The organism is Paenibacillus sp. JDR-2, from assembly GCF_000023585.1.
Lineage (GTDB): Bacteria > Bacillota > Bacilli > Paenibacillales > Paenibacillaceae > Pristimantibacillus.
The window spans coordinates 5,140,515-5,198,185 of record NC_012914.1 but is presented as its reverse complement, the minus strand read 5'-3'; the positions used below and the strand labels follow the sequence as shown (position 1 = coordinate 5,198,185).

52 protein-coding genes and 1 pseudogene (1 of these 53 only partly in view) are annotated in these 57,671 nt (G+C 50.0%); 35 read left to right on the top strand and 18 right to left on the bottom strand.

Annotation, left to right across the window (positions count from 1 at the left end):
• The first annotated feature begins 65 nt into the window (after positions 1–65).
• Both PJDR2_RS22765 and PJDR2_RS22760 read left to right on the top strand, forming a co-directional pair.
• Positions 66–1,202, top strand: coding sequence for a serine hydrolase domain-containing protein (locus PJDR2_RS22765; protein WP_015846082.1), 1,137 nt, complete (start codon positions 66–68; stop codon positions 1,200–1,202).
• 98 nt (positions 1,203–1,300) lie between these two features.
• Positions 1,301–1,888: a DUF1349 domain-containing protein gene (locus PJDR2_RS22760; protein WP_015846081.1), complete on the top strand. Its 588-nt coding sequence runs from the start codon at positions 1,301–1,303 to the stop codon at positions 1,886–1,888.
• Positions 1,889–1,978: 90 nt separating this feature from the next.
• On the opposite strand, the gene PJDR2_RS22755 is transcribed toward PJDR2_RS22760, so the two are convergent.
• Complete coding sequence (locus PJDR2_RS22755) at positions 1,979–2,293, bottom strand: winged helix-turn-helix transcriptional regulator (RefSeq protein ID WP_015846080.1); 315 nt, start codon at positions 2,291–2,293, stop codon at positions 1,979–1,981.
• A 175-nt stretch (positions 2,294–2,468) separates the two neighbouring features.
• Here PJDR2_RS22755 and PJDR2_RS22750 point away from each other — a divergent pair, with 175 nt between their 5' ends.
• The 3 genes from PJDR2_RS22750 to PJDR2_RS22740 all read left to right on the top strand — a co-directional run bounded on the left by PJDR2_RS22750 (position 2,469) and on the right by PJDR2_RS22740 (position 5,376).
• Positions 2,469–3,395 carry an aldo/keto reductase gene (locus tag PJDR2_RS22750; protein ID WP_015846079.1) on the top strand — a complete coding sequence of 309 codons (927 nt, stop codon included), beginning with the start codon at positions 2,469–2,471 and terminating at the stop codon, positions 3,393–3,395.
• A 27-nt stretch (positions 3,396–3,422) separates the two neighbouring features.
• Positions 3,423–4,292 carry an NAD-dependent epimerase/dehydratase family protein gene (locus PJDR2_RS22745; RefSeq protein WP_015846078.1) on the top strand — a complete coding sequence of 290 codons (870 nt, stop codon included), beginning with the start codon at positions 3,423–3,425 and terminating at the stop codon, positions 4,290–4,292.
• Between the two features lie 208 nt (positions 4,293–4,500).
• The gene (locus tag PJDR2_RS22740; RefSeq protein WP_015846077.1) at positions 4,501–5,376 is read left to right on the top strand and encodes a cation diffusion facilitator family transporter; all 876 of its coding nucleotides are present in this window, start codon (positions 4,501–4,503) and stop codon (positions 5,374–5,376) included.
• A gap of 93 nt (positions 5,377–5,469) precedes the next feature.
• On the opposite strand, the gene PJDR2_RS22735 is transcribed toward PJDR2_RS22740, so the two are convergent.
• The 4 genes and pseudogenes from PJDR2_RS22735 to PJDR2_RS32540 form a co-directional block, all read right to left on the bottom strand.
• Positions 5,470–6,582: a Ger(x)C family spore germination protein gene (locus PJDR2_RS22735; RefSeq protein ID WP_190276165.1), complete on the bottom strand. Its 1,113-nt coding sequence runs from the start codon at positions 6,580–6,582 to the stop codon at positions 5,470–5,472.
• A gap of 8 nt (positions 6,583–6,590) precedes the next feature.
• Complete coding sequence (locus PJDR2_RS22730) at positions 6,591–7,694, bottom strand: GerAB/ArcD/ProY family transporter (protein WP_015846075.1); 1,104 nt, start codon at positions 7,692–7,694, stop codon at positions 6,591–6,593.
• Positions 7,691–9,238: a spore germination protein gene (locus PJDR2_RS22725; RefSeq protein ID WP_015846074.1), complete on the bottom strand. Its 1,548-nt coding sequence runs from the start codon at positions 9,236–9,238 to the stop codon at positions 7,691–7,693. Before PJDR2_RS22725 ends, PJDR2_RS22730 begins: the two co-directional genes overlap by 4 nt.
• An 89-nt stretch (positions 9,239–9,327) precedes the next feature.
• Positions 9,328–9,468 (bottom strand): annotated as a pseudogene (locus tag PJDR2_RS32540) (SDR family oxidoreductase); the annotation flags it as partial.
• A gap of 179 nt (positions 9,469–9,647) precedes the next feature.
• Between PJDR2_RS32540 and PJDR2_RS22720 the strand changes: the two are divergent.
• The 4 genes from PJDR2_RS22720 to PJDR2_RS22705 all read left to right on the top strand — a co-directional run bounded on the left by PJDR2_RS22720 (position 9,648) and on the right by PJDR2_RS22705 (position 13,214).
• Positions 9,648–10,526: a LysR family transcriptional regulator gene (locus tag PJDR2_RS22720; RefSeq protein ID WP_015846073.1), complete on the top strand. Its 879-nt coding sequence runs from the start codon at positions 9,648–9,650 to the stop codon at positions 10,524–10,526.
• A gap of 89 nt (positions 10,527–10,615) precedes the next feature.
• Positions 10,616–11,158, top strand: coding sequence for an RNA polymerase sigma factor (locus tag PJDR2_RS22715; protein WP_015846072.1), 543 nt, complete (start codon positions 10,616–10,618; stop codon positions 11,156–11,158).
• Positions 11,145–12,464: a DUF4179 domain-containing protein gene (locus PJDR2_RS22710; protein ID WP_015846071.1), complete on the top strand. Its 1,320-nt coding sequence runs from the start codon at positions 11,145–11,147 to the stop codon at positions 12,462–12,464. The genes PJDR2_RS22715 and PJDR2_RS22710 overlap by 14 nt, the downstream gene beginning before the upstream one ends.
• 30 nt (positions 12,465–12,494) lie before the next feature.
• Positions 12,495–13,214 carry a TIGR02206 family membrane protein gene (locus PJDR2_RS22705; RefSeq protein WP_015846070.1) on the top strand — a complete coding sequence of 240 codons (720 nt, stop codon included), beginning with the start codon at positions 12,495–12,497 and terminating at the stop codon, positions 13,212–13,214.
• Positions 13,215–13,264: 50 nt separating this feature from the next.
• Here PJDR2_RS22705 and PJDR2_RS22700 read toward each other — a convergent pair whose 3' ends face one another.
• Positions 13,265–14,149: an AraC family transcriptional regulator gene (locus PJDR2_RS22700; protein WP_015846069.1), complete on the bottom strand. Its 885-nt coding sequence runs from the start codon at positions 14,147–14,149 to the stop codon at positions 13,265–13,267.
• Between the two features lie 116 nt (positions 14,150–14,265).
• On the opposite strand from PJDR2_RS22700, the gene PJDR2_RS22695 reads away from it, so the two are divergent.
• From PJDR2_RS22695 to PJDR2_RS22680, 4 genes are all read left to right on the top strand, one after another.
• Positions 14,266–15,642 carry an MATE family efflux transporter gene (locus PJDR2_RS22695; RefSeq protein ID WP_015846068.1) on the top strand — a complete coding sequence of 459 codons (1,377 nt, stop codon included), beginning with the start codon at positions 14,266–14,268 and terminating at the stop codon, positions 15,640–15,642.
• A gap of 31 nt (positions 15,643–15,673) precedes the next feature.
• Entirely contained in the window at positions 15,674–16,276 is a 603-nt protein-coding gene (locus PJDR2_RS22690; protein WP_015846067.1) for a sugar O-acetyltransferase, read from the top strand.
• Between the two features lie 147 nt (positions 16,277–16,423).
• The gene (locus tag PJDR2_RS22685; RefSeq protein WP_015846066.1) at positions 16,424–17,395 is read left to right on the top strand and encodes an ABC transporter substrate-binding protein; all 972 of its coding nucleotides are present in this window, start codon (positions 16,424–16,426) and stop codon (positions 17,393–17,395) included.
• A 100-nt stretch (positions 17,396–17,495) separates the two neighbouring features.
• Complete coding sequence (locus PJDR2_RS22680) at positions 17,496–19,181, top strand: AraC family transcriptional regulator (protein ID WP_015846065.1); 1,686 nt, start codon at positions 17,496–17,498, stop codon at positions 19,179–19,181.
• 88 nt (positions 19,182–19,269) lie between these two features.
• Here PJDR2_RS22680 and PJDR2_RS22675 read toward each other — a convergent pair whose 3' ends face one another.
• Complete coding sequence (locus tag PJDR2_RS22675; RefSeq protein WP_015846064.1) at positions 19,270–19,830, bottom strand: GbsR/MarR family transcriptional regulator; 561 nt, start codon at positions 19,828–19,830, stop codon at positions 19,270–19,272.
• Positions 19,831–20,057: 227 nt separating this feature from the next.
• On the opposite strand from PJDR2_RS22675, the gene PJDR2_RS22670 reads away from it, so the two are divergent.
• The 7 genes from PJDR2_RS22670 to PJDR2_RS22640 all read left to right on the top strand — a co-directional run bounded on the left by PJDR2_RS22670 (position 20,058) and on the right by PJDR2_RS22640 (position 27,705).
• Positions 20,058–21,257: a quaternary amine ABC transporter ATP-binding protein gene (locus PJDR2_RS22670; protein ID WP_015846063.1), complete on the top strand. Its 1,200-nt coding sequence runs from the start codon at positions 20,058–20,060 to the stop codon at positions 21,255–21,257.
• Entirely contained in the window at positions 21,254–22,090 is an 837-nt protein-coding gene (locus PJDR2_RS22665) for an ABC transporter permease (protein ID WP_015846062.1), read from the top strand. Before PJDR2_RS22670 ends, PJDR2_RS22665 begins: the two co-directional genes overlap by 4 nt.
• A 9-nt stretch (positions 22,091–22,099) precedes the next feature.
• Complete coding sequence (locus PJDR2_RS22660; protein ID WP_015846061.1) at positions 22,100–22,975, top strand: glycine betaine ABC transporter substrate-binding protein; 876 nt, start codon at positions 22,100–22,102, stop codon at positions 22,973–22,975.
• 72 nt (positions 22,976–23,047) lie between these two features.
• On the top strand, positions 23,048–23,716 hold the full coding sequence (locus PJDR2_RS22655) for an HAD family hydrolase (RefSeq protein WP_015846060.1): 669 nt from the start codon (positions 23,048–23,050) through the stop codon (positions 23,714–23,716).
• A 199-nt stretch (positions 23,717–23,915) separates the two neighbouring features.
• Positions 23,916–25,382: a sensor histidine kinase gene (locus tag PJDR2_RS22650; protein WP_015846059.1), complete on the top strand. Its 1,467-nt coding sequence runs from the start codon at positions 23,916–23,918 to the stop codon at positions 25,380–25,382.
• Positions 25,383–25,403: 21 nt separating this feature from the next.
• A complete protein-coding gene (locus tag PJDR2_RS22645; RefSeq protein ID WP_015846058.1) occupies positions 25,404–26,096 on the top strand; it encodes a response regulator transcription factor in 693 nt (230 codons plus the stop codon).
• Positions 26,097–26,226: 130 nt separating this feature from the next.
• The gene (locus PJDR2_RS22640) at positions 26,227–27,705 is read left to right on the top strand and encodes an S-layer homology domain-containing protein (RefSeq protein ID WP_015846057.1); all 1,479 of its coding nucleotides are present in this window, start codon (positions 26,227–26,229) and stop codon (positions 27,703–27,705) included.
• 73 nt (positions 27,706–27,778) lie between these two features.
• Here the strand turns inward: PJDR2_RS22640 and PJDR2_RS22635 are convergent, their stop codons facing one another.
• Genes PJDR2_RS22635 through PJDR2_RS22615 form a run of 5 tightly spaced genes read right to left on the bottom strand, consistent with a single transcriptional unit; the run spans position 27,779 to position 33,431 of the window.
• Positions 27,779–28,264 carry a GNAT family N-acetyltransferase gene (locus tag PJDR2_RS22635; RefSeq protein ID WP_015846056.1) on the bottom strand — a complete coding sequence of 162 codons (486 nt, stop codon included), beginning with the start codon at positions 28,262–28,264 and terminating at the stop codon, positions 27,779–27,781.
• Complete coding sequence (locus PJDR2_RS22630; protein ID WP_015846055.1) at positions 28,265–29,428, bottom strand: YheC/YheD family protein; 1,164 nt, start codon at positions 29,426–29,428, stop codon at positions 28,265–28,267.
• Complete coding sequence (locus PJDR2_RS22625) at positions 29,428–30,804, bottom strand: YheC/YheD family protein (protein ID WP_015846054.1); 1,377 nt, start codon at positions 30,802–30,804, stop codon at positions 29,428–29,430. Before PJDR2_RS22625 ends, PJDR2_RS22630 begins: the two co-directional genes overlap by 1 nt.
• Positions 30,801–32,042: a YheC/YheD family protein gene (locus PJDR2_RS22620; protein WP_015846053.1), complete on the bottom strand. Its 1,242-nt coding sequence runs from the start codon at positions 32,040–32,042 to the stop codon at positions 30,801–30,803. Before PJDR2_RS22620 ends, PJDR2_RS22625 begins: the two co-directional genes overlap by 4 nt.
• Before the next feature lie 12 nt (positions 32,043–32,054).
• Positions 32,055–33,431, bottom strand: a complete 1,377-nt coding sequence (locus PJDR2_RS22615; protein WP_015846052.1) for a YheC/YheD family protein — start codon at positions 33,429–33,431, stop codon at positions 32,055–32,057.
• A gap of 204 nt (positions 33,432–33,635) precedes the next feature.
• Here PJDR2_RS22615 and PJDR2_RS22610 point away from each other — a divergent pair, with 204 nt between their 5' ends.
• Positions 33,636–33,926, top strand: coding sequence for a hypothetical protein (locus PJDR2_RS22610; protein WP_015846051.1), 291 nt, complete (start codon positions 33,636–33,638; stop codon positions 33,924–33,926).
• A gap of 85 nt (positions 33,927–34,011) precedes the next feature.
• On the opposite strand, the gene PJDR2_RS22605 is transcribed toward PJDR2_RS22610, so the two are convergent.
• Complete coding sequence (locus PJDR2_RS22605) at positions 34,012–34,350, bottom strand: helix-turn-helix domain-containing protein (protein WP_015846050.1); 339 nt, start codon at positions 34,348–34,350, stop codon at positions 34,012–34,014.
• A gap of 183 nt (positions 34,351–34,533) precedes the next feature.
• Here PJDR2_RS22605 and PJDR2_RS22600 point away from each other — a divergent pair, with 183 nt between their 5' ends.
• Positions 34,534–35,028 (top strand): hypothetical protein, encoded by a 495-nt coding sequence (locus PJDR2_RS22600; RefSeq protein ID WP_015846049.1) that lies wholly within the window; start codon positions 34,534–34,536, stop codon positions 35,026–35,028.
• Positions 35,029–35,047: 19 nt separating this feature from the next.
• Positions 35,048–36,385, top strand: a complete 1,338-nt coding sequence (locus PJDR2_RS22595) for a DRTGG domain-containing protein (RefSeq protein WP_015846048.1) — start codon at positions 35,048–35,050, stop codon at positions 36,383–36,385.
• A 474-nt stretch (positions 36,386–36,859) separates the two neighbouring features.
• Here the strand turns inward: PJDR2_RS22595 and rsgA are convergent, their stop codons facing one another.
• The 4 genes from rsgA to PJDR2_RS22575 form a co-directional block, all read right to left on the bottom strand.
• The gene (gene rsgA, locus PJDR2_RS22590) at positions 36,860–37,972 is read right to left on the bottom strand and encodes a ribosome small subunit-dependent GTPase A (protein WP_015846047.1); all 1,113 of its coding nucleotides are present in this window, start codon (positions 37,970–37,972) and stop codon (positions 36,860–36,862) included.
• Positions 37,973–38,507: 535 nt separating this feature from the next.
• Positions 38,508–38,804, bottom strand: coding sequence for a YtpI family protein (locus PJDR2_RS22585; RefSeq protein ID WP_015846046.1), 297 nt, complete (start codon positions 38,802–38,804; stop codon positions 38,508–38,510).
• A gap of 77 nt (positions 38,805–38,881) precedes the next feature.
• Complete coding sequence (locus PJDR2_RS22580) at positions 38,882–39,397, bottom strand: hypothetical protein (protein ID WP_015846045.1); 516 nt, start codon at positions 39,395–39,397, stop codon at positions 38,882–38,884.
• 3 nt (positions 39,398–39,400) lie between these two features.
• Entirely contained in the window at positions 39,401–39,727 is a 327-nt protein-coding gene (locus PJDR2_RS22575; protein WP_015846044.1) for a YtrH family sporulation protein, read from the bottom strand.
• A 124-nt stretch (positions 39,728–39,851) separates the two neighbouring features.
• Between PJDR2_RS22575 and PJDR2_RS22570 the strand changes: the two genes are divergently transcribed.
• The 8 genes from PJDR2_RS22570 to PJDR2_RS22535 all read left to right on the top strand — a co-directional run bounded on the left by PJDR2_RS22570 (position 39,852) and on the right by PJDR2_RS22535 (position 51,140).
• Complete coding sequence (locus tag PJDR2_RS22570; RefSeq protein ID WP_015846043.1) at positions 39,852–43,514, top strand: DNA polymerase III subunit alpha; 3,663 nt, start codon at positions 39,852–39,854, stop codon at positions 43,512–43,514.
• A 129-nt stretch (positions 43,515–43,643) separates the two neighbouring features.
• Complete coding sequence (locus PJDR2_RS22565; RefSeq protein WP_015846042.1) at positions 43,644–44,138, top strand: phosphatidylglycerophosphatase A; 495 nt, start codon at positions 43,644–43,646, stop codon at positions 44,136–44,138.
• Positions 44,139–44,234: 96 nt separating this feature from the next.
• A complete protein-coding gene (locus PJDR2_RS22560) occupies positions 44,235–44,423 on the top strand; it encodes a hypothetical protein (protein WP_015846041.1) in 189 nt (62 codons plus the stop codon).
• Positions 44,424–44,459: 36 nt separating this feature from the next.
• Positions 44,460–45,332: an acetyl-CoA carboxylase, carboxyltransferase subunit beta gene (gene accD / locus PJDR2_RS22555; RefSeq protein WP_015846040.1), complete on the top strand. Its 873-nt coding sequence runs from the start codon at positions 44,460–44,462 to the stop codon at positions 45,330–45,332.
• A complete protein-coding gene (locus PJDR2_RS22550) occupies positions 45,322–46,359 on the top strand; it encodes an acetyl-CoA carboxylase carboxyltransferase subunit alpha (RefSeq protein ID WP_015846039.1) in 1,038 nt (345 codons plus the stop codon). The genes accD and PJDR2_RS22550 overlap by 11 nt, the downstream gene beginning before the upstream one ends.
• A gap of 90 nt (positions 46,360–46,449) precedes the next feature.
• Positions 46,450–48,204: a pyruvate kinase gene (gene pyk, locus PJDR2_RS22545; RefSeq protein ID WP_015846038.1), complete on the top strand. Its 1,755-nt coding sequence runs from the start codon at positions 46,450–46,452 to the stop codon at positions 48,202–48,204.
• 177 nt (positions 48,205–48,381) lie between these two features.
• The gene (locus tag PJDR2_RS22540) at positions 48,382–48,849 is read left to right on the top strand and encodes an acyl-CoA thioesterase (RefSeq protein ID WP_015846037.1); all 468 of its coding nucleotides are present in this window, start codon (positions 48,382–48,384) and stop codon (positions 48,847–48,849) included.
• Between the two features lie 227 nt (positions 48,850–49,076).
• Complete coding sequence (locus PJDR2_RS22535) at positions 49,077–51,140, top strand: RNA degradosome polyphosphate kinase (protein WP_015846036.1); 2,064 nt, start codon at positions 49,077–49,079, stop codon at positions 51,138–51,140.
• On the opposite strand, the gene PJDR2_RS22530 is transcribed toward PJDR2_RS22535, so the two are convergent.
• On the bottom strand, positions 51,131–52,660 hold the full coding sequence (locus tag PJDR2_RS22530) for a Ppx/GppA phosphatase family protein (RefSeq protein ID WP_015846035.1): 1,530 nt from the start codon (positions 52,658–52,660) through the stop codon (positions 51,131–51,133). The two genes, PJDR2_RS22535 and PJDR2_RS22530, sit on opposite strands and share 10 nt — an antisense overlap.
• A gap of 275 nt (positions 52,661–52,935) precedes the next feature.
• Between PJDR2_RS22530 and citZ the strand changes: the two genes are divergently transcribed.
• From citZ to recQ, 4 genes are all read left to right on the top strand, one after another.
• Positions 52,936–54,048, top strand: coding sequence for a citrate synthase (gene citZ, locus PJDR2_RS22525; protein WP_015846034.1), 1,113 nt, complete (start codon positions 52,936–52,938; stop codon positions 54,046–54,048).
• A 43-nt stretch (positions 54,049–54,091) separates the two neighbouring features.
• Positions 54,092–55,387, top strand: coding sequence for an NADP-dependent isocitrate dehydrogenase (icd, locus tag PJDR2_RS22520; protein ID WP_015846033.1), 1,296 nt, complete (start codon positions 54,092–54,094; stop codon positions 55,385–55,387).
• Between the two features lie 136 nt (positions 55,388–55,523).
• On the top strand, positions 55,524–56,465 hold the full coding sequence (gene mdh / locus PJDR2_RS22515) for a malate dehydrogenase (RefSeq protein WP_015846032.1): 942 nt from the start codon (positions 55,524–55,526) through the stop codon (positions 56,463–56,465).
• A 93-nt stretch (positions 56,466–56,558) separates the two neighbouring features.
• On the top strand, positions 56,559–57,671 hold the 5' portion of the coding sequence (gene recQ / locus PJDR2_RS22510) for a DNA helicase RecQ (RefSeq protein WP_015846031.1). The gene runs 1,053 nt beyond the window's last position; only the first 1,113 of its 2,166 coding nucleotides appear in the window; the start codon lies at positions 56,559–56,561; its stop codon lies beyond the right edge, outside the window.

Here is a 57,671-nt window from a genome sequence, read left to right as displayed (position 1 = left end):
GGTTTGCAGGAAAAGCTTCCCTGTACAATAATAAGAGGGAGACCTTTAGTAGAGGATGAGGAATTATGGACTTTACACCGCTTTCCCGATTTATCGATCGCATCACCGCCTGGCGCATTCCATGGGCGGAAGTGCTTGTTATGCATCGCAATGAGACGGTTTTCCGCTATCGCACCGGCTACACTGATCTGGAAGCGAAGACTCCGGTAGACGAGAACGGAATTATCTATCTTTATTCGCTTACGAAAATACTAACGTGCGCGGCTGCCCTTCAGCTGGTTGAAAAGGGAGCGATTCTGCTCGGCGATCCGATCTCCGATTATTTGCCTGAGTTCAGGGAGATGGCAGTTAAAAAGAAGCAGAGCGACGATGAGAGTACAACGGAGTTGTCGGAGCGTCCGATTACCGTGCGAGACTTGTTTGCAATGACGGCTGGATTTTCCTACGATCTCGTTTCACCTTCCATAAAGGAAGCTGCGGAGCGTACAAACGGCCGGCTGCCGACCCGGGATTTTGCGAAGGCTCTCGCTAAGGAGCCGCTGCTATTCGAGCCGGGGACCCGGTGGAACTACAGCCTCTGTCATGACGTTCTTGCAGCGCTTGTTGAGGAGATTGACGGAAGGCGGTTCGGCACCTACGTGCGCGAAGAGATTACGGAGCCGCTAGGCATGCTCGATACCGGCTTCAACCTTTCTGATGAGCAACGCAGCCGGCTTGCACCACAATATGTTTATGACGATACACAAGGCAAGGCTGTTCTTATGGACGGAGACTGGTACCGCATCGGAACGGAATTCGAGAGCGGCGGTGCCGGCCTGCTGTCAACCGTAAGCGATTATTCGCTTTTCCTGAACATGTTGACCAATCGCGGCACAAGCCCGGAAGGCGTGCGCATCTTGTCAGCCGCCAGCGTTGATCTGATGAGGGCTGACCATCTGACCGGGCATACGCGGAGCGACTATAACTGGGCGCATCATGCCGGTTACGGTTATGGTCTTGGCGTAAGAACTCATATCTCTAAATCGGGGAGCGGCTCCCTGTCCTCGCTTGGTGAATTCGGCTGGAGCGGAGCGGGCGGCTGTTACGCGATCATCGATCCAGAGTCGCGGCTGACCGTCATGTATGCGCAGCATTTGGTGAACAATCAGGAGCCTTACGTGCATCCCCGATTAAAAAACATCGTGTACTCTTGCTTGTCATAAGGTAGCTCTGCCAAACGATTCATATATTTGTAGTGCCTTTAATTACTTAATGTGTTACTTTTATAAGTAATTTCCATTAATGAATTGGAGGTAGAACAATGAATTTTGAATGGATGAATGAGAGCGAAATCATTGAAACGGATGGAAGAATAGAGATTCAGGCGACAGAGAAGAGCGACTTTTTCATTAACCCTGGAGCAGTAGCAGATGAAGGGATCACGCCGGAATCACTATGCAATGCGCCGTTTTACTATACGAATATATCCGGGGATTTTGTTATGCGGGTGAAGGTGTCGCATGATTTCAAAGATACATACGATTCTTCTTCCATTATGGTAATGAAGGATCTCACGCATTGGGCAAAGGCTTGCTTTGAATTGACTGATTTTGATACTCACGCGGTTGTTAGCGTTGTTACGAAGGAAGAATCGGATGATGCGAACGGCTGCAACATCGATGATAATACGGTATGGCTGCAAGTTTGCAGGAGCGGAAATTCCTTTGCCTTCCACTATTCTACGGATGGCGAAAATTTTTATATGATGAGATTTTTCGCCTTGCCTGCGGATGAAACCGTTAAAGTCGGTTTATTGGCACAAGCGCCGTTAGGAAACGGCGGCAAAAGAATTTATGAAAATCTGACCATTGAAAGAAAAACGGTCAAAAATATCCGCATGGGTAAATAAGGTTTGGGACAGGACAGCAGCCGGCAATTGCCGGCCGCTGTTTTTATTATCAGTAGATCGTTTTTATCATCTATCATTTCGGCAGGTAGATTAAGCCCAGTCGCGGACCCATTTTTTCATCTCGAGCAAAATGCCGCTGAATGCCTCTCCCTTGGCTGTAAGCCGGTATTCAACTGTCGGCGGGACGGTAGCATGGATACTGCGAATGACGACCTGATTTTCCTCCAGGTGTCGAAGCGTCTCCGTGAGAGATTTGGAGCTGATCCCATGAATAGCGGTTTTAAGCTCGGTGAATCTTTTCGTTCCATGAAAGAATAGCTCGCGAATGACAAGAAAAGACCATTTGCCGCCAATGATTCGTAATGACTTCTCAATCTCGCATTCATAGATTTCTGGGTTTCCCATTGATGGTTGCCTCCTATGTTTAGGTGAACATTTCTTCGAATAGTATTCGAAGAAGCAGGGCGATTTTCCTCCCAATAGTCACCGCAAGGTAACAAACTATGGTTAAAGTGCGTACTTACGGAAACGTTGAAGATCGATTAAGATAGGGCAGAACGTTATCCTAAGGAGGTTCGTTATGTATACGAGAAAGCTGGGCAAAACGGGAATTGAAGTATCCGAGATCGGTTTTGGAGCATGGGCAATCGGTGGCGATGCATGGGGACCGGTTGATGATAACCAATCCTTGCGGGCAATGGAAGCGGCAGTTGAGAAAGGTGTCAACTTTATTGATACGGCGGATGTTTATGGCGATGGCCGGAGTGAAAAGCTGGTGGCCAAGCTGATCGAGGGCAGGCGGGATAAGCTCGTTATTTCAACCAAAGGGGGATTAATGGGACATCACCGCGACCCAAAGGGAGAGGCAGTCTATGATCGGCCTTCCAAAGTCATCGAAGCGTTCGAGAACAGCCTGCAACGTTTAGGCACGGATTATATCGATGTTTATTTCTGTCATCTGTGGTGGGATAAAGAAGAGGAGACGGAAGCCTTCATGGAAGCTTTCCGGCAGTTGAAACAAGACGGCAAAGTAAAAGCCGCTGGCGTCTCCACCGAGAACTTCGATTACATAAAACATTTCAACCGGGATGGCAGCTTGGATGCCGTGCAGCTCGATTACAGCATCCTGAACCGGTCTGTTGAAACCGAGGTACTGCCTTACCTGCAGCAGCATGGCATCGCTGCCGTTGTTAGAGGTCCGTTGCGGATGGGAATTCTAACGGGGAAGTTTAATAGAGAAACGACTTTTGTTGACGGCGACATCCGGAGGAATTGGCCAAAGGAACCTTGGTTTGTTGAGAGCCTTGCCAAAGTGGAAGCGCTTAGGGGGCTTGTGAATGATGAACGTACCTTGTCGCAGGCTGCTCTCCGTTACGTGCTGAATCACCCGGCGGTTTCCGTTGCGATTCCAGGTGCAAAGACGGCGGAACAAGCAGCTCAAAATGTATCCGCCTCTGTTCGGCCGCTATTATCTGAGGATGATTGGAAGATCATCGAACAAATTTAGCCACTTCATAGGGAGGAGCGTCAAACGATGAAAGTACTTGTAACCGGTGCATCCGGCAATGCGGGACAAGCGGTATGCCGGGAGCTGCTGCAAGCGGGCCATCAAGTGAGAATGGCGGATGTTATGCCTTCCGGGGCAATAAATGAGGGGGAAGCCGAATTTGTCCGTTGCGATACGCGGACGGTCTCGGATGTTCAGCAGGCCGTACGGGGGATGGACGGAGTTATTCATTTAGCGGCTTGGCATTGCGCCCATCAACCGCCTGTCAGCGACGATACGATTTTCGCGGTTAACGTGGACGGTACCTACAATGTATTGGAAGCATGCAGAAAAGAAGGTATTCGTTCAATAGTTTACGCATCGTCGATGGCTTATGGCTGGGGATCTGTCTATGGCGTCAGCAAGGTAATAGGCGAAGATCTTTGCCGAGCCTATCATGAGATGACGGGCGCCTCCATCGCGATGCTCCGTTATCATGAATTTATCCCTAGACCGTATCTGGAATTCGGAGCTAGACTGCTGCGCAACGGCGTTGACCGCAGGGACATTGCTTCGGCGACGGTTATGGCGCTCGAAGCGGCGGCTGCGGAAAAGTTCGGACTGTTCCAGACGATTATCCATACGAGCCATGGCATGCCCGAGCATGTGCGGTCCGATTTTGCGCGATTAGGGGCGGAGTGGTGCGAACAGCAGTTTCCGGGAAGTGTCAAATTGCTGGAGACCTACGGCATCGAATTGCCAAAGGAAGTTGAGCAGCATGATTTATCCGAAGCGAAACGGGTTATGGGGTGGCAGCCTCGGGTTGGCTTTATCGATTTCCTGCGGGATCTAAAGCAACGGAATGAACAGGGGCTTGAAATACATGGCCTTGTCGTGCCTTCCGAACTTCCGAATTGATGGTTCAAATACGTGAATGGCAGCGGGACTCCTATCCGTTGCCATTTTTATATGTTGCCTTACCGCAATAAAAATAGCTTCAGTAAAAATAGTTTGTCCCGGTTTACAATGTTCGCTTATTGAAAAAACGTTTCTCTAGACCCACTTAAACTTTGGCTGATACTATTGATAAAGTCATGGATAAGCCGAAGGGAGTTTTCTGAGAAGCATGGAGCAGCAACAACGTTATGAAAATCTTAAAATGGGCGAACGTGGAGCTATTGTCAGCATTATTGCTTATATCTGTTTATCCGCGCTCAAATTGATCATAGGAAATATCTCGGGATCGGAAGCATTAAAAGCGGACGGGTTAAACAATGCAACGGATATCGTAGCCTCTATAGCAGTGCTTATTGGTTTAAAACTAGCTCAAAAGCCGGCTGATGAAGATCATCCTTACGGCCACTGGAAATCGGAGACTATCGCCTCCTTAATCGCTTCTTTTATTATGATGGCGGTTGGTATAGAGGTGTTAATAAATGCGGTTTCATCCGTATTTAGAGGCAGCGAGCAATCCCCTGACTTCATTGCGGTGTGGACAGGGTTATTTTGCGCGGCGGTTATGTACGTTGTTTATCGTTACAATATCAATCTGGCTAGAAAAATTAAAAGCCATGCCGTTATGGCTGCTGCCAAGGACAACATCTCGGATGCTTTGGTGAGCATAGGCGCGGTGATTGGCATTGTTGGTTCTCAGTTTAAACTGCCTTGGCTTGATCCCGTTACAGCTGTCGCGGTTGGACTCATTATTTGTAAAACGGCATGGGATATTTTCCGTGAAGCCTCCCACCACTTATCGGACGGTTTTGACGAGGCAGCTCTACAGGACTTCAAAGAAAAGGCAAAGCAAGTTGAGGGAGTTGAGGATGTTAAGGATCTGAAGGCTAGGAACTATGGCAGCAATGCCGTGATTGACGTGGTTTTGTCGATCGATAAAAACCTCGATTTCCATAAAGCGCATGATGTAGCGACAGAAGTAGAGAATGAATTGAAAAAAACTTCGGAAGTGCTTGAAGTGCATGTGCATTACGAGCCAGCGAAATAAAGGATGAATCGGCAGCCGGAAGATATGAACTGCATGCTCTATAAGGTTTAATACGATCTTGCTTTTAGAGACGCAGTTCATAATCAGGCTAATTCATCTGATGGTGCCCATGGAGATGATTTTAACGCGAACGTCGAAATCAACCTCCGCATGCGAGAAGGCTTCTCCCCACTCATCCTCAAAGGATTTGAAATGTTGGTATTGGAATGCGCGAGCATAAATACCGAACCCCACCGGATCGATTCGATCACGTTGGAATTTGCGAATTAATTTCTCCAACTGATCCTGCATTTGCTGCGTGAGTTGCGTCTCAAGCATATCCGCATTGTTTTGGATATCGTACTTGAACAGCTGTTCCGTCAAAGCCGCCGACACCTTCATTTGTACCCGGAACCGGAACCGATCATCCGAATAGGAAGATTTAATCTTCGTATCGATCTTCCGAATCCCGAAGCTAGCCTTGTCCAATTCGAAGACGTCTGCATTAGGCTCCCCGGGAATGGCGAAGGAAAGAGTAACCCCTTTGGCTGCTTTTTTCTTCAACAGGTTTAACAGTACGCTCTCTTGATAGCCAAGCGAGGCTGCATATTTCCCCTTATGCGTTAATAAGGCCGTTCCTATTAAACGAAAGCTTTTCTGCATGGAGTCATAATCGACTTCGCTCAAACTTGGCGTAAGCCCTTCTTCGAACGTTTGCCGGTGCATGTCCTGAACGGTAGTGAGTACCGTTGTTCCCCGTTTGCTCTTGGAATCAACCATCCCGCGCAATAGAACGGGCAAGGGAGGCTGCTCTTTCGGTTTAACAGCAAACATTTCTTCCACGGGGCCGTCGAAGGCGACCATTCGGTCGAGAACGGTATTTCGCGCATCCCGGAAAATGACGTCCAAAATTTTAAACCAGTCCTCGTGCTGCAGCAGCTTTCGTCCAACGATCAAAACCTGATAATTCCTCCCTTCCAGTGCTCCGGAAGTGTAAGCATCCTGCAAGCTTCTTGATTCACGGAGGCTGGATAGCGGAATATTGTATTGCTGCACGTCATTGCTCTTATCCCCGAATACCGGGTTGGAGACGTAAAACCGCAGCTTATTATTCTTATCGAGATCAATGCCCGCGGCTAGCGGTACTGCCGCTTCTTCGAGATCAATCTTATCTCCGCACCCGGGAAGCAAGAGAATAAACAGAAGAAGAATTGTTGTAATCCTCATCGTTTTCCTCATCCCGGCTGCCCCTCTTGTCGCAACCGTTCATTAATGACGAGACAGATCCAAACCGCTATGGGGAGTAAATATTCGACAGCGATTCCGGATTTGGTTAAGTTATGCTCCAGCCAATCGCTTTGGTTGAAGGTCGGGATGAAGAAGTAGGTTCCAACCCCGATAAAGATAAGCAGACCAATCAGATAGCTCCTCTCGCCGGCGCCGTTCCTCGCCCAATTCAGGCAATAAGCCGTAACGTAAAGACAGGGGATCCAAACCAAGGAATAGATCCCGATGTAGAGTGAGATAAAAATAACCTCGATTCTTTCCACAAACTTGAATTGAATCGTCTTAAGGACGGTAATGACGGGCTGATTAATCTCTACCATCTCGTTTGGGCTGAAATACATGAAGCAGACGAGCGCAATAAGCAAATTGGTAGCCATCGTAATCGTGCTGGCAAGCAGGAGCCCAGCTCCGGCATACTTCTTGTTCGTCAAGTGAGGATACAGGAAGTAAGCGACGGTAAAGCCCGTATAGGCAAAAAGAACGCCTGGCACCGCTGAGAAGATTGGCCCCCATCCTTCCTTTGCTATGGGAATAAGGTTTAACCATCGGCCTTGCTTCATGGGGAGCAAATAAACCAAAGGTAGCCAAAATAAAAAATAGAATATCACCTCGGCAAATCGTCCGAGCAGCTTGGGTCCTTCCCTCGCGACGATGTAAGTCGGAATAAACAGCAGAAGCAGCACGACGAATGGAGACGTATTCTGCAATAACCATACGCGGATGATCAGCAAAGTTCGGAGTAATCCGATATAGGCCATAGCTCCGAGATATGCCGCCATAATTAGAGCAAAGAGAACGGCTATCCACCGGCCGAGCCTCTGCTGCAGCAGATCCAGGATGGTGCCCCCGGAGCTGCGCTGCATAATCTTAAAGATCAGCAGGCTGGGTATGATTGTGATCAACCAACCGATTATAATCGTGATCCAGCCATCCGTTCCCGCGACACGGGATACTTCTCTTGGTGTCGAGAGAACGGCAATACTGATTTGAATACCCGCGATAATGAATACGAATTGAAGGAACGACAAAGAGTTTTTTTCTAAACGGTTCATTTGCTCTCGTCCCCTTCCTGATGTCCGGTATCGCCTTGCCTTTTGTCCTGCTGCGCGTTTGAACTGGTTGGACGATTCTTCATCAGCCAGAGCGGCAGCCTTATCATCGTATCCTTCCAATCGCTGAATCGTACGGGACCAAACGGCGTGCTGTAAGGAACGCCAAGTGACTGGAGGGAAAGAAGATGGGCAATCAAGGTCAATAGTCCAATAACGATCCCAACGAAGCCGAACAGGGAAGCAAACAGCATCATCGCGAATCGGACAAGACGAACCGCAGCACCCATATCGTAATTGGGCAGGATAAAGGAAGAAATGGCTGTAAATGCGACAACAACAACCATAATATTGCTGATTAAGCCAGCCTGTACGATAGCTTGGCCGATGACGATGCCGCCCACGATACCGACCGTTTGACCAACGGGCGCGGGCAGACGGACGCCTGCTTCCCGCAGCATCTCCAGAGTCAGTTCCATGAAGACGGCTTCCATATAAGGAGGGAAGGGAACCTTGGCTCTTGACTGGCCAATCGTCGACAACAGCTTCATCGGTATGATCTCGAAGTGAAACGATACCACCGCGATGTAGATTGCGGGCAGCAGAATGGCGGCAAAGAAGGCAAGAAGCCGCAAAAACCGAATAAACGTAGCGATTGTCCAGCGAGTACTATAGTCATCCACACTCTGAAAGAAGGAGATAAAATTCGCAGGACCAACCAGCACGCTTGGCGAACGATCCACCACAACGACGAATTTGCCTTGGAGAATCTGGGACGATGCGGCATCAGGACGTTCTGTCAATATGAGTTGAGGAAAAGGAGAGAAGGGAGAATCTTCGATTAGCTCCGCCAATTCTCCCGTATTAATAACGGCATCCACGTCCAGCTTGCGAATTCGATCTTCCAACACGCCAAGCGTTTGGGCATTAGCTACGTCGGACAGGTACAGGATCGATAGCCGGGTCTGGCTTCTGGCCCCAACGGTGAATTCTTTAATCTTAAGTTCTCTATTTTGGATATACCTTCGGATTAATGCTATATTGGCGCTTCCGGTCTCTACGAAGCCTTGATGGGCGCCCTTCAGCGACGTTTCCAACTGCGGATCCTCAATCGCTCTCTGCGGCCAGCCTTGCGTACCGCATCCGTATGCCATGCTTTCCCCATCGACAAACAGAATACTGTATCCGGCGAATAACATGCGTTCGATCTCCCGCCAATCGCCCACCCGATGTATCTCTCCAATGGTTGCCGGGAAATCATTCTCTCCGTTTAACTCCGATGTGCCTTGCTTAAGCGGACGAAGGATATCGCGATTTATGGCGTTTTTATCCGACAACCCTTCGAGATAAACAAGAAGAGCCTGACGATTATTAGCCTTTAGAATAAAATGCCTGTGGATCAGGTCCGGGGTATTCGAGAATATTTGCTTAAGTTTCTCCTGATTAAGTCTAAGATTGGCCTCCAGCGAATCGGACTCAGCAGACTGGGTGCGAGCTTTCGATCCGCGATACTTCCGAAATCCTCTCGTTAGAGATTTTCCGTACATAATGCCACCATCTCTTCCGTAATTTCCCTTATTGTTTCCGTCACGTGAGGGCATATGCATCCGGAATCGTTTTGGCAGCAAAAAGTTAATTAAACGGTTGGAATCGTGCCTCCGTCTATGACATATTCGCTGCCGTGAATAGCGGCAGCGCGGTCCGAAGCCAGGAATGCAGCGAGCTCAACCACTTCTTCCGCCATTCCGAGGCGGCCAAAAGGAATGCCTCCGAGGGCGCCGGCAGGGGAGCTTGAACCGCCAACCGTATTAATGAGAATGTCGATTCCTCCTAGCCAATCGCTTCACAATGGCAACGGGTTTAAGTTTACTCTTCAATGAAAAATAAATATAATTTATATTTATAATCATTTTCATTACTAAAATAAATGATTTAAGCCATAGGAGTGTGGAACGGATGGAATTGACCCAATTGGAGTATTTTTTAAGAGTTGCGAGAACGGAGCATTTAACAAGAGCGGCTGAATCCTTATCCATAACTCAGCCTGCACTCAGCCATTCGATCTTGAAGCTGGAGGCAGAGCTTGGAGTTCCTTTATTCGAACGGAAAGGTAGAAGTCTAAAGATTAACCGGTACGGAATGATGTTTTCCAAGCATGTGGAGAGGATCCTGCAGGAAGTAGAACGCGGGAAAAAAGAGATCGAGGAGCATTCCAATCCGGAATCCGGCGTGATCCATCTCGCTTATTTGAATATACTCGGGGTTGATCTTATTCCTAAGCTCATCCGGGAGTATCAGCTAATAAACCCGGCTATCACCTTCGAACTGTCGCAAGGCGACAAGGGAGCTATTCTGAACCAGGTAGAGGAAGGTCATGCGGATCTTATGGTTACTTCTGAACAACCGGTAAATGATACCTATGAATGGGTACCGATGTTGTCTCTTCCGCTCTATCTTGTCGTCTCGAAGGAACATCGGTTAGCGGATCAAGAGTCCATTCATTTAGGTGAGATTACAGGGGAGCCATTTGTAGGCCTGAAGCATAACTGCAGCTTGAAAAATTCGCTGCTGGCCCGGGTCCATCATTCGAATTTTACTCTTGCCTCAACTTATGACGCGGAGGATCTTCAGACGGTGGCTGGTTTTGTAGCGGCGGGACTTGGAATATCGGTGCTGCCGAGAACGGCCGGTTTAAATCTCGAAGGTATAAAGTGGATCCCGATTGCTGAAGAGGGATGGCGCTGGGAAGTTGGATTACATCTCAAAAAGGAACGATTCCTGTCTCCAGCGACAGCACGGTTTGTCAGATTTATTAAGGAAAAGGCCGGATTTTAACCATGTATCGGATTCAATCCGAAAAACTTTAAAATAAAATGAACTTTTTGCGCCCCAGCATGCTCTTATCTATGAAAGGGGAGAGAACATTGAGGGTAAGCCGGTTAGTCAGACAAGCCCAGAAGGGCGATAAAGAAGCTTTATTGCAGCTAATCATGGCCGACCAGGACGCGTATTATCGCCTTGCCTATACCTACATGGGGAATGAGCATGATGCGATGGATGCTATGGAAGATATGATTGTCACCTTATACGAAAAGATTGATCAGCTCCAAAAGAGAGAAGCCTTTTACAGCTGGAGCAAAACGATTCTGGTTAATCGATGCAGAGCCCTGCTTCGCAAGAATGGGAAGTTCACGCCGCTTGAGGACGAGCAGGAAGCAGTAATCTATGGGTTAACGGAAGAAAATCCGTATCGCGGCACGGAATCCGAGATGGATATGCAGACGCTGCTATCCCATCTGAATGCCCATCAACGGGAAGCGATAGAGCTTCGTTATGTCCATGACTTTCCTTATCAGACGATTGCCGACATGACGGGTGCTCCGCTCGGAACAATCAAGTCAAGAATTTCGCAGGGCATAGAGAAATTAAAGGGGATTATCGGAGGTGATCGTTATGAAAGCGATTGAGGATAAAATTCAGAGGCACAAACAAAATTTAAATCAGATCCAGGCTCCGGCTGAATTGGAGGATCGGTTGCGGCAGGCTCTTCACCGGATTCCCGAGAAAAAACGCAGGAATAACAAGGCACTTATGTGGAGCATTTCCGCAGCAGCGGCTCTGCTGATTATCGTATCCACGTATCAATACCCGGCATTCGCATACATTGGAGGTAAGCTGCTTAACCGAATGGAGTTAACCTCGCTGAGCTTCTCCGAAGTCGCGGAGCAGGGGTACGGACAGACCGTTAATAAGAGCAAAACGTTCAAGGACGGCACGGTCATTACGATTAACGGAGTTATTGCTGACGATAATGCTTTTCTTATGTATTACACCGTCAAGCTGCCAGAGGGGTTAACATTTAAGGCTGATGAATTTATCCGTTACGGCGTAACCAAAGTAAAAGGGTTTCTGACGAATTCCAATGTGACGGAAGGCGGAGGCAATTACAGCAAGGATAAGACACAGTTCCAAGGGGTTTATAAATTCGAGCCCGTAAATCCGTTTTCCCGAACATTAACAGCGAACTTTAGTGAGCGGCTGGATAGCGGCGAACAAGAAATACAACCGATCTCCTTCAAGTTTGAGGCCAACAAGGCTATGAAAAGCATCATTAACGAGAAAGTCTCCAGAGAAGCAGCTGTTGATGAAGGAACGGTTCATTATGACTCCGTCATAGCTTCTCCGACTTCAACGGTCATCAGAGGACATTACGAATTGAATAATAATGGAGGGCACCCGATGTTCCCGGGGAAAACAAAGCTTTTGGTTAATGGTACGGAGGTTGAATCCTTTGGCTACCGGTCGGGCGGGTTAGACGGGAAAAATAGCCCTACATTCGAGTTTAGTTATGATGTGCTCCCAACGGATAAGATTGAATCGCTGGAAATCGTACTCGATAAATTCAGCGGTTACCAGAAGATAACGAAGCCGATTCCGCTAACTTCACCTTCCGACCGTTCCATAAAAATGAGCAACGAGAAGTTATGGATTCGCAGCGTAACGCAAACCGTAAGCGGCTATGATATCGTTATTGCCAGTAAAGAATTTACAATCTTGGACACCACCAATTTATTTGTGCAAGCTGGCGGCAAAAAAGTCCCAATCGCTTCGAGATCCGTCTCGCGTCCCTGGGATCTGGGGAACGGGAATATTCTAAGAGAGCAGACTTACTCCGTTCAGGCTCAGGACAAACCGGAATTTCTGCTGGTAGAGGGATTCCATTACATTAAGGAGTATAATAAAAAGATATCCATTCCGATTACTCAAAAGTAAGGCCGTATTCCGAGAAGGGAGAGGGAAGCTTTGACTTCGTTTTTTGCACGGTACGTGGAAGAAGAATTTATTCCCTACTCCTCTTCGCACACCGTTATGCTTGCCGCATTGGTTGTGCTGGCCCTTCTTCTATACGGCTTTCGGGCGCGAATCCGGAGCAATACACCAGTAAAAACCATTATCCGGTACAGCATCCTCCTGGGGCTGCTCGCACCTCAAATTCTTCTTTATTATTGGTACGCCATCGTGGGACTGTGGAGCGTTAAATATACGCTTCCGCTTGAGCTCTGCAGTATATCGCAAATGCTTGCGATTATTATGCTGTTTACGCGAAGCAAGCTGCTGTATCAGATTGTATTTTTCGCTGGCATCGGCGGTGCGATGCAAGCGATGTTGACGCCGGATTTGGATTATCCGTATCCGCATTTCCGTTTTTTTCACTTCTTCATCGTTCATATCGCCATTATCCTTGCCCCTCTCTATATGACGTGGATCGAGAGCTTCCGGCCGACCTGGAAATCCGTTTGGATAACGATGGTTTTTCTGAACATTCTTCTCGTTGTGGTGGGAGGTACGGATTACTGGCTGGATGCCAACTACATGTTCCTTAGGGAAAAGCCTGAAGGAGCCTCCCTATTGGATTTATTGGGGCCTTATCCCTATTATCTAGTAGTGGAAGAGGGGATTGCTATTGTTCTATTCACCTTGATGTACCTGCCCTTTATTCCATGGAGAAGACGGCAGATGTAACACAAGAACGCTCAAACCAGCCACCGGCATTTGTCCGGCTGCTGGTTTTTTTATTGATGCGCGTCCCTATATTGCCTGCGGTATTCATTTGGAACGATGCCTAATTCCTTGCGGAACACAAATGTATAGTAGCTGGAGCTTTGGAAGCCGCAAGAGATAGCGATCTCGCTTATCGATCTGTCGGTTTCGCTTAGGAGCTCGCAGCTCTTTTTGATGCGGTATTTCATTAAATAGGTGTTTGGCGATTGCTCTACGTATTTCCCGAAAAGAATACAACATTGGCTTCTGCTCACCGAACCTGCGGCAGCTATGTCATCCAGTGTAATTTTGTGTTCAAAATGACCATGAATAAACGCAGTCATTTTCCAGACATAGAACCAGGATGGATCAATGGCAGTCGGCTCTTTCTTTTCTCCGATGCGATCTCCGATGTTTGCGGTTAAAGACATGGCGATGGACAGCAGTCGAATCGGATTTCGTTTCGTGGCATGCATCTCTTCGTAAAGTTGGTTTAGGCTGACAAGAGCGTCTTTGTGCCAGGATTCATGCTCTGTGAGCACGATAAAGTCCTCCGTATTTGGTCCAAACTTCTCTTCCCAATATTCTTTGCCGATCCATTGCTCATTGCCAAGCAGTGAAGGGTGAATACAGACCACAATGTAACTGCAGTCAATTTTGTCGGGAGAATAACCGTAATGCAGACGTTTGCTGCTAACAAATATCCCGGTTCCTTTTTCTAGAAGAACAGTCTCGCCATTAACAAAAAAATTCATATAGCCGTCCAGCACCAAGATGAACTCCAAATCAGGATGCCAATGACAGGCCGCTGCATATTTGTCGAATGGCATCAATGTCCCTTTTTTGATGTACAATTGAAAATTTTTTAAATTATAGTTCAACCGCTCGGATAAATCAGAGAAAACATCTAATTGCATTTTACGAAGCACCCCTCTCTTTATGTACGATTTTGATATTATTATAGTCAATTCTGATGGATAACAATATAGAATTGAACTATTTTTATAGTAACAAGTAAAAAAGGAGGGGGGATATGCTGCGTAATATGTTAACTGCTGCTTATACCGACAAAAGTTTCAATCGTCAACTTATTAGCCTGGTCATCCCGATTGCTATGCAGAATCTTATCTCGGCGCTGGCTGTTACGGTAGATGTCGTCATGCTGGGGTTCATTAACCAATCTGCGATGTCCGCCGTATCTTTGGCGGGGCAAATCACATTCGTCTTAACTTTATTTTATATGGGGCTGGCTACGGGGGCAGGGATACTCACTGCACAATATTGGGGAAAACAAGATTTAGCAACCATTGAACGCGTTTTTTGGATCGGCTGCCTATTTTGCACGATAATCTCTTTCATCTTTTTTGGTATATCGCTATTTATGCCCGAGTGGTTAATGAGCTTTTTCACAAATGACGGGGATTTAATCGACTATGGCTCCAGTTTCCTGCAAGTGATCTCGTTCTCGTATGTAGTAAGCGGAATATCGCAGATGTATTTCAGTGTGATTAGAAGCATGGAAAATGCGCGATTTAGCGCTTGGACGAGTTCTATGTGCCTTATCATAAATATTCTTTTTAATGCGCTAAGTATTTTTGTGCTTTTTCCGGATCATCCGCAGAAGGCCATTGCGGCGGTTGCTTTATCGACGGTTGTTGCACGTTTCATAGAACTTGGCTGCTGCATCGTTCATTCTGTGAAGGGCAAGATAAAGTTTAAATTTCCGGTGTATGATGCCATGCAACAAAATCTGCAAAAGGATTTCTTTAGATACACGCTGCCGGTCCTAGGGAATTATATCGTTTGGGGAGGTGCTTTGACCGTAACGGCAGCGATCTTTGGGCATGTAAACGCGGATATGGTTGCTGCAAATTCAGTCGCTTCGGTGGTCAAGAATCTGGCTATTGTGTTGTGCGGGGGCATTGCGAGCGGGGGTTCTGTTCTTATCGGAAAATATTTAGGCAATGGCGACATGGATACGGCTAGAAGGGCTGGCAGCAAGATAAATGCTTACGCCGTATTATTTGGCATTCTTGCGGGTCTTAGCGTTTTATTCATTAAACCTCTCGTTTTACAAGTGGTCAGTTTGAACGATCAAGCGCAAAGCTACTTGAATGGAATGCTGTTTATATGCGCGTATTACTGTATTCCAAAATCAATCAATTCGTCGACGATAGGCGGAATATTCGTAGCTGGAGGTGATTCCAAGTTTGGGTTTTGGTGTGACGTTGCCGTCATGTGGGGGATCATACTTCCGCTGGGGTACTTGAGTGCCTTTGTATGGCGTCTCCCGCCAATAACGTTATTCGCCATTATTTGTTTAGACGAAGTTATAAAATCACCGGTTGCATTCATGCGTTACCGCCGATTCAAGTGGCTAAATAATATTACAAGAGATCTTTCCGGGTGAGAAATAAAAAAATACGAGGAGTGTTACTAAAATGGATATAAAGGAAAAACAACACAATGGCCATTTATATTTGCCTGGGGACGAAGAACTGGCTAAAGAGCAAACGAATTGTCTTGAGAGGCTCTATGATTTTAACGGGACACGTCCGTTGGAATATGAAAAAAGAACGGCTCTGCTTCAAGAAATGTTTGCTGAGCTAGGAGAAGGATGTTATATTGAGCCGCCGCTGCATTCCAATTGGGGTGGCAAACATGTTCATTTCGGTAAGAAAGTATACGCTAACTTTAATTTAACGTTGGTTGATGATACGCATATTTACGTTGGCGACTACACCATGTTTGGCCCTAACGTAACCGTAGCAACAGCAGGTCATCCTATTCTGCCTGAGCTTCGGGAACAAGCTTATCAATACAACGCGCCGGTATCTATCGGGAGGAACTGCTGGATTGGAGCGGGAGCAATTTTGCTTCCCGGCGTTACAATTGGCGATAATACGGTGATCGGAGCAGGTAGTATCGTTACAAAAGATATTCCATCGAATGTAGTTGCAGTTGGCAATCCATGCAAAGTTCTACGGGAAATTAACGAACAAGACGCAAAGTATTATTTTAAAAATCGAACCATCACGCCTTAACCTATTATTAAAGGTAGGATGGACAAAAAAATGAGCTTTATTTTATTTGTCCATTGAGACAGCATCCGGATTTTCGTATAGTACTTTCATAGATAATGATTATCATTATCTATTGCAGGGACGAAAAGACTGATGGAGGGCAATAAAATGAAGAAGGTTGGCAAATGGTTGACGAGCCTCATGGCGACAACGCTAGTGATGGGTGCGCTGTCCGCTTGCGGAGGAGAAAAAAATAACGCAGCTGAAAGCGTGAAGCCGGAGAACGGAGAAAAAGAAATAGCTGCGACCCAATTGTATAATGACTGGACAGGCCATTCGGTCGAGGTGCCAACTGAGCCGAAGCGCGTCATTTTCCATGGGGAAACAACCGGTGACTTTGCTGCGCTTGGCGTAAATCCGGTGGGCATTATGCTTAGTTCTGTCGAGGGTACATTGAGCGAGGAGCATTTCAAGGATGCGAAGGACGTTGGCTTTCCGTTTAACGTGGAGCAGGCGCTGGAGTTGAACCCGGATCTGATCATATTCGGCAATGCGGATGAGACTCAGTACGCGCAAATTTCCAAGGTGGCGCCAACGGTTACTTTCGATACGTTTGGTTCGCTTGACGAGCGTTTGACCAAGCTGGGGCAGCTTCTCGGGAAACAAGAGGAAGCCAAGCAATGGCTGGCAAGCTATCACGAGAAGGAAGCAGCCATGTGGAAGGAGATCAGGGAAGCGGGGATCGGAGAAGAAGAGACCGCTACCGTATTCACTATGTATCCGGGCAAGCGATTGTTCGCGATGGCCAATACGGGATTATCGCAAATCTTGTATGACGAAGGCGGAATGAAGCCAACGCCTATGGTCCAAAAAGCGCTGGATGAAGGACAAGGCTTTGTCGAGATCAGCCTCGAGAAGCTCTCGGAATACGCGGGCGACCATGTCTTCGTGCTTACGCCAATTCCAGAGGAAGCGGTCAACGACATGAAGGAATTGGAGAAAAGCCAGGTGTGGAACGGACTTGATGCCGTCAAGAATGGCAAGGTGTATACGTTTGGCGTGATGGAGGCCTATAGCGACGCGCTGTCGCGGGAATGGTTAATTCAGCAATTGCCGAAGACGCTGCTGAAGACGAACTGAGCTTGATCGATTGGATAGAGCCGCTTATCGCTGGTTGATAAGCGGCTTTTGATCGTCTACAATGATAACAATTTTTGTTGTCATGTCGGGAGGACGTCAAATGCATCATTCAAGGTTAGAATGGGAGACGTTTCGCTCCTTGCTGTTTCATATGCTGGAAGCTCGGCAGTGGGAGATTCGGGAGGATTACGTCACGGTGGAGCAAAGCGCTCGTGCCTATACGCTGCTTCTTGTTGCAGCAGGGGATTGCAGCTTGTATGCGGATGATGTTTTGATCCCTGCTCTAGAGCAAAGCTGTTACATCTTGCCTCCTAGGCAGCGATGGTATATAAGCAATTATTCGGGCAATCCGGTCCAACTCTATTCCATTACGTTCAAAATTCTAAATGCGGAGACCGACCAAGGTTTTCGTGAACCGCTCAGTTCTAATCACTATAACTGGAGGTTATTCCCTTATATGCGCGCAATCAAGCTGGCCGAGCAATTGACGGCATCCGCGGGCGAGGATGAAGGAGCGGTAAACGAGCAAGGCGAAGAGAAAGGAATGGAATGGTTCAGCCGCCGTATGCTGTTTACGGAGTTGGTCGGCATGCTGCTGCAGCATAACTCCGGTGAAAAAGCCGCTAGCGGATCTCTACCGTCGGCGGAGCGGTCGGTGGCGTTCATGGAAGAGCATTACATGCTGCAGCTGAGCGTCAAACATTTGGCCGAGCAAGCCGGCATGCAGCCGGGTCAATATGCCTTGATGGTTAAGCAACTGACGGGCTCGGCTCCGCTCGAATATTTGAACCAGCTTCGGATCAAACATGCGAAAATGCTTCTTCTGACAACGGACGACCCGCTGCGCGAGATTGCACGCAAGGTTGGCTTCGAGGATGAATATTATTTTAGCCGCCGTTTTCGCCAGCATACGGGAATGGCGCCAAGACAATACGCGGAGTCTATGCGCGGAAGCAAGCTGGTGACGGATGATGCCGGCCATGAGGTACGGATACCTCTTCGTCCCCGCCGAATTTTGTATTTTGGCGAAGTGTTGGGGGACTTGCTGGCCCTTGGCGTCAGACCGGTCGGGAGTAACTTGTACGAATTGGGAACCTCTTGGCTTGCGGAAGAAGAGAACGGCTTGGCGGATATAGAGGATATCGGAATTCCGTTCCGATTGGGAATGGCTAGAGCATTAGAGCCCGATTTGATCATTTTGTCCAATATGGATGAGCGTATTTACGGGGAGATTAGCGCCATAGCGCCAACCCTTGTCTATAATTCTTACGATCCCCTTTTGGAGAGGATGCGAAGGCTTGGTGAATGGCTGGACAAGGAGAAGGAAGCGGACAGCTTTACCGACCAATATTCGCTGCGTCTCAAGCAAGCTAGTCTCATGTGGAAGCAACGATTTCTAGCCGGGGAGAAGGCATCCGTATTTATCTGCCACCGCGGGCACAAATGGTTCGTTATGGGAAGGCTTGGGCTGTCCGAGCTGCTGCATGGCATGGATGAGAATTCCCTTACCGGGCAGATACAGGAGTTGATTGCTGAAAGCAAGGCTTATCTAATGATTAATCCGCAGGACATCGCCAAGTATGCCGGAGATATCGTTTTTGTCCCCATGCCGGTTAATGCATCGGCCCGCGAAACCACGGAACAGATGCTTCAAAGCGATATGTGGCTCAGCATTCCCGCAGTTCGCAACGGACAAGCATTTGTCGTGGAAGAGAGCAGATGGAATATGTACGATGCGATTTCGCGTTTGCGTCAATTAGAGCATTTGCAATTGCTTTTCGGTTAGCAGGGAATCGGTGGCAGTTGTTTAGCACAGATAAAAAAGGAGGTGTCTCATCGTCATTTTCATGACTTATGGACACCCCTTCTGCTATTTAGTCTTCCTTAGGTATAAAATCGAATATTTCACCGGATTCGAACGAATCGATTAAACGGTGCAGCCAGCGGTAGTAGTTAAGAGCCTCGTTAATTTTCTGCTCATCAACTGAAGTGATTTCCTGCAAGGTGCTGTTATCGGGATCTGATGTTTGAAGCGCGTGAATCTCTTTTAATGACTTTTGCAGAGAGGCCATGTTGCTTTCCACGGCTTTCCGCCATTTAATCGAGAAGAAGTCCGTAAAGTTCTGGTACCAGTCGGGAACAACCTCGTAAAAGTCTTTCCTCGAGCCTTTGCCCCATACCTTATCGATCATCTTCAAATCCATTAACGTCCGCATGCCGGTGCTCATGGATGTTTTGCTCATTCCCATCTGCTGGCTCATTTGATCCAGGGTAATGGGGTCGTTTTGAAAATACATATAACCATACAGATGGCCAATTGATAAAGTTATGCCATAAAGATCCATGTTTTTTCCGATCGAGTCAATCACACGCTGGCGGGATACGTGCAGCGACCGTGATTGCTCGGGCGTTAAGCCGCCTATGTTTTCGTCCATAATTGCCTCCTGGCTCACCTTGTCACACTTCAATTGTTATTGTAAGCCGATCTGAATTTAAATGTAAAGCTTTCATTTCCATATGCATTATGGAGGAAATGAAAGGGATCAGGAGTATTCATATCGTAAAGTTTAAACTGTACGTAAATTACGTACGGATATTAGTGTTGACTGATCAAGGTTATAAAGCCTAAACTATCGTCAGACCAAAAAAAGGGAGGGAGAATATGTCCATCATCGAAGCCAAACAACTGACTAAAATATTCGGGAGTCATCCGGAGCAAGCGATGCAGTTCCTCAAGCAGGGATGGACGAAAGAACGAATTCTCAAAGAAACAAGAATGACAGTAGGGGTAAACCAGGCTAGCTTCACGATTGAGGCAGGCCAGATCTTTGTCATCATGGGTTTATCCGGAAGCGGCAAGTCTACCTTAATCCGCTTGTTGAATCGATTGATTGAGCCTACGTCCGGTCAACTCTTGTTTGAAGGGCGGGATATCGTTCAGATGAGCGCCAAAGAGCTCAGGCAATTCCGCCGCAAAAAAATGGGAATGGTCTTTCAGAAGTTCGCTCTGTTTCCTCACCGGACGGTTCTGCAAAACGTAGAATACGGCCTTGAGATTCAAGGAATCGAGAAGCAATCGCGAAGGCAAATGGCCGAGCAAGCTTTGCAGCTGGTAGGCCTTGGCGGATGGGAAAACAGCTATCCGGATCAATTAAGCGGAGGCATGCAGCAGCGCGTCGGATTGGCCAGAGGGCTGGCCAACGATCCGGACATTCTGCTAATGGACGAAGCGTTTAGCGCGCTTGATCCGCTAATCCGCAAGGACATGCAGGATGAATTACTGCAGCTGCAGTCCACCATGAAGAAGACGATTATCTTCATTACCCACGATCTTGACGAAGCCTTGCGCATCGGGGACAAGATTGCGTTAATGAAAGACGGCGTTATCGTTCAGATTGGGACGCCTGACGAGATCTTAATCAAGCCGGCTACCCCGTACGTTGAAAAATTTATAGAGGATGTAGATCTCTCCAAAGTGTTGACCGCTGCTCATGTCATGCGGAAGCCTGCAACGATTACTTTAGAACGCGGTCCGCGTGTTGCCCTTCAGCTCATGAAGGAGCAAGGGGTATCGAGCTTGTATGTGACCGATAAAGGGAAGAAGCTTCTTGGCGTCATCACGGCAGAGCTTGCTTCCGCGGCACTGAAAGAGAATTTATCGATAGGAGATATTCTGATTAAGGAAGTACCAACCATAGACTCGGCAACACCGATTAATGAATTATTTGAGCCTATGGCGGCCTCGAGCATTCCGCTCGCGGTAACGGATGACACGAACCGGCTGCTTGGCATCGTCATTCGCGGGGCCGTGTTTGCCGCACTTGCCGGAAACGCAATACCAGAGGCAGGTGGTGCAAGGTGAATAATATTCCTAAGCTTCCGTTAGGGAACTGGATTGAATCGTTGGAAAGCTGGTTAGAAAATCATTTTACCCCTTTGTTTGACTTCATCCGCCTGATTATAGGCTCCATCGTTGATTTTCTGCATAATGTTCTTCTCTTCAGCCCTTCAATCCTTATGATTCTGATTATTACGGCATTAGCCTGGTTCCTCGGAAAATGGAAGGTTGCCGCGTTTGCGCTGATCGGGCTGCTCTTGATTGATAATCTAGGCTATTGGGAGCATGCCATGGAGACTTTATCCATCGTGCTTACGGCATCGTTGCTTTCCATTATTATTGGCGTGCCAACCGGCATTTTGTGCGCACGAAGTTCATTCTTGCAAGGTATTATAACTCCTTTGCTTGATTTAATGCAGACGATGCCCGCATTTGTCTATTTGCTGCCGGCTGTATCATTCTTCTCGCTGGGGGTTGTGCCCGGTGTGATCGCATCGATTATTTTTGCGGTACCGCCAACGATTCGCCTGACGAATCTCGGTATCCGGCAGGTACCTGTTGAACTGGTGGAAGCAGCCGATGCGTTTGGCTCCACGCCAAACCAGAAGCTGTTCAAACTCCAGCTGCCCATGGCGCTTCCTACAATGATGGCGGGAATTAATCAGACGATTATGCTGTCGCTGTCCATGGTTGTTATCTCTTCCATGATCGGAGCGCAAGGACTAGGGGCCGACGTATACCGCGCGGTTACTCAGACGAAAACCGGAATTGGCTTTGAAGCGGGGATTTCCATTGTTGTATTGGCCATTTTACTTGACCGGATGTCTAACCATATCGTGAAAAAAAATAAACGCTAGAGGTGAAGCATGTTGAAGAAAAAATGGGGATTGGCTTTAACAGCGGTAATTGTATTGGCAGCTGCGCTGGCAGGCTGCTCACAGAAAACGGACTCGAAAAAGATTAAACTGGCTTACGTGGCTTGGGATTCGGAGATTGCAAGCACAAATGTCGTTAAATATGTTCTGGAATCGAAATTGGATTATTCCGTTGAACTGCTGCAGGTAGATGCAGGCCCCATGTGGGCGGGAGTTTCGGACGGCAGTGCCGATGCGATGGTAGCGGCTTGGCTTCCAACAACGCATGCCTCGTATTTGGAGAAGTACGGCAGCAGCGTAGAGGACCTTGGTCCAAACCTGGAAGGAACAAAAACAGGGCTTGTTATTCCTTCCTATATGAAGGAAAACTCGATAGAAGATCTGAATAACGAAGCAACCGGTAAATCCGTTGATTATCAGATCATCGGGATTGAGCCTGGTGCCGGTATTATGCAGTCAACCGATAAAGCGCTGAAGGACTATGGCCTGGATGGCAAATGGAAGCTGATCGAAAGCTCCTCGGCCGCTATGGCAACGGAGCTGCAGAAGGCTTATGAGGCGAAAAAACCGATTGTCGTTACGGGGTGGACGCCGCACTGGATGTTTGCCAATATGGATCTGAAATATTTGGAGGATCCAAAAGGCGTGTACGGCGGTGAAGAAAGCATCCATACCATTGCCCGTAAAGATCTGAAATCGGATAAGTCCGATGCTTATGCGCTGTTGGACCAGTTCACTTGGACGGCGGACGATATGGCTCAGGTCATGGTTGCCATTCAGGGAGGACAGTCGCCGGAAGAGGCGGCGAAAGCCTGGGCCGACAGCCATTCGGATCAAGTCGACAAGTGGCTGGAAGGCATTAAGTAATCTTGGCTGCAAGGTTGCGGCATGTCCCCCTATCCATTATGATAATGGCAGACTTCAAAGGGGGAAAATGTCATGGCGATTCAATTTGACCGGCCGGATGCGGTAATCTTCGATATGGACGGCACCTTGTTTGAAACAGCTACCCTGCTGGAAACGGTGCATGAGCGATTGTTCCGTACCTTGCGCGAGGAAGGACTATACGACCGGACTCCTCCGCTCGATGATTTGCTTGGCTGCCTCGGCATGCTGCTCGAGGATATTTGGCGCAAGCTGATGCCGGAAAGCTCGGAAGCCGCGCGTCTTCGCGCCGATGAGCTGATGGTGCAATATGAGCTGGAGGAGCTGGAAGCGGGAAGAGGAAGATTGTACCCTCAAACCGCGGAAACGCTGAAGAGCCTGAAGGAGCAGGGCATCAAGCTGTTTGTGGCAAGCAACGGGCTGGAGACTTACGTCAAAGAGGTGGCGCGTTTCCAAGGTATTGCGGAGCTGTTCGACGGCTTGTACAGCGCGGGCGAATTCCAGACGGCGAGCAAGGTTGACCTTGTCGCCAAGCTGCTCAGCGACCATCGGGTCAAGACAGCCTGGATGGTAGGCGACCGTTCCTCGGATGTGGAAGCGGCAAAAGGCAACGGCCTTGTCGCAATCGGCTGCGCGTATGCCGGCTACGGACGCGACTCCGAGCTGGCAGACGCAGACGTTTGCATTCACGCCATGCCGGAACTTCTAGCCTTACTAAAATAATTATAAGATGGCGTCACAGCGATTAAACTGTGACGCCATTTTTCTGTTCTTTGCCGTTTATAAATTGTTTATATGTTGTTTGCGGACTTGTTACACCTTTCTGCTATGCTTTAATGGGCACCATCCCTAAAAATCTTGTTTAGGTTATGCCGAAATAGCTTACACTTAGCAAAAATAATACAGAGTGCGGTGATGTACATTGTCCTTGCGATTCAGATTGCTGCTATCGTTTACCTCGGTCGTAATTGTATCGGTTATTCTATTTGTCTTGTCTTCTTATTTGCTGTCCGTTGCCGTAACGGGAGATGTGCGCAGCTTCAATAATTTCTACAAAATTCATTATTCGCTCCATCCGCTGTCGGAAGAAGAAGAGAGTCTCTTTCTGGATCTGAAATATTTGGCGAAAAACGATCCGGAGCAGTTAAAGAACATGCGGCTGCTGGAAAAATACAATACCGATCTGAAAATGGAAAAGGCCGCGCTTGTTGTCCGCGTAAACGATTCGATTCTGTATGCGGCGCCTTCGCTTAGCGGCGTCGATTTTCCGGCTATCCTGCCGGAATACGATTTGGGAAACAACGTGATCCGCAATACGCTTAACGCCGGAAGCCGGTTTTTCTCCTATTCCAAATTTGACTTTTATTTCTCGGCCGAATCGAAGGAGAAAGGCAGCATCTTCGTCATTCACGAGAGAAGTCCGTTCGCCCAGGTCATCCGCAGAATGCTTCCGATTCTGATCGGTTTGTTTGCGGTCATCTTATTGCTGACCGGATTTCTCTTATACCGTTACGTCACCCGTCAAATCATTAAGCCGCTGGAACAGCTTAGACGGTCCGCGGAGCATATCAAGGACGGGGATTTGACGTTTGAGCTTAGAGCGGCGTCGAAGGATGAGGTTGGACAATTGGTCCAAACCTTTGATCAGATGCGTCAAAGGCTGTACGAGTCGATTCAGCTGCAGCTTCATTACGAGGAGAACCGAAAACAGCTGATCTCGAACATCTCGCATGATTTGCGGACGCCGATTACAACGATTAAGGGTTATGCCGAAGGGATCCGCGACGGTGTCACCAACACGGAAGAGAAGCTGAACAAATACGTGTCGGCGATTCACACCCGCGCGTCGGACATGGAACGGCTCGTGAACGAGCTTCTCTACTTCTCCAAGCTGGATTTGAAGAAGGAGCCTTTTTCATTCCAAAAGCTGGAGCTAAGCCCGTTCCTCTATAATACGGCGGATGATATGTCGATTGAATTCCATAATCAGCATGTGGATGTAAGCTGGGAGAACATGCCGGAGCAGCCGCTGTTCGTGCTTGCAGACCGCGAGAAGCTGAAGCGGGTTCTGATCAATCTGTTTGATAATTGCCTCAAGTATATGAATCAGCCGCCAAAGCGCATTACTATTGAGGTTAATCGCGATGAGGACGATGTGGTTATTACGATAACGGATAATGGTCCCGGTATTCCAGAGGAAGCCATTCCTCATATTTTTGAACGCTTCTACAGGGTGGAGCCTTCTCGCAATCAGACGGCTGCCGGAGGGAGCGGGCTTGGCCTTGCCATTGCCCAGCAAATTATAGAAGGACATGGCGGCAAAATCCGGGCCAGCAGCGAGCTTGGCCGGGGGACAAGTATTTCTTTTACGCTCAAACGAGTGCAATAACGATAACAAGGCGGTGAAGGCATGACGCGCATATTAATTGTGGAAGACGATCCCTATATCGCGGAGCTGCAGAAGGACTATTTTGCGCTGCACGGGTATGAGGCGGAGATTTGCCATGACGGGCAGGACGGACTCAAGCAGGCATTAAGCGGAGATTACGATTTGATCATACTGGATATTCAGCTTCCGGGCATGAGCGGGTTCGAGATTTGCAAGACGATCCGGGAGCGGCTGGATGTGCCGATTCTTATTGTGTCCGCCAAAAACGAAGAACTGGATAAGATCCGCGGCTTTGGCTTTGGCGCGGATGATTTCGTGACTAAGCCATTTAGTCCCAACGAGCTGGTGGCAAGGGCCAAGGCCCATCTGGCACGGTACGAACGGTTCAAGAGCGGGCAGAAGATTAGTCCCGATGACAGCCTGCGCATCCGCGAGCTGACGATTAACCCATCCTCCCATCGCGTATTTGTGCATGAGCAGGAGGTATTTCTTACGGCGAAGGAATTTGAAGTTCTCGTCTTTATGGCGACGAATCCGAATCGGGTATTCAGCAAGGATCAGCTGTTCGAGAAGATTTGGGGACTGGATTCGAATGGCGATATCGCGACGGTGACCGTTCATATCTCGAGAATTCGGGAGAAGCTGGAGGCCGATCCGTCCAATCCCCAGTTTATCGAGACCGTGTGGGGAGCGGGGTACCGCTTTACGGTCTAACGCTGTTTTGTAAAAAGTTATCGAACAGTTTATAGTTTGTTTACACTTTCTTTTCAGCGAATTTAGAGCGGCGGCCTAAGATAGATTCAGGAACAGGCAATCACTTTAAACGGGAAAGGAAAGATGAGTAATGAAGAAGATTCAGCAAAAAGCGGCTATCGCGGCTTTAACGGTATTAATCGGAGGAGGGGCGCTACTGCCCGTCCAGGCAAAAGCGGCGTCCGCAGGTCCGGTCGCTAGCGCTTCGGCTTATTTTGACCAATCGGTAGAACAAGTGATCCAGCAGCTCGTCAGCCAAAAGGTGCTTCAGGGCTATGAAGACGGAACGATGCGCGCGGAGAAGAAAATCACCAATGCCGAGCTTATCAAGATGATTGTGCTTGCGCTTGATCTGGAGACACCTTCGGATTCCAAGGCAGCTAATAATAAATGGTATACCCCTTATGTAGACGCGGCTGTAGCTGCCGGCCTAATCGAAAGCGCACAAGGCTTCCAGCCTAATCAGCCGGCATCCAGCACGGATGCTGCCCAGTATGTTGCCAAAGCCCTGCAGCGGGATACGAAATCGGTCCAATACTGGATGTCGGGCATGAAGATTGACGGCAAGCAATTGAACCGGGGCGATGCGGCGAAGCTACTCGTCCTGTCGGAACAAGCGATTCGTTCTTCCAATGCGGAGATTGTATCCGTCAAGGCTCTTAATAAAATCACATTCGAGGTCACCTTCACGGCTCCTCTTACCGCTCTGGACGAAACAACGGATCAAGCCAATGCCAATTTCACCTTTAGCGACGGCATTAAGCTGGTTAACCAGCCTCGCCTGAAGACCGGAGCTATCGCAACTTATATTATTCCCGTGCAGACGATGAAGCCGGGTACAACGTATTCCTTGAATTATAAAGGCAAGCAGGACTTTACGGTTGCGGCAAGCAATGAGATGATTCAGCTTCAAAATGTACGCCAGGTTACTTCCGATACCTTTGAAGTTGAGTCGTTCCGTTCGGGCGGCGTTATTGATTACGGTTATCTTATTTCCGCTTATGCCGGCGGCCGCGGTGCGGATGCCGTAGTATTGGATGAGAACAATAAGCTTGACGGCCAGCAGATGCAAGTCATTTCGTCGCTTGCAACAAGACAAGCTGTCCTCACATCCGAGTCCGGAGAGCAGACGGCGGTCAACTATGTTGGCTTTACGCAATCGACCGACGGTAAGCAAGAGCCTAAATTCCGTCTGCCGGCGGGTAAGACTTTGCAGCCAGGCGTGAAATATACGGTCACTTCCGATTGGTTCGCCGTGAAGAACAGTACGTTTACCGCGCAAAGCATCGAGCCGCTTGAGATCGGAGCTGTTGATAAGGTAAATGATACAACGCTGAACGTAACGCTGACGGCAGATCCCGGCGACGAGCTGTTTGCTTACCGTTCCATTGAGCTTAAAGGCTCTGACGGGACTACCTTGACAGCGCAATACAAAGTACAGACCCGTAAAGGCGCCGTTGGCGTATTTGAGCTTCAGAATAACGGCAAGCTTGGGGCTGGCGTTCAATATGAAGTAAATCCTGTCGGCAGCTGGGCAACGGCAAATAACGTGAAGCTAAGCTCGAAATGATTAATGGTTCCAACAACCATGTGGATGAGTATCCGCATGGTTTTTTTATTGTCGGAATCGTTTGGAATACTGCTTACTTTTGCTGCTCAGAAGGGGAGGTCGGCGGCATAATCTCCTCTTGTGACCACTCGAAACGCAGCGTTGGCTTGCCGGTAGGTCCGGTAGACATGGAGACCGCCTTCATGCCAAGGCGGAAGAAGAGAGTCAGGCTTGGCACGTTGTCGAGCGCAACCTGACAGGTCAATTTCCCCAGCTTCTTCATAATGGCTTCCATCACCGCGTACCCGATCCCAAGGCCACGAGCCTCGGGATGGGTTACGATGATGCAGCATTTTTCGCCTGCTTCCTCCGCATAGCCAAGTCCTACTATCCGGCTGCCAAACCGCGCGAGTGCAATAACGGTCTCGCTTTCCTTCTGCGAGAGCAGCTCGGGAGGCAGGCGACGAAGGGAATGGATGGCTGCAACCGTCAGCCGCTTCTCCCCGAAACGGACGGCAAAATCAATTAGTCTCTTGCGTTCCTTCGCCCATTGTTCGGGGGTAAGCAGCTGCAGTTCCATCTATCTCGTCGCCTCCTGCCTTACTCGTTCGTTTCTCATTCTGGCCAGATAGGTGCTGTATTGGAAAATCCGTTCTAGCGACTTCTGCCGGATATGCGGCTCGTCAAACTTCATCGGCTTCGAGTTGGCTTCGAAGAACCAGATATGGCCTTGACTATCAATGCCTAGATCCATTGACATTTCGCCAAGCATAAAGCCGGAGCCTTTTTCAATCTGTCTGGCGATCATAATCGAGGTTTGCTTGGCTTTAATCAGAATCCTTCTTGCCTGATCGGCGTTGAAGGAGCTTTTCAGCAACTTCTCGGGATCTTCGATGGAGCCGCCTCTCGGGACATGGGTCGTAATGCTGGAGGAGCCGGCTACCCTTGCGCCAATGCCGGTCAAATCCCATTTGCCGCGTTCGTTTTTTTGCACGAGAGCCCTGAGATCAAATTGGCGGTCATTAAAGGAAGCCAGCTGAATGCCTTGCTGAGCGATATAAGGCTCGCTGCCGCATTCTTTCTTGATGCGGTTCCACAGCTTTTGAAAATCCGCGCAGCTGAAGGTAGAGCTTTTTTTGTTCTCCTGCACCTTAAGCAGATACGGAAGCGGTTTGTCGGGCTGCACCTTGACCGTCATAATGCCTTTTCCGGCTTTGCCGCTCTCCGGCTTTAGGTACAGGAACGGATGCTTCTGCAGCATTCTCTCCAGCCTTGCCGCCGTTAACAGCTTGCGGGTTGCCGGGATAAACGGTTTGGTCGACTTGCTGCCGCGCAGCCATTCGAACAAATACCATTTGTTGAAGAAGGAAGGGTTGAACAATTTGATACGCGGATCCCGCATGCAAGCGGCAATTTTGTTCCGTACGGCAGGCAGCATTTCATCCTCGCGCTGCGGAATCCGGTTATAGATAATATCCGGGAAAGGCAGCAAACGCTGCTGCCATGTATCCTTCTGTTCAATATAGACAAATCCCCGCAGGCTGGAACGGTTCAGGACCAGGTTTTTGACGGTCAGCACATAGACAAGAAATCCTTTTTCTTGACCCGTTTTGATAATGTCTGCGAAGTTATTCCGGTTACCCCGGAAAAACTGTTCGTCATTCTCAATCGTCAGTATGGCGAGTACCAGGCGTCCAGCCGGCCGGTCATACACCTCTTCTTTCTTCGATGCTCTTAGTTCCATTAGCTGTTCCCTCCTTGAAACTTGCTGAGGTACAAGCAATGATCGACGATGCATTCTACGGATGCACGGCCTTCCGCTTCTAGGGAAGGGTGCTTGAAGATGGAGCGTCCCGGCTTTGCATTGGCTTCGAACATCCAGATATCGTTATCTTTATCGATGCCGATATCGAGGCCCAGCTCGCCAAGCCGGTGCGGATAATTACGCTCAATCGCCTCAGCCATTTTGATGGAGACCTTCTTCGCATTCTCCAAGATCTCTTTGCCCTTTGCTCCGAATGCGCGGTTCAGCGCCTGCTCCGGCGTCATGAGCGAACCGCCGTTTTTTACATGGGTCGTTACGCTGCCTTTGCCGGCTTTTTTCGCTCCTATGCCTGCCGGTACCCATTCATTCTTGCCGTTCTTGTGCATGTGGAAGCGGAAGTCGAGAGGGCAGCCGTCAATCTCCACCAGCCTGATGCCCTGCTGCGCGACATAGCTGCTCAGAGTTGCACCGTGACGCGCTTGCAGCATCTTATACAGGCTGTTGAAGGAAGAGAAGCGCAGCAGGACGTTTTTTCCGTTCTTCCGGTAGCGGGCGAAGTAGCCGCGCTTCGGATGGTAGGTAAGCCGGTAGATGCCGACGCCTAGACTGCCTGCCGTTGGTTTGAAATAGACGAAATGATGCTTCTCTAAAAGCTGCTTCAGCTTCTCGCTTGTCGGAGCGGATACGGATTCCGGCAGATGCTGAAGAGCCTCCGGATCGTTATCCAGCAGCTTATACACATCCGATTTGTTAAAGAAGCCCCAGTTGAAGAAAGGAATCTTCTTGCGAAGCAGCCTTTCGCGGAGAGACCCGATATAATTGGACGTCTCCGCTTTGCGGCTCCGGAGCCGGTTATAGATGACATCGGGAAGCGGAACGGTTTTGCGGTACCAACCGCCTTGCGAGTTGAGGAAGTAGCCGAGTACCGTCTCCTGCTGCCAGTTGATATCCTGAGGGGTAAAACCGAATAGGAAAGCTTTACGGTCGCCGGACCGGATAATCTGCTTGATAAAGTTTGTTCTCATGCCAAAGGGCTGGCCGTCAGATTGGGTATAGCCCGAATCGCTCAATACACCGATGAGCGGTCCGATCTGCACCTCGTTTTCGCCGTTTTTGTGGACGAAGATGCTGCCGGTTTTGGGTACCCGGATGTATTGCCTGACCCCGGCGGACAAATAAAGATGATTGCCTTGGCGCCTGACAGGCCTGACGGCTGTTGTTATCACTTCTTTGCCAAGCTTCAGGTGAACGGTTTTTTTGCCGGACAGCTTCAGCTCCTTGAGAAGCGTGTTGGATAAATAAATGACTTTATCCGATTGTTGAGAGAAATGGACGTTACAAGTTGTCAAGCTCATGGGTGAACCTCCTGAACGTTATCAGACCGGATCCCTCTGTCTACCTGACAGTCCTGGATCTGACCTGTTGCGGAGTCGTTTATGATCAAAGGTTTGTTAAGCCGCTGCGTAAGCAGGCGGGCATATCGGAGCGGCAGTTCAACGGACCGCCGCTCTGCCTGGTTGTCGCCGGACTGCCGGAAGGAGGAACGTCCCGGCCTGGAATTAACCTCCAGCAGCCATATCCGTCCGTCCGGTTCGATTCCGAAATCAATACCCAGCTCGGCTAATCGTCCGTAGTTGTTTTCCAGCTTCTCTGCTGCCTGCAGGCTGGCATCTATTATTTTATTCATAATCCGTTCAGCTTTTGCTTCGCCAAACAGACGGGACAGATAATGGGATGGCGGGCTTGCCGTGCCCCCGCCATGCAGATTGGAAGTGACGGTTCCGGAACTTCCGGCACGGACGGCAGCGCCGGTTACGCCCCAGCGTCCCTTGCCGTTTTTCTGCACAAGTACACGAAGGTCAAACGGATTGCCGTCCGGATCTGTCAGCTGCAGATATGGCTGTGCGATATAAGACGCATTCCCCATAAATCTGCTGATCCATATCGACAACGAAGAATAGTGTTTGAAGCGATGCCGGAACGGGAGATTGCTTCCGGTTCGCCCGGCGGCAATCCATTCGCGGGTCAAAGGGAATTGCTTCAGATGAATAGCCCCTTTGCCTTGCATGCCCGCCGATGGTTTAAGGAACAGCTCCTCGCCATTACTCTTTAGGAGACGCAGGAGAGTGTCCGGGCGGTCGAGCCTGGTTGTGGAAGGAAGAAGCGGAGCCAGAAGAGAGTCCTGGCGAAGCGTACTGTATACCTCCCATTTGCCGGGAAGGCTTCCGTTTAACGTCGTCACGGGCTTTTGTTCCCGGATGGCAGCAAGCACCGCTTTGCAGAGCATGCGCTCTTCAGCCGTTCGATAGAAACAGCGGTCGTAGAGGATATCCGGGAGCGGGCAGGGTTCCTTCACCCAACTGCCATGGCGAAGCCGGAAGGCAGTCAGCTGTCCGGTTTTCTCCTCGTATTCGGCGGGGGAGAAGACATACAGGTCAATGGCGAGACGACCGGCCGCTTCGCTGAGCATTTGCGCGAATGCCGGCTCCGGCAGCTTAATGCTGCTTGCTTTGCCTGATGTATGACTCTCCGGTTCTGCGCCGCCGTCTATAAAGGCGACATACAGTCCTACTCTCACAAGCGCAGCCTTCATAAGGCCCTCCGGTTAGAATCCCGACAGGAAGCGGGAGTATTGAATGACATTTCGGACCGATGGACGGATTTTGTTGTCATTTTCCTGATTGAGAGGCGTGTTGTCGCTCTTCGAAGGCTTGGAGTTAACCTCCAGCAGCCATACGCGGCCGCTGGTATCCAGCGCCAAATCGATTCCCAGCTCGCCGAAATGTGCCGGAATATGCTTATCGATTCCTTCGGCAATCGTTAGAGCGGCTGTTCGAAGGCGTTTGGAGGCCCCTTCCTTGCCGGCAAAAATATTGGAACGCGCGACAGCTTCGCTCACGGTGCTGAGCGTTCCGCCGCGTGCGAGATTGGAGACAAAATGCTGGCTGCTCGCGGTACGCGCCACCACCGAAGTCAGCGTCCATTTGCCTGTTGCGTTCTTCTGAACCACGGCACGGAAGTCGACCGGCCGCTTCTGGATCTCGATGAGGCTCAGTCCTTGCTGGGCTTGATATTTAATGGTTTTCATCTTGGTTGAAATGTTCGAGAACAGCTTCACAAGGTTTGGGTATACCTGCCGTCTTGTACCTGTGCCGGTTGTAAAATGCGCTTGATAGCTGTCTCCCTCTAGCCTTGTCACTCGGATAATGCCTTTGCCGAGACTGCCTTTGGAAGGCTTGAGGAATACATTGCCGTAACGGGAGCACATCGATTTCAGCGTTGTATAGTTGCGGAGAAAGTGGGATTCCGGCAGGTAGCGGCGGACACTTTCGTCTTTTTTCAGCGCATCGAAGACTTCCATTTTGTCCAGGAACTTTTCGTTAAACACGCTGACATGATGAGTATTCTTTATCTCTTTGAAAAACTGCTGTACTGAAGAACGGCTTTCCAGCTTGCGAGACGTCAGGCGGTTGTTCACGACATCCGGCAGCGGAAGCTTAGCCCGTTTCCAACCGTTCGCAAAGGTCCAGCCTTCGATTTGCTTGTCGCTGCTTCCCGAGATATGGTTCGGAGTAAAGAAGTAAACATGCGCTCCCTGATTCGCGCAGCCGTCGATCAATTCCTTGCAGAACATCGTGATCGTGCCGAACGGTTTGTCGGGCGTACTCGGATAATCACGGCTAATCAGAACGCCGATCAGAGGCCCAAGCCTAAGCGTGGAAGACGAGGAATCGTAGCTCAGGCGAAGAGCGGTGCTGCTAAGAATGCCCATCTGTCTGGCGAGCGATTGGTTCATGCGCATTCCGTCGTACTTCGGTACCGGAATTACCTTCACCGTCTTCTTGAATGTTCCGAACCGCAATACGATCGATACGCTGTGAGAAATATGCCATTGCTTCAAGTAGGCTTCACCGAGCATAATCGTATCTTCCGGAAGCATGCCGGAGCTGATAAGCTGAACGGCTACTTTCGATTTTTGCATTGTGTAAATCTCCTTCCAAGCAGGAGGATGACGAAAAGCGGATAAAGGCCCATAGGTGTTTTACACGAATTACTTCATCATATGAGGACATCTATCCCTTGGTGATTGGCCAAAGAAATTAGTGATGCGGTCATATCCGGCGGTTTGTCTTCATAGGATAGTGGTGCGGACAAGCAAAAGCTAAGGAAGCGGGAGTTGAGATGAATGAGGGGAAAAGCCCGGCATATTATTTATCTGGCAGTTGCTTTGGCGATGCTGTTCTACGGGGTGCCAAAACTGGATCTTACGGGTCCATGGAATGCTGTGACGATATTCGGGGTAGTGTGGACGTTGTTTGCGCTGCTCGTCATTGCCGCTCACTTAAATGCGCTACTCTGGATGAACGAGCAGAAGAAGAAGGAACTGGACCGCATCAAGCGGATGAAGAGAAATACCTGGGAGCGCAGGCTGCAGCAGGCGGTGGACAGGGGTTCGAACCGAAGTGCAAGAGGTTAAGGTATAGACGCAAAGCCCGTGCCCCCGTAAGGGGGCTTTTTCATTTGCTGCGCCTCTATTAGGGTGGCGAAGCCGCAAAAGCGTGTTAATCGATATCTTTGAACTGAACAAGCTGCTTGACGAATTTGTAGACAGCTTCTTGTTCCTTGACGGATAAACCCTGAAGCTGAGAAGCGATTTTCTCCGCATAGGTGCTGTCCTCGTGAGGTGTCCCGGGCATATGGACCAGCTGCTCAAGCGGACATTGGAGAGCGTGGGCAATTTTGCTTAATACATCGACCGTTGGACTCTTCTCGCCGCGTTCCACCTGCCCCATATAGGAGCCGTTGATTTCCGCCCGCAGAGCCAGCTGCTCTTGGCTGAAGCCCTTTTGTTTGCGTATTGCCCGTATATTCTCACCGATATTTCGGCTGATTTCGTTCACATTCGTCACCTCAGCCTTAAGATAGAACTTTCCTATCCCGGCAACAACGTCTTATAGTCCTTATTAAAAATAGTGCCTATAGTCATTGACCAAAGGTTATGCTTTTTATTATAATTGTGTAAAAAGGTTCTACCTATTAACATCATTTCCTGAATAGGAACTTTTTAACAAGGAGCAACGCTTATGGTTGATGAGTTTGAGTTTTTTCGAAACGTACAAGCTTACTATCAGCATATGCGGTTTCATGTGCAGTTCACGTACCGCATTCTACATAAGACCAATAAATCGGCGAGTGCGCACGGCAGCTTTAATTGCAGGGTGAATCCCCGCACGCAGCAGGTGGAATATCAGATGAGCCTGCAGTCGGAGACGATCGCAAGGCCGTTTAGCGAGAAGGGTTCCTTTTTGTTTTCCAGCCAATATCCGGAAATCCCTCCTCAATCCGTCGTCATTGAGAATTATCCGATTCTGAAGCAGAAGTATCCCGTTCCTATCAATTATGATTGGTACTCCTTTATATTTAAAGGAACGCAAGAAGCATTTACGGTGCAGTCCCTCCAGCAGGTATTCGACAAATATCGTTGTACCGGGGCAGACGGTGAAGACGTCGATGCAGGACTAAAGGTCGCAGCCGTCTCTATCGACTGGTATAATGGAATGAAACGAACGAAGGTTTAATTGGGGGAGGGCGGTGCCGGTGGCATCCGTTTCCGGAATGGATACAAGCACGAAACGCGAACAAATTCTGCAATACATAGAGACGCTCGATATTGGCGAGAAAATTTCGGTAAGGGCAATCGCCAAAGCGCTTGGCGTTAGCGAAGGAACCGCTTATAAAGCGATTAAGGAAGCGGAGGCTTCCGGCCTTGTAAGCACGAAGGAAAGAATCGGGACGGTCCGCATTGACCGGAGAAGGCGCGAGGCGCTGGACCAGCTGACCTTCGGGGAAGTGGCGGAGATCGTCGAAGGGCATATATTCGGCGGTACTTCGGGCCTGGATAAGTCGCTGCACAAATTTGTTATCGGCGCAATGGAGCTGGATGCGATGCTACGCTACATCGATGAAGGCAGCCTGCTTATTGTAGGCAACCGGGGTGGCGCGCATCGCTGTGCCCTGGAACAGGGAGCTGGCGTTCTGATTACGGGCGGATTCGAGCCAAGCGAGGAAGTGAAGGCGCTGGCCAACGAGAACGGCCTTCCGATTATTTCGTCCCGGCATGATACGTTTACCGTAGCTTCGATGATTAACCGGGCGATGTATGACCGGTTGATCAAACGCAAGATTATGCTTATTGAAGATCTGATGACGTTCAGCAGACCGGCAGATGTGCTGCGGTCCGGCAATACGCTGCTCGACTTTCACAAGCTGAGCCGCGAGACCGGCAATTACCGGTTCCCGGTTATCGATGACCGGGGCAGGGTTGTTGGCATGATGACCTCAAAGGATGCAACCGGTTCATCGGATGATAGTCCTATCGACAAGCTGATGACCCGTCATCCGATCACGGCAGCGCCTAATATTGCGGTGACTTCAGCGGCGCATACGATGGCGGCGGAAGGGATTGACCTGCTGCCGATAGTTGATCGTCACCGAAAGCTGCTTGGGGTCGTAACCCGCCAGCAGCTTCTGGACGCTCTCCGTTTTGCCGGCAAGCAGCAGGAGATCGGAGAGACCTTCGACGATCTGATCTGGTCCGGCTTTGAAGCGGAGGAAGTGGATGGCGTTCCGCTTTACAAAGGAGCCATAACGCCTCAGATGTCCGGATCTCTTGGCATGGTGTCCGAAGGGATACTGGTCACCTTGATGACCTTGGCCGGACGTCAGATGATTCGCGACGCAGGCAAGCGGGACTATCTTATTGACGGAATGACCGCCTTCTTCGTTAAGCCGGTCCAGATCGACAGCCAAATTAAAATTGTTCCCCGCGCACTCGAAATGAGCCGCAAATCGACCAAGCTCGAGATCGAGCTAATTGATCAGACGGGGTTGGCGGCGAAGGCTATGATGACGGCTCAGATGATTGATTCGTATTAGGGTCAGTCTTACAGAAATGTATCTCCTTCCGGCCGCTGTTGTAATCGTGAATTTTAGAATCAACTCGCCTATGCGATATTTCACGATTACAAAGGCGAACGCTAACGCTCCTCCAGGAGATACATTTCTTCCATCCTTCCCCATACGAATCAATCATCTTTATAAGAGACAGGTTAAAGGGCTGCCATTCGTTTGGCAGCCCTTTTAATGTTTTTAGTCACTTATCTGGACTTTTCGTTCAAGTTCAAATACCTTGCACGAAATGCACGATAATGGCGCGAATCTGCTCTGTTATCCGAAATATCCTGCACGGAATGCAGCATATTCGAGAAAAATAGCCGTCATTGGTTCAGTCGGGCACAATATCCTGCATTCTGTGCATTATACCGCGTCGGCTTCCCACCAAAATGGCTGATAGACTGCATTCCGTGCAATCTATTTTCAGCTGATAAAGCTATAGGGAAGAGCGGTAAGTTAATCGTAGTCCCATTCGCCGGCATTTGTCCTGCGATCGTTCTTGCGGGAGGAGGAACCGGCTGCTTTTTTTGCTTTTTTGGCAAGGCTGTTTTCTTTGCGCGCAAGATGGGAGAGCTCTTTGGCAGTCTTCCTGTAATTGTGAAGTCGTTTCGCTTCGAGCGTTCCGTCTTCAATCGCTTGCAGTACCGCGCAGCCAGGGTCTGACTCATGACGGCAATCCCGGTAACGGCATCCGGCAGCCAGAGCTTCAATATCGGAGAAAGCCTGTTCCAATCCATCATGCGCATCCCACAGCTGAAGCTCGCGCATGCCAGGTGTATCCATGACAAGCGCTCCGCTTGGCAAAAGGAACAGCTCCCGGTGCGTTGTTGTATGGCGGCCTCGAGCATCGGTTTCACGGATACCCTGAGTCTCCATGATGTTTTCATCAGCGAGCCAGTTCAGGAGAGTAGACTTGCCTACACCGGACGAGCCTGTGACGGCAATGGTTTTGCCCGGCTGCAAATAAGGGAGAAGCTGTTCCTTGCCTTGGTTTTGCAAGGCGCTAATCAAGTGAACCGGTACGCCTGGGGCGGCGCTTTCCATCTGTGCGGCGAAAAACTCGGGATCGTCGCATAGATCGGCTTTGGTCAGCAGAATAACCGGTGAAGCGCCGCTTTCCCATGCGGCAATCAGGTAACGTTCCATTTTGCGGACGTTAAAATCCTGGTTTAGTGCGTTTGTAATAAACAAATAATCCATATTCGCTCCAACGACCTGATCATCCACCGTACTTCCGGCTGCTTTGCGGATCATTGCGCTTTGGCGCGGCAGAAGGATATGGATAACCGAGCGTGTCTCGCCCGGCAGCTTTTCGGCCATGACCCAGTCGCCAACGGCGGGGAAATCGCTTTTCAGCGCCGCATTAAATTCGTATTTACCGGTAACGGTAGCGGTGTGCTCGCCGTCCGGCGTCATGATTTGATAAGAATGGGAATGCTGGGCGATCACGCGCGCGGGTACCAGCTGTCGCGCGCTTGCCGGCATTTGCTCCATTTTATTGTTCCAATCGGTATTCCAGCCGTAGGCTAGATGTTGTTGGTGGTGCTGCAAGGTATCGGTATTTTTCAAATCGGATGCTCCTCTTTAATCGTTTTATTGGACTTTCGAAACAACAAAAAAACCGCAGGGATTCCCCTGCGGAAGGCACAAAAAAACCGCAAGGACCCACTCGGTCCCGCGGCGCGTCTCTAATACTAAATGGTTAGAGGGCGTTCCGTATAGGCCGAGATAAATGAATAGGACAAACAATCGATAGGTTCATCATTTGACATCAGCCTCCTGTAGTAAGATGTGCTTATTATATGCAATAGAAGACCGTATTCTCTAGGCCGAGTTTGAGTAAAAGAAAACTTTCCGCGTCCCCAAACAAAAAGCCGACCCGCGAAATGCCAGGTCGGCTCATTCTGTTGCCCCAAAGGACGGGCAGCAGTGGACTTTTATGAAAATGAGAGCACGGAGCGGGCGAATGTTTCTGAGAAGCGGAGCGCTCGCCTTTGGTTCCCGGATTCCTACCTTGTCCTACGTTTAATGAGAGGAATCCGGAACCAACAGCGATCGAAGAAATATTCGCCCCACGCAGTGCCATCCATTTTCATAATTCGCTCTACTGCTGCATCGTCCGAAAAATACTATGGTTGCGCAGCCCCGCAAACAAATTGAAAAATCCGATAACGAGGAAAATCGCTCCGATTACGATACGCGCCGTCGAAGTGCCGGAGAGAAACAGCTGAACGCCGGCGATAAACATAAGCATGAAGCCCATGCTGATGTTCATCCGCGAAGCATGAAGGCCGCGCGCGCGCGCGTCCGTCGAGCGGCGGGATCTAAAGCTGAAAAAGACGGTAAGCGCCAATGTGATCATAATGCCCGGCGCAAACACCCATTGCAGGAGTGAATCCATGTTTAGCTACAGCTCCTTTTGTAGTCTCAATGGCGTTATTGTAGCATGAATTCACCCAAAACCGGAAATAAATGCGATTAAGAAGGAGGTCTCGCGTATAGCCTGACTTTAACCCATACTTGCAGCTTGTTTTCCGCAACCAGGATAGTCGTGATGTCGATGGAATAGTCTTTTTCTAGAACATTGGTATAAATCTTGTTGCTTAATAGTCTCCGGGCGAGCTGGGCGTCCGTATCGATCTCATAGATGCTTTGCCCAAGGAAAACGGAAAGATCCGCTTTGATCCGCTTGATTAATTCCGCTTCCGTTACTTTATCAAGCTTGGGGCGGTCGGTATTTTGGCCGGCTTCCTCTTCGATCCGCGGCACGACGCTTTTGATGACGGTATGCTGACTTTTGAATTGCGTTAAGCCTTTTATTTCCGTTTCGGACTGCTCCAGCTTAACCTCCAGATCGCTCTTCAGGTTCACTAGCGCCTCGAATTGGGCGTGGTAGATGGAATTATATATGATTGCGCCAAGCAGCATGCCAAGCAGCAGTACGCCAAGCATCTGCACCCCTTTTACATACCGCTCAAACTGAGGTACGCGCATGCATTAAGCCGCCCCTTTGCAAACGAGCTTGACTAACTCCGTTCCCATGTGAGCGCCCAGAAAAGCAATGGCGATATAGGCAATCTGAAGGACGGCCGGTGATAAATGCCCTTCCGCGATATTACTCTCGATAACGCGCATCGGATCGATAGATCCTCCGACGGCCGCGACAATCGCCCATATTTTGAGATTCGCGGCCGTGCTCAGCATCATGGAGGTAGGGGGGAGCAGCAAAAAAACGGAGCCGAGTCCGGCCAGCATGGATCCTCCGACAACAACGCCAAAGGCGATAAAAAAATCAAGCCCGGCCTTAGATAAAATGACGTTCACAACGTACACCTGCCTTTTAGCGCTTAGTCCAGCCTGTCCGGCTGCCTCACTACCATTCTATGGGCGCTGTGCGGTCTATTATGATAAAATAGAAGGAATAAGAACCGAAAGAGGGTGCCAGCGGATGAACAACATAGATTCCTCGTTTGTGCATTTGCACGTGCATAGCGAATACAGCTTGCTTGACGGCGCAGCCCGGATCCGCGATTTGGTGGCAAGGGCTGCCGAGCAAGGGATGAAGGCGCTTGCCCTTACCGATCACGGTGTCATGTACGGAGCTATTCCTTTTTATAGAGCATGCCTGGCACGGGGCATCAAGCCGATTATCGGCTGCGAGATGTATTTTACGGCGGGATCCCGTTTCGAGAAGGGAACGCGCAAGGACAATCCGATCTATCATTTAATTCTCCTAGCCAAAAACGAGACCGGCTACCGCAATCTGATGAAGCTGGTCTCGATTGGACATCTGGAAGGCTTTCACTATAAGCCTCGTATCGACCCGGAAGTACTGGAGGCTCATTCCGAAGGTCTGGTCTGCTTGAGTTCATGTCTCCATGGTGAAATCTCGCAGCATCTGCTTCATGACCGCCGGGAGGAAGCGCTGACGGCTGCAATGCGGTATAAGCGGATCTTCGGGGATGACTTTTATTTGGAGCTGCAGGATCACGGCATGCTCGATCAGAAAAAAGTAGCGGCTGCCATGATTGAATTAGCTCGGGAAACAGGCATCAAGCTTACGGCTACCAACGATGTTCATTATTTGACGCCGGAGGATGCCGCTGTTCAGGATGTTCTGATATGCATTGGAACAGGCAAGTCGGTAGATGATACGGACCGAATGAAGATGGGGACGGATCAGCTGTATATGAAAAGCGGAGAAGAGATGGAACTCTTGTTCCGCCACGTGCCTGAAGCGATACGCCATACTGCAGAAATCGCGGACAAGTGCTCGCTGGAGCTGACGTTTGGGCGTGCAGCGCTGCCCGTCTTCCGTCCGGTGCCGGGCGGCATGACTTCGACGGCGTATTTGGCCGAGCTGTGCAGGAGCGGACTTGCTTCCCGTTACGCGGGGCTGCCGCAATGGTCGGAGGATCCGGCATACCGGGAACAGGCGGAGGCAAGGCTCGCTTATGAGCTGTCCGTTATTGAAAATATGGGCTTCAGCGATTATTTCCTGATCGTATGGGATTTCGTCCGCTTTGCCCATGAGCAGGGCATCCGGACCGGTCCGGGACGGGGCTCGTCAGCGGGAAGCCTTGTTGCTTACGTGCTCCGGATAACCGACGTGGATCCGCTGAAGTACAAGCTGCTCTTCGAGCGGTTCCTGAATCCGGAACGGATTACGATGCCCGACATCGATATCGACTTTAATGACGAACGCCGCGATGAGGTTATCGCCTATGTTTCGGCCAAATACGGCGATGAGCATGTGGCCCAGATCATTACTTTTGGTACGATGGCCGCCAAAGCCGCTGTCAGGGACGTTGGGCGCGCAATGAATGTGCCGTTCGCGGAGGTCGACCGGGCGGCGAAGATGATTCCGAATCAGCTCCACATTACGCTCGAGGAAGCTCTTCGGATCAGCGAAGGCCTGCGCGAAGCTTGCCAACGGCAGCCGAGAACCGATGCCATGATCAAGATGGCGCTGAAGGTGGAGGGCATGCCGCGCCACGCTTCTACCCATGCGGCCGGTGTTGTTATCTCCGGCGGTCCGTTAACCGATTACGTCCCGCTGCAGGCGGGAAGCGAGCGGACAGCGCTCACGCAATATTCGATGGAGCATCTCGAGGCGGTTGGCCTTTTGAAAATGGACTTCCTCGGCCTGAGAACGTTATCCATCGTGGAGCGTTCGCTTGCTTGGGTGAAGGGCTTATACGGCAAGGAAATTGATTTCCGGAAAGTGCCGGATAATGATCCGGACACCTACGCGATGCTTGGGCGCGGCGAGACGATGGGGATTTTCCAGTTGGAGTCGTCAGGCGTCAGGCGTGTACTGAAGGAGATGAAGCCGAGCGAATTCGAAGACATCGTATCGGTGCTTGCCTTGTACCGTCCGGGTCCGATGGAATTTATTCCGAATTACATTCAAGGCAAGCATGGGCTTGCGCCGGTTAAATATCCGCATCCCTCTCTCGAGCCTATTCTATCGGATACGTATGGCATAATTGTCTACCAGGAGCAGATCATGCAGATTGCTTCTGCTATGGCCGGCTTCTCGCTTGGCGAAGCGGATTTGCTGCGCCGCGCCGTGTCGAAGAAGAAGCGGGAGGTGCTCGACGAGCAGCGCGCGCATTTCGTAAAAGGCAGCGTCAGCGAAGGTTATACAAGCGAGGATGCCAATCTGGTCTATGATATGATCGTCCGGTTTGCGGACTACGGCTTCCCGCGCGCCCATGCCGCAGCGTACGGCGTGCTTGCTTTTCAGACGGCGTGGCTGAAGGCTCATTATCCGATTCCGTTTATGGCGTCGATGCTTGCTTCCGTTACCGGCAATCAGCGCAAAACAGCCGAATACGTGGACGAATGCAGACGGATGGGCATTGAGGTGCTGCCTCCTGACGTGAACGAAAGCGGCGTTACGTTTACACCGGTGGAGGGGGCCGTTCGTTTTGGCCTTGCGGCTATTAAAAACGTCGGCACGCAAGCTATCGAGGCTATCGAGAAAGAGCGCCGGGAACGGCCTTTCGACAGCCTGCTTGACTTGTGCCGCCGGGTGGATCTGCGCGTTGTCAACAAGCGGGTGCTGGAATCGCTTATTCAAGCCGGAGCGCTTGAATCGCTGCCCGGTCACCGCGCGCAGCAGCTTGCCGCCCTCGAAGAAACCGTGGAAGCCGCGCTGAAGTGGCGCAAGGAACGCGAGGAGCTGCAGATCGAGCTGTTCGGCTTTGACGAAGTGCAGAACTGGGATGTCGAGCTGCCGGATATTAGGCCGTATTCGACGGGCGAGCAGCTGGAGTTGGAACGTGAACTGCTGGGATTGTACTTGTCCGGCCATCCGCTGGATGCCGTAGAGGAACAGCTTGAGCCGCTTGGCCTTGACCGGTTCATAGAGCTTGGGGAAGCAGCAGAAGGAGCAGCAGCTTTTATCGGAGCGAGAGTGGTTTCTCTTAAACCATTTACAAATAAAAAAGGAAATGCGATGGGCTTTATTGAAATAGAGGACAGGGTGATGCGTGCAGAGGGGGTTGTATTCCCGGCTGTATGGAAGCGCTGCGGGGATCGTCTTGTGAAAGGCGGGCTCGCGATTATTCACGCTACGGTTCAGCATCAGGACGAGGACTTTAAGCTGATCATCGAAGATGTTGTGCCGATTCAGGAAGGGACGGCAACCGCGGAGCAGCTGGCCGAGCCTGTGGGTCGGATGCGGAAGCATGCGAGCTCCCGTGCCTCGAGGCCGGCAGGCGGCATCAATCAGCCGCCCGCTCAGACTTCTCCCCAAAGCCAAGCGGCAGGAATTAGGACCGCTCAAGCTTCACCGGCGGCATCTGCAGCCCGGAAACCGCAGCCTGCAAGGCCGGCTGAGTCTTCCGAGCGCGCTGCTCCTCCTGCCGAAAGGAAACGTCAGCGCGTTTATATCAAGATTATCGCTTCGCGCGAGCATCCGGACGTGCTGGAGCAGCTGAAGAAGCTATTGGCCGACCATCACGGACAGCTGGATACGGTGTTGTTCTATGAGCGGGAGCAGCGCTCGCTTGCTCTAAGCGAAACGTACCGCACAAAGCCTTCTCCTCAATTATTCAGCGCCATTGAGCAGCTTCTTGGGCAAGGAGCGGTAATTGTCAGATAATTTATGCACAACTCTATCACCTCCCGCATACATTTATTGTTACAAGCGGGATTAAGCGGTTTGGCAGCCGCAATTTTTCCCCGGCTTGCGTTGCATGAAGACGTACAAGCATATGCGGGAGGGATGGACATGACGTCCGGAATCGAAAAATGGTTGCAAAAGCGTGGAGTAAGCGTGGACGATATTGCGGAAATTGTATATACGCTGCAGCGTCCTTACAATGCGGATTTGACCGTAGCCGAATGCGAAGAGAGTGTAAGAGCTGTTTTGGAGAAGCGCGAAGTGCAGTATGTGCTGTATACCGGAATCGCCCTTGATGAGCTTGCCGAACGCCGTTTGCTGCCGGAGCCGCTGCAGGCCATCATGGAAACCGACGAGTCCCTGTATGGCGTAGACGAGACTTTAGCACTAGGAATAACGAATGTTTATGGGATGATTGGCTTGACGAGTTTCGGATATTTGGATAAAGTAAAGCCCGGCATTATTCGTCAGCTGAATCTGAAAGGCGAGAAAATTCACGTGTTTCTCGACGATCTTGTTGCGGGACTGGCGGCGGCGGCATCAGCAAGGATCGCGCATCAGGACCCAAAAGCCATCCGATACCATTTGCCCGATTCGCCATGACTGTGGTATCATTATGACATCATATGGCCTTTAACGGGATTGACTTGTTAGAAGATGCGAACTTTGCTGCAGGCAAAGTTTTCAGGAGGTACCATAATGTGGACGGTCATTTACATCGCTCCAACCGCTAGAATCGCGGACAACATCAAGAAGCGGCTTACGGAAGAAGGCTTTCTCGTAAAAGTCCGTCCAGTTAATCTGTCTAAACAGCAATATGAGATTTTGGTTCCTTCGGGTGAATTGGAGGAAGTACAGGAAGTATTTAACTCCATCATGCAGCCGTAATACCTTATACTATTGCGCCTTGAGAGGTGTCACACATTGCAAATTAAGGACTTATTTTCAAAGAAGAAGTATGCGACCATCCCTTCTGAGCGGCCTAAACGCGACATACCGGAAGGTCTAATGAATAAGTGCTCCAAATGCGGCACCATTCAGTACAGCAAAGAATTGGATAAGAATTTGAAGGTATGCTCGTCATGCGGGCATCATTACCGTCTGAGTGCTTGGGAACGGATTGGAATGACGCTTGATGACGGGCGTTTGTATGAATACGATGCGGATATGGAATCTGTGGATCCGCTCGAATTCCCTGGGTACAAAGGGAAGCTTGAGCAGCAACGGCAGAAGAATCCGAATCTTCGCGAAGCCGTTGTAACGGGCGAAGGCACCATTAACGGCCATCCGGTTGTTGTTGCGGTCATGAGCTTTGACTTCTTCAGCGGAAGCATGGGATCTGTCGTTGGCGAGAAAATAACAAGAGCAATCGAAGCGGCGCATGAGAAGAAGCTGCCACTTCTTATTTTCTCGACGTCGGGCGGCGCCCGTATGCAGGAAAGTATACTTAGCTTAATGCAAATGGCGAAGACAAGCGCCGCTCTTTCCATGTTTCAAGGGGCTGGAGGCTTGTTCATTTCGGTGTTTACAGATCCTACGATGGGCGGGGTTTCCGCCAGCTTTGCGAGTCTTGGCGACTACAATTTGGCCGAGCCCGGCGCGCTTGTGGGCTTTGCGGGCCGTATCGTAATCGAACAAACGATCCGCCAGAAGCTGCCGGATAACTTCCAGACAGCAGAGTTCAACATGCAGCATGGGCAGCTTGACCTGGTTGTTCACCGCAAGGATATGAAGACAACGCTTGGCAAGCTGCTGGATATGCATACCGTAAGGGAGGGATTATCCCATGGCGGCTGAACAGATGCTTCCGTTCGAGAAGCCGATCAGCGATTTGCGCGAGAAGATCGCAACGCTGAAGACGCTGGCTGAGAGCAACGGCATGGACTTTTCCGAGGAGATTGCGCGTCTTGAAGAGAAGTGCAAGCAAATGGAAGAGGAACTGTACAACGAAATGACCCCGGCGCAGAAGATGCACATCGCGCGTCTTCACCAGCGTCCAACCTCGCTTGATTTCATTCAGGCTGTCTTCACGGACTTTATTGAACTGCATGGCGACCGTTTGTTTGCCGATGATCTGGCGATTGTCGGCGGTCTTGCCAAGCTGAACGGCCTGCCGGTAACGGTTATCGGCCATCAGCGCGGCAAGGATACGAAGGATAATATTGCCCGTTTCTTTGGCAGTCCCCATCCGGAAGGATTCCGGAAAGCGCTGCGACTTATGCAGCAAGCAAACAAATTCAAACGCCCGATCATTACTTTAATCGATACAAAGGGCGCGTATCCAGGCAACACGGCCGAGGAGCGTGGCCAATCGGAAGCGATTGCCCGCAACTTAAGAGAGATGGCCGGATTTGCTGTGCCAATCGTCTGCATCGTTATCGGTGAAGGCGGCAGCGGCGGGGCGCTTGCCCTTGGCGTAGGCAACCGGGTACTGATGCTGGAGAATGCGATTTACTCCGCGATTTCCCCTAACGGCGCGGCTTCCATTCTGTGGAAGGACGCATCCAAAGCGGATATTGCGGCTGAAGCGATGAAAATTACGGCGAAGGATTTGCTCGAGTTCGAAGTGATCGAGGACATCATAGAAGAGCCGCAAGGCGGCGCGCACCGCGATCTAGCGTTCACGGCGGAACGGCTGAAGGAGAAATTGTGGAAGCATTTGGTGGAACTTCTGCCGATGACCCCTGAGCAACTCATTGAAGACCGTTACCATAAATTCCGCAAGATTGGCGAATTCCAAGTGGCGGAAGCTGCAGCGCAGGAAGCTGCGCAAGCCCCGCAAGAGGCTGAAGCTACCGAAATGACGGAATCGGCAAAGGTATAAAATTTTTACACTGTCGTACAAGCTGCGGCTCAAGATCTTGATTATTGACTATAATGACTATAGCAGGCACTAAACGGAGGATACTTAAACATGCGTAAAGCTAAGATTGTATGTACGATTGGACCTTCCAGCGAATCGTTGGAAAACACGAAAAAACTGATTAAAGCGGGGATGAACGTTGCCCGTCTGAACTTCTCCCACGGCGACTTTGAAGAACATGGCAACCGTATCAAAAACATCGGCATCGCAAACAAAGAGCTTGGAACTAGCGTAGCGATTCTGCTCGACACCAAAGGTCCGGAGATTCGTCTTGGCAAGCTGAAAGAAGAGCCGATCGAGCTTGTGGCAGGCGAGCGCGTTGCTCTGACAACGGAAGAGATTTTGGGCGACATTAATCGTGTGCCTATTACTTACGACAACCTTCCTAACGACGTTTCCGTAGGTTCGACTATTCTGATCGATGACGGTTTGATCGGTCTGACGGTTGAAGAAGTTCAAGGCACTGAAATTATTTGCCGCATCAACAACAGCGGACAAATCAAGAGCAAAAAGGGCGTTAACGTTCCTGGCGTTGCGATTTCCCTTCCGGGCATCACGGAAAAAGACGCTAACGATATCATCTTCGGTATCGAAATGGGCATCGACTTCGTAGCGGCATCGTTCGTTCGTAAAGCAAGCGACGTGCTTGAAATTCGCGAGCTGCTTGAGCGCCACAATGCAAGCCACATCCAAATCATCTCCAAAATCGAGAACCAACAAGGCGTTGACAATCTTGATGAGATTCTGGAAGTTTCCGACGGTCTGATGGTTGCCCGTGGCGACCTTGGCGTTGAGATTCCGGCTGAAGAAGTACCGCTGGTACAAAAAACAATGATCGAAAAATGTAACCGTGCCGGTAAACCGGTTATCACGGCTACACAAATGCTGGATTCGATGCAGCGCAACCCGCGTCCTACACGCGCTGAAGCAAGTGACGTAGCGAACGCAATCTTCGACGGTACGGATGCAATCATGCTCTCCGGCGAAACAGCTGCCGGTAAATACCCGGTTGAAGCGGTAACTACAATGTCCCGTATTGCTGAGCGCGCGGAAGCGGCTCTGGAATACCGTGAAATCTTCACGAAACAAGCTAACGCTCAAAAAACTTCCGTAACGGAAGCAATCAGCCAAGCGGTTGCAGTTTCCGCTCTGGACCTGAACGCGGCAGCAATCGTGACTTCGACGCAAAGCGGTTTCACAGCTCGTATGGTATCCAAATACCGTCCGAAAGCACCAATCATCGCGGTAACTAACGATGAGAAGGTTATGCGCCGTCTGGCTCTGATCTGGGGCGTTAAACCGGTTCTCGGCGAAATCGCTGAAACAACGGACGCAATGTTCGAGAATGCGGTTGATGGTGCAAGAAGCACTGGCTTGATCAGCCTTGGCGACACAATCGTTATTACAGCAGGTGTTCCGGTTGGCCGCGCAGGTACAACAAACCTGATCAAGATTCACCATGTTGGCGAGCTTCTGGCTCAAGGCCAAGGCATCGGCAGCCAAACGGCTACTGGCCGCATCGTTGTTGCCCGCACGCCTGAAGAAGCAAACGCACGCGTAACTTCCGGTTCGATCCTGGTTACGGTATCGACGGATAAAGAATATATGCCTGCTTTCGAAAAAGCAGCTGCCGTTATTACAGAGCAAGGCGGTATTACAAGCCATGCAGCTGTATGCGGTATTAACCTGGGTATTCCGGTTATTCTGGGCATCTCGAATGCTACAGAATTGCTGATGGACGGTACGGAAGTAACGGTCTACGGCGAGACTGGCGTTGTATACTCCGGACAAGCTAAAGTCCTGTAATAACGAATTTCATATTTCTCTTTAGAAGCAGAGAAGAACAGAAGCGAGGGTGAGCCATTCACCGTCGCTTTTGTTTCACATACAGGGATATACATATGCACGATTTATGTTTGCGTTTTGTAAACAAAGCTAATTTTTTCGTCCTCAAGTTCGTAATATATAGGGGGTAGCTTCATCATGCCGTCACAGCAATGGTTCCTTCATCCTCTGCGCGTTCGTTATCAGGAAACGGATCAAATGGGGGTTGTTTTTCATGGGAATTACATAACCTGGTTTGAAATTGGCCGTACCGAGCTGATCCGTTCAGCGGGGTATGATTACAAAACGATCGAGCAGCAGGGCCTGCTGCTTCCGGTGGTGGATCTTCAGTGCAGGTACGAACTGCCGGCCCGTTACGATGATACGGTGCTGATTTGTACGCGTATTTCGGATTTTTCGTCTGTGCGTCTCTCCTTTGAATCGGAAATCCGCAAAGTAAGTCTGGAACAATTCCATCCCGCTGTTGTTAACCAGTACGAGGATCTTCCGGGGGAACGGCTGGTAGCCGGAGGAACGAAGCATGTCTGGGTAAATGAGAAATGGCGGCCGGCAAGATTGGATAAGGGTCTGCCGGAATTATATGCTTTGCTGCAGTCCATGGCGTAGTTGTTCCTTAATCTTTTCTCTGTAAGCGGAGGTTGTTTCGAGCCCTAGTGCGACTATTGCGCGTTTGTTTCAACCTTTGAAAGGTTGATCAAGAAATAAACCGCAAGGAGCAATCGACCGAAACAACCGGAGCATCAACCGGAGCTTTAACCTGATCTTTACAAATCGTTAATATTCCTATAATAGTCATCAGTCATAATAGGGGCATAATTGGGGAGGCGTGAGGAATGACAAGACAATTGTCCCACTATGTGAACCGGGATTTGAGCTGGATTGAGTTTAACCGCAGAGTGCTCCAGGAAGCACAGGAATCGAATAATCCACTGCTTGAACGCGCCAAATTTTTATCCATTGTATCCAGCAATCTGGATGAATTTATGAGTGTTAGAGTAGCCGGCATCCAGGATCAGATCCGCGCGGGCTACACGAAGATGGATTTTACGGGCTATACGCCTGCCGGACTATGGAAAAGGCTGATCAAACGGACGACCCAGATGGTCTATGATCAATACAAAACGTACCGGGAAGTATTCCGTTGCCTCGGTCGTGAAGGCATTATTATTTCATCCGTCAAGGAACTGAACGTCAGCCAATCCAAGGCGGTGTCGGAATATTTTCAGGAAATTGTTTTCCCTGTGTTAACGCCGATGGCCGTTGACCAGAGCCGCCCGTTCCCCCTCGTACATACGAAGGAGCTGTACCTGGCGGTGCTTTTGCAGCGGGAGGATTCGGACAAGGAGGATGAGCCGCTGTTTGCAATCGTGCAGGTTCCTTCGATTCTGCAGCGTTTTGTGCCGGTACCGGGACGTACAAATAGCAAGAAGATGGAGTTTGTGCTGCTCGAGGATCTTATCGAAAATCATATTACTACCTTGTTTAACGGCTACGTTCCGTTCGCCGTTCATGCGTTCCGCATTACGCGCAATGCCGATCTTACGTTAAATGAGGATGGGGCGGAAGACCTTCTGGAAGAGATTGAGAAGGAGCTGCGCAGAAGACGCTGGGGCATCCCGGTGCGGCTGGAAGTCGCAAGAGGCATGCATCCGATGGCGCTTGAGATGTTGAAGGAAGAGCTGGAGATTGAAGATAACCTGATTGAGATTGACGGCCCTCTTGATCTCAGCTTCCTAATGAAATTTGTTAACTCGCTGCCGGGCTATGACAACCTGCGCTACAGCCGTCTTGAGCCGGTGTACCCTCATGAATTCGATGAGACGGATGACATGTTCGAAGTGATCCGCCAGCGCGATGTACTGATGTATCACCCGTACGAATCGTTTGAAGCGGTAAATGATTTTATCGATCTAGCCGCGGAAGATCCCAACGTGCTGGCCATTAAGATGACTTTATACCGTGTCAGCGGCCAATCTGCGCTTGTACAGGCCTTGTCCAAGGCCGCGGAAGCCGGCAAGCAGGTAACGGTGGTTGTGGAGCTTAAGGCAAGGTTTGATGAGGAGCGGAATATCGCTTGGGCACGCCAGCTGGAGAAATCGGGCTGCCATGTCGTCTACGGCCTTGTTGGCCTTAAGACGCATGCGAAGATTTGCCTTGTTGTCCGCAGGGAGATGGGCACGCTGCGCCGTTATGTCCATGTCGGAACAGGCAACTATAACGACAGCACGGCCACTTTGTATACGGATATCGGTCTATTCACTTCCCATCCGATTATCGGCAGTGATGCCTCGGCCTTGTTTAATGAGGTAACCGGGTACTCATCGCCATATGAATGGAAGGCGTTTGGCGTTGCACCGACAGACTTGAAGGAGAAGCTGTTCCGGTTAATTGACCGTGAGATTGCCAACGCGAAGCAGGGCCAAGAGGCTCATATTATTGCGAAGATGAATTCCCTTTCCAATCAGGAAATGATCGATAAGCTGTATGAAGCTTCGCAAGCCGGGGTCAAAATTGAACTTATCGTCCGGGGAGTATGCTGCTTGAGACCGGGCGTAGCCGGACGCAGCGATAATATTCGCGTAATCAGTATCGTGGACAGGTTCTTGGAGCATGCAAGGGTAATGTACTTCTATAACGGCGGAGAAGAAGAGGTCTATTTGTCGAGTGCGGACTGGATGACGAGGAATCTGACGCGCCGGATCGAACTGATGAGTCCGGTATTTGACGAGAACCTTCGCAAAACCCTGATCAATATGCTGCAGCTTAATTTGGACGATAATGTAAAAGCTCGCGAGCTGCAGGCAAACGGCACCTACGTTCATGTGACGAACGAAATGATGCCGTTCCGCAGTCAATTTGAAGCCAGATCGATTCCGCAGTGGAAAAATTACGTATAGTCGGGAAGGGCCAGGACGGGAGTCAGTCCCCACAGCTTTTTGAAATCGGAGGAAAGCTCCTCGACTTCCCGGGCTTCAACCGCTAATGTCCCTTCGGAACGTACCGGATTAAGCAGAAGCTGGCTGCCGGATTGGATCGCTTCCAATCGGCCGATCGCTTGCGTCTCGCTGCGGTCAAGCGCTGCCGCGAGCTGAAGCAGAATGCCAAGCTTATAAATGGTATCCATATCGGATTCGCTCAGCAGTTCCTTGTACTCGAGAAGCTGCTGGCGAGTCCGGTTTTTGCTTTTATAAGAAGCAATTGCTGCAATCATTAGAATTTCCCTGTGGGCAAGCCCGTTCAGATGGGAGTTCACAATGAGATAGAACGTATGCTTGGCGAATTCGTAATAATCAATGGAAGCGCCGATCCGGAACAAGGTGGAGGCGGCATCAAGCAGCACTTTTGCCCGGTTCTGAAGCAGATGTACAGGTCTCAGCTCGTCGTAGAGCTGCAATGCCAGACGGTTAACCTGCATCACATGCTGTTTAGGCGCAGCCGGATGCAGAGCGATAACGTTTTGCAGGCTGAATGCGAGTACGTCCTGATGGAGAGAACGTCCCGGGAAACGGGTCGCATGGAACAGACCGTCGCGAAGTCCGGAGCCGCATATGCGGTAATGGCTGGTCTTCAGCAGGCGGAACAAGGTGCGCAGTACCGCAATGCCGGGCACAATGACATCCACGCGATCCTTGGACAGACCGGGGAATTTCTTGCGTTTGTCCAGCGGCGTCAGGTACAGCTCCTGGAACAGGGCATCCGCATCGGTTCCCGTTATCGGATAGTTATGTGTTTGGGTAAAAGGGTACTTCGTCACGGCCTGATGAATTTTGCCCATAGCGCGTGCGGTTCCGCCTACCCCAATCAGCGGCAGGGATGGAGATTTCGTCAGCCAAGGCTCGTTTTTGACAGCCTCGGCGACCAGCGCTTCAATGCTTTTTAGTCCTTCTTCGCTCAGCATCCCTTTCACCGCGTGCTTCTGGTTCAGGCTGACGCAGCCAAACGGAAAAGATACCGATTGGACGAGCTGGCGGCCGCGGAAGAGAGAGACCTCCGTGCTTCCTCCGCCGATATCAACAAGAAAGCCGTCCTGCACATCCATGGCGTTAATCATCCCGAGAAAGCCGTAGGAGGCTTCTTCTTCGCCGCTTAGCAATTCTATCGTAAGGCCTGTTTCGGATTTAATCGTTTCCAAAATTTCTGCCCGGTTCGTCGCATTGCGGATAGCGGCCGTCGCCACCGCGCGGATATGTCCGGTCCGGTTATGAGCGCAGATCATCGTAAAATGGTTTAGCGTACCGAGCAGCTCGGTAATCGCATCCGTTGCCAGAATGCCGTTGTCATCAACCCGCTCCGCGAGGCGGGCAGGCCGCTTGCCTCCGTCAATGACGCGATGCGCGCCGTTTGCTGTCCGCTCATAGACAACAAGACGGACTGAGTTCGAGCCGATATCAATGATGCCAATTCGTTGTTCTGTCATCGTGGTCCTCCGTGCTAGTTATTTCTTCTATTCTATCACATTGAAATATGATTACGGGAAGCGAGTATTTTTGCGCGGAATAGGGAAAAATGCGTCTGGAGCAATTCGTGCGAAATTTGTGGAAGAAAGGGAATGAAAAAAAACTTTATAGCGCTGATAAAGCATTTCTATGTCCGGTTTTGTTCACTTCGCTGATAAAATCATTTATGATTAATAGCGACGAGAGGTTTACTATTTTTGGCGAATAACTTTTCAAGTTAGAGGAGAGAGAACGAATGACAGCAACTAAAGGTCTTGAAGGAATTGTGGCCGCTTCTTCGTCGATCAGCTCCATTATTGATGGAGTCTTGACATATCGCGGTATTAATATTGATGATCTTGCAGAAAATGCGACATTTGAAGAGGTTGCCTACCTGCTGTGGTACGGCAAGCTGCCGAATCGTTCCGAGCTCGACGGCTTGCAGCAAAAGCTGGATCAATACTCGGCTATCCCTGCGCAAGTGATCGAACAAATAAAATTGTATCCGCAAGGCACTAACTCGATGGCAGCGCTTCGCACAGCGGTATCGAGCCTTGCTCTGTACGATGAATCCGCAAACGAAATGTCTCCTGAGGCGAATCAGCTGAAAGCAATCAAGCTGCAAGCTCAGCTTCCGACTGTTGTGGCCGCTTTTGCCCGCATCCGCGAAGGCAAAGAGCCTATTGCTCCTAAAAAGGGAGTATCGATCGCTTACAACTTCCTCTACATGCTGACTGGCGAAGAGCCGGCTGAAGTAGCGATTAAAGCCTTGGATCAAGCATTGGTACTGCATGCTGACCACGAGCTTAACGCTTCGACATTTGCAGCCCGCGTAACCGTGGCGACATTGTCCGATATCTATTCCGGCGTAACTTCCGCAATCGGCGCTTTGAAAGGCCCTCTGCACGGCGGCGCTAACGAAGCGGTAATGGTAATGCTTGAAGAAATCGGTTCGATGGAGAACGTTGAAGGTTACATCAACAACGCGCTTGCGAACAAACAAAAAATCATGGGCTTTGGCCACCGCGTATATAAAGACGGCGACCCGCGCGCGAAGCACCTGCAACAAATGTCCCGTGAACTGGGCAAATTGACAGGCAATATGGAACTGTACGAGATGTCTATTAAGATCGAAGACATGGTTACCGGCCAAAAAGGTCTGAAACCAAATGTTGATTTCTACTCGGCATCGGTTTACACTACATTGGGTATTCCTCGCGACCTGTTCACGCCGATATTTGCAATCAGCCGCGTTTCGGGATGGAGCGCACATATCCTTGAGCAATACGAGAACAACCGTCTGATTCGCCCTCGCGCTGATTATGTCGGCCCGGTTAACGCGAAATATATTCCAATCGAGCAGCGCTAATTATTAAGCGCAGCTTACATACCCTTAAGGAGGATTTATTCTAATGGCACAATTCGAGAAATACGCCCTTCCAACAGAAGGCGAGCAAATTACAATTGATAACGGTGCTCTCCAAGTACCTAACAACCCAATCATTCCTTTCATCGAAGGCGACGGCACAGGCCGCGACATCTGGCGCGCATCGAAACGCGTTCTTGACGCAGCTGTTGAGAAAGCATACGGCGGCAGCAAAAAAATCGCTTGGTACGAAGTATTCGCAGGCGAAAAAGCATTCAACGAATTCGGCGAATGGCTGCCAGCTGACACGCTGACTGCAATCCGCGAATACATCGTTGCAATCAAAGGTCCTTTGACAACTCCAATCGGCGGCGGTATCCGTTCCCTGAACGTAGCGCTTCGCCAAGAGCTTGACCTGTACACTTGCCTTCGTCCTGTTCGTTACTTCGCTGGCGTACCATCCCCGGTTAAACGTCCTGAGCTGGTTGACATGGTTATCTTCCGTGAGAACACTGAAGACATCTATGCTGGTATCGAGTACCAAGAAGGCTCCGAGCAAGTGAAGAAAGTTATTGCGTTCCTGCAAAACGAAATGGGCGTTAATAAAATCCGTTTCCCTGAAACTTCCGGTATCGGCATTAAGCCAGTATCCAAAGAAGGCTCCCAACGTCTTGCTCGCGCTGCAATCGAATACGCGATCAAGCATGGCAAGAAAACAGTTACTCTGGTTCACAAAGGCAACATCATGAAATATACGGAAGGCGCGTTCAAGAACTGGGGCTACGAAGTGGCTGAGCAAGAGTTCGCTAACGAAACCTTCACTTGGGGTCAATACGACCGCATTAAAGAAGCAGAAGGCACAGACGCTGCTAACAAAGCACAAGCAGAAGCTGAAGCTGCTGGCAAAATCGTCGTAAAAGACGCGATTGCCGACATCGCTCTGCAACAAGTTCTGACTCGTCCTACTGACTTTGACGTAATCGCTACATTGAACCTGAACGGCGACTACCTGTCCGACGCTCTGGCTGCACAAGTTGGCGGTATCGGTATCGCTCCAGGCGCTAACATCAACTACCTGACTGGTCATGCGATTTTCGAAGCTACTCATGGTACTGCTCCTAAATACGCAGACAAAGACGTAGTTAACCCAGGTTCCGTAATTCTGTCCGGCGTTATGATGCTTGAGCATCTGGGCTGGCAAGAAGCGGCTGACCTTATCTATAAAGGTATGGAAACTTCGATCAACAACAAAACCGTTACTTATGACTTCGCACGCCTGATGGATGGCGCTACTGAAGTAAAATGCTCGGCATTTGCTGACGAAGTAATTAAAAACATGTAGTTTACAAAAAGCGGGGGCATTTTTGCCCCCGCTTTTTTTTCCACAAAACCAGCCTTTTTACACTTATCTTCTATCTTATTTGGATGACTTTTGGCAATAATGCAGATGTTAATACAAGTATAGGAGGGTTATATTAATGGCTATTAAACGCAGAAAAATTACAGTTGTAGGCGCAGGCTTTACTGGCGCAACCACGGCTCTGATGGCCGCTCAGAAGGAACTTGGCGATATCGTGCTTGTCGATATTCCCCAACTGGAGAACCCAACAAAAGGCAAAGCGCTTGATATGCTGGAATCAACGCCTGTTCAAGGCCTGGATGCCAACATTACGGGTACATCCAATTACGACGAGACGAAGGACTCCGACGTCGTTATTATAACGGCCGGCATTGCCCGCAAGCCGGGGATGAGCCGCGATGATCTGGTTAACACCAATGCCGGAATTGTCCGTTCGGTATGCGAAAGCGTAAAGGCAACAAGTCCAAATGCTTATGTCATTATCCTCTCTAACCCGGTGGACGCCATGACTTATGTGGCTTACCAGACGTTAGGTTTTCCTAAAAATCGCGTTATCGGCCAGTCCGGCGTTCTGGATACCGCGCGTTATTGCACCTTTATCGCGCAGGAGCTGAATGTCTCAGTAGAGGATGTGCGCGGCTTTGTGCTTGGCGGACATGGCGACGATATGGTGCCGCTTGTTCGTTACTCCAATGTAGGCGGTATTCCGATCGAGAAGCTGATACCGTCTGACCGTATTGAAGCGATTGTACAGCGCTCCCGCGTTGGCGGCGGAGAGATTGTTAACCTGCTGGGCAACGGTTCGGCTTACTATGCGCCCGCAGCATCGCTTGTTCAAATGACGGAGGCGATCCTGAAGGATAAGAAACGCATTCTGCCGGTTATTGCCCTGCTAGAAGGCGAGTACGGCTATAACAATCTGTTTATGGGCGTGCCTACGATTATAGGCGGAGACGGTATTGAGAAGGTTATTGAGCTTGAACTGACCTCGGAAGAAAAAGCGGCTCTGGACAAATCGGCCGAATCCGTTCAAAATGTAATTAAAGTAGTGACGGGCTAACCGATAAGCCATACACTCATACAGTTTCGTTTGGGAGGACCCTGACACATTGCTGCCAGGGTCCTTATTGTGATTACGGAAGGGGGAATCGACGTGCTTCAGCAGGCACGGAGCGAGCTGAAAAAGGTCTACGGGTACGATACGTTTCGTCCAGGACAAGAGGGAATTATCGAAGGGATATTGGAGGGACGGGATACGCTTGCCATTCTGCCAACAGGCGGAGGGAAGTCGATCTGCTATCAAATTCCGTCCTTGCTTATGCCGGGAACCTCGATCGTTATTTCACCGCTTATATCTTTGATGAAGGATCAGGTTGACGCATTAAACCGGCTAGGGGTGCCGGCGGCGTTTCTGAACAGCTCGCTAGGAGCGGAGGAATACCGGACTATCCTGCGCAATGCGCTGAGAGGCGAGTACAAAATGCTGTATGTAGCTCCGGAGCGGCTGGATGCGCCTATGTTTACAACCTTGTCCGAGCAGCTTCATATCCCGATGATTGCAATCGACGAAGCCCACTGCGTGTCGCAGTGGGGGCATGATTTCCGTCCAAGCTACCGGCAGTTGGCCGGCTGGATCGGCAAAATGCCTAACCGTCCGCTTGTTGCGGCTTTTACGGCGACAGCGACGCAGGAGGTAGCCGCGGACATTACGGCGATGCTTGGTTTGCGTGAACCGAATGTTTTTGTGACTGGCTTTGCTAGGCCGAATCTATCTCTTTCGGTTGTAAGCGGCGGGGACAAGAAAAACTTCCTTCAGCAATTTTTGCGCGAGCGGGAGGATCAATCCGGCATTATTTATACGGCTACCAGAAAAGAAGCGGAGCAGGTGCAGGAGCTGCTGGTTCGAAAAGGAATTGCGGCGGGTAAATATCATGGCGGACTGTCCGATAAGGAGCGTGCGGAGACGCAGGAGCGCTTCCGGTTTGATGAACTCCGTATTATGGTGGCCACGAATGCTTTCGGAATGGGGATCGACAAGCCCAACGTCCGTTACGTGATTCATTGGCAGATGCCGGGCGATATCGAGTCCTACTACCAGGAAGCGGGACGTGCCGGCCGGGACGGCGAGGAGAGCGAATGCGTGCTGCTGTTCGAACCGCAGGATGTGCAGGTGCAGCGTTTCCTGATTGAACAAGGTATGGGCGATGAATACCGGAAATCAGTCCAGCTGTCCAAGCTTCATAACATGATGAACTACAGCCGCACG

Coding starts and splice junctions, on each gene's coding strand:
- PJDR2_RS22610 (WP_015846051.1), top strand. CDS start 33,636: ATGAGGGGAAAAGCCCGGCATATTATTTATCTGGCAGTTGCTTTGGCG.
- PJDR2_RS22765 (WP_015846082.1), top strand. CDS start 66: ATGGACTTTACACCGCTTTCCCGATTTATCGATCGCATCACCGCCTGG.
- PJDR2_RS22680 (WP_015846065.1), top strand. CDS start 17,496: ATGCATCATTCAAGGTTAGAATGGGAGACGTTTCGCTCCTTGCTGTTT.
- PJDR2_RS22565 (WP_015846042.1), top strand. CDS start 43,644: ATGACGTCCGGAATCGAAAAATGGTTGCAAAAGCGTGGAGTAAGCGTG.
- PJDR2_RS22750 (WP_015846079.1), top strand. CDS start 2,469: ATGTATACGAGAAAGCTGGGCAAAACGGGAATTGAAGTATCCGAGATC.
- PJDR2_RS22640 (WP_015846057.1), top strand. CDS start 26,227: ATGAAGAAGATTCAGCAAAAAGCGGCTATCGCGGCTTTAACGGTATTA.
- PJDR2_RS22560 (WP_015846041.1), top strand. CDS start 44,235: ATGTGGACGGTCATTTACATCGCTCCAACCGCTAGAATCGCGGACAAC.
- PJDR2_RS22710 (WP_015846071.1), top strand. CDS start 11,145: ATGAAAGCGATTGAGGATAAAATTCAGAGGCACAAACAAAATTTAAAT.
- PJDR2_RS22635 (WP_015846056.1), bottom strand. CDS start 28,264: ATGGAACTGCAGCTGCTTACCCCCGAACAATGGGCGAAGGAACGCAAG.
- PJDR2_RS22620 (WP_015846053.1), bottom strand. CDS start 32,042: ATGAAGGCTGCGCTTGTGAGAGTAGGACTGTATGTCGCCTTTATAGAC.
- PJDR2_RS22725 (WP_015846074.1), bottom strand. CDS start 9,238: ATGTACGGAAAATCTCTAACGAGAGGATTTCGGAAGTATCGCGGATCG.
- PJDR2_RS22720 (WP_015846073.1), top strand. CDS start 9,648: ATGGAATTGACCCAATTGGAGTATTTTTTAAGAGTTGCGAGAACGGAG.
- PJDR2_RS22700 (WP_015846069.1), bottom strand. CDS start 14,149: ATGCAATTAGATGTTTTCTCTGATTTATCCGAGCGGTTGAACTATAAT.
- PJDR2_RS22645 (WP_015846058.1), top strand. CDS start 25,404: ATGACGCGCATATTAATTGTGGAAGACGATCCCTATATCGCGGAGCTG.
- PJDR2_RS22730 (WP_015846075.1), bottom strand. CDS start 7,694: ATGAACCGTTTAGAAAAAAACTCTTTGTCGTTCCTTCAATTCGTATTC.
- PJDR2_RS22625 (WP_015846054.1), bottom strand. CDS start 30,804: ATGAGCTTGACAACTTGTAACGTCCATTTCTCTCAACAATCGGATAAA.
- PJDR2_RS22670 (WP_015846063.1), top strand. CDS start 20,058: ATGTCCATCATCGAAGCCAAACAACTGACTAAAATATTCGGGAGTCAT.
- PJDR2_RS22550 (WP_015846039.1), top strand. CDS start 45,322: ATGGCGGCTGAACAGATGCTTCCGTTCGAGAAGCCGATCAGCGATTTG.
- PJDR2_RS22535 (WP_015846036.1), top strand. CDS start 49,077: ATGACAAGACAATTGTCCCACTATGTGAACCGGGATTTGAGCTGGATT.
- icd (WP_015846033.1), top strand. CDS start 54,092: ATGGCACAATTCGAGAAATACGCCCTTCCAACAGAAGGCGAGCAAATT.
- PJDR2_RS22530 (WP_015846035.1), bottom strand. CDS start 52,660: ATGACAGAACAACGAATTGGCATCATTGATATCGGCTCGAACTCAGTC.
- PJDR2_RS22540 (WP_015846037.1), top strand. CDS start 48,382: ATGCCGTCACAGCAATGGTTCCTTCATCCTCTGCGCGTTCGTTATCAG.
- pyk (WP_015846038.1), top strand. CDS start 46,450: ATGCGTAAAGCTAAGATTGTATGTACGATTGGACCTTCCAGCGAATCG.
- PJDR2_RS22615 (WP_015846052.1), bottom strand. CDS start 33,431: ATGCAAAAATCGAAAGTAGCCGTTCAGCTTATCAGCTCCGGCATGCTT.
- PJDR2_RS22570 (WP_015846043.1), top strand. CDS start 39,852: ATGAACAACATAGATTCCTCGTTTGTGCATTTGCACGTGCATAGCGAA.
- PJDR2_RS22580 (WP_015846045.1), bottom strand. CDS start 39,397: ATGCGCGTACCTCAGTTTGAGCGGTATGTAAAAGGGGTGCAGATGCTT.
- PJDR2_RS22760 (WP_015846081.1), top strand. CDS start 1,301: ATGAATTTTGAATGGATGAATGAGAGCGAAATCATTGAAACGGATGGA.
- mdh (WP_015846032.1), top strand. CDS start 55,524: ATGGCTATTAAACGCAGAAAAATTACAGTTGTAGGCGCAGGCTTTACT.
- PJDR2_RS22735 (WP_190276165.1), bottom strand. CDS start 6,582: ATGAGGATTACAACAATTCTTCTTCTGTTTATTCTCTTGCTTCCCGGG.
- PJDR2_RS22740 (WP_015846077.1), top strand. CDS start 4,501: ATGGAGCAGCAACAACGTTATGAAAATCTTAAAATGGGCGAACGTGGA.
- PJDR2_RS22685 (WP_015846066.1), top strand. CDS start 16,424: ATGAAGAAGGTTGGCAAATGGTTGACGAGCCTCATGGCGACAACGCTA.
- citZ (WP_015846034.1), top strand. CDS start 52,936: ATGACAGCAACTAAAGGTCTTGAAGGAATTGTGGCCGCTTCTTCGTCG.
- PJDR2_RS22585 (WP_015846046.1), bottom strand. CDS start 38,804: ATGGATTCACTCCTGCAATGGGTGTTTGCGCCGGGCATTATGATCACA.
- PJDR2_RS22600 (WP_015846049.1), top strand. CDS start 34,534: ATGGTTGATGAGTTTGAGTTTTTTCGAAACGTACAAGCTTACTATCAG.
- PJDR2_RS22695 (WP_015846068.1), top strand. CDS start 14,266: ATGCTGCGTAATATGTTAACTGCTGCTTATACCGACAAAAGTTTCAAT.
- PJDR2_RS22745 (WP_015846078.1), top strand. CDS start 3,423: ATGAAAGTACTTGTAACCGGTGCATCCGGCAATGCGGGACAAGCGGTA.
- PJDR2_RS22755 (WP_015846080.1), bottom strand. CDS start 2,293: ATGGGAAACCCAGAAATCTATGAATGCGAGATTGAGAAGTCATTACGA.
- PJDR2_RS22675 (WP_015846064.1), bottom strand. CDS start 19,830: ATGGACGAAAACATAGGCGGCTTAACGCCCGAGCAATCACGGTCGCTG.
- PJDR2_RS22630 (WP_015846055.1), bottom strand. CDS start 29,428: ATGGAACTAAGAGCATCGAAGAAAGAAGAGGTGTATGACCGGCCGGCT.
- PJDR2_RS22690 (WP_015846067.1), top strand. CDS start 15,674: ATGGATATAAAGGAAAAACAACACAATGGCCATTTATATTTGCCTGGG.
- PJDR2_RS22655 (WP_015846060.1), top strand. CDS start 23,048: ATGGCGATTCAATTTGACCGGCCGGATGCGGTAATCTTCGATATGGAC.
- PJDR2_RS22660 (WP_015846061.1), top strand. CDS start 22,100: ATGTTGAAGAAAAAATGGGGATTGGCTTTAACAGCGGTAATTGTATTG.